Consider the following 57671-nt stretch of genomic DNA (forward strand, 5'->3'; position numbering starts at 1 on the left):
CGGGCATCCATAGATGAAGTGCATGTCGGGGCCCGCGCTTTCGTCGGGCGTTCGGCCTCCGAGGCGAACGATCGCCACGGGACGTCCTAACCGATCGGCGACTTCCAGCGGATTCGCTTTCGCTCCCGCATCGTGCCACAGTTGCTCGCCCGGCTGCTGCGTGCCGGGCAAGGCTTGCTTCGGATCTTCGATGTAGACGACTCGGGTTACGAGCAAGCCGTCGGTCGCGAGGCGAAGATCATCTTCATTGAAGATGACCGGAATCGGAAAGCGACGTTCCATGCCGACCGGGGCATAAGTGCGATCGATGATCTCGATCGTCGGATAGCATTCGAGATTGCGAAACTGCTCGGGCAGGTTCGAGAGCTTGATTCGATACGGTGTGCCGATTTGCATTCCGGCGAACACGGCTCCTTCGGTCGGCTCGGTCCAGCCACCTTGATCGGCCAACGAAATAAGAACCCCTTTAGGCCCGGTCATCTCGACTGGTTGAAAGTAGCCGACAACCGGTCCGCCGCGTTGCAGCCGAGCCGCGGCGACGGCACCCGGCGGGTTCTGCGTCTGAAACTGATAGTGAGCCGCAGGTTGCTGGGCCTGCGCCACACTTGCCGCCACGACGACGATGCACGCCGGCGCGACAAGCCCGATGAGGCGGCGGATATGCACGATAGATGAAGGCATACGACGACGCTACCAAAGTGGACGCTACGGAACGCGAACGAGACTTGATGCGATGAGCCCCGCGAGAGGACTCGAAGCGATGTGCGGAGCGCCGCCGTGTGTGGTGCGGCGGCGCTCCGCATCGTGAGAGCACGACGAGTTGCTAAGCAACCCGCGGATGAAGCTCTGGAAGATGCGCAGTCGGGTTCTTATTTCCGACTTCTTACTCGACGAAAACTACTGGTTGCTCGGCAAGAGCGGTTGACGAGCGTTCTCGTGAATATAGGCGTGGTTTGCAGCCTTCGGATAGCTCATGCCCGGAGTCTGCTTCACATGCAGACTGACCTTCTTCGAGGGGTCCGGATAGTGCTGGAACGTGTGGTTGCGGACCACATGCTTCTGCACGCCGGCAGGCCCACCTAGCGGGATGTGCGGAGGTCCGGGGAGACCGATCGGCGTCCCGGTGATCGGAATCCCAAATTGGGCTCCGACCGCACCTTGATAGAGCGAGCTCCCTTCGATGCCGCCGTCGACGAGTTCGCCGTTGGCACCCGGCACTTCCAAATCCTTATTACCGATCCGAATGATCGCCATGATCGCACCTTGACGATCGGCTTCGACGATCGGATCTTGGCCCGGATCCAGACGCGTGCTGACGAGTTCTTGCACGCCGGCGACGGCCAATTCTTGGAACTCCGGATCAGGCAAGAAGATGACCTTGGTGACGAAGTTGCCCGAAAGCACTTGGTCGAGGTCTTCTTCCGTGAACTGAATCGGAATCGCGTTGTGCGAGAGATAGGCTTCCGTGCGATTGACGGACGGACCGATTTCGATCGTCGGATAAAGCTCGACGCCCGGGCGGCCCGGCAGGTCGGTCAGCTTCAAACGATAGACGGCCCCTTGCGGGAAGTTGGATCGCGCCGGAGCGACGAGCGGTTCGGAATCGAACAGGCCCGGCTGGCCGACGCTCCAAGCCACGGTCGCCCCTTCAGGGCCGAGAAACGCGACTTGAGAATTCTGTAATGGCATTCCCATCGCCGGATCGCCGAGCGTCATCACGCCGGGGCCGGGGCCATCGACGCCCGGTCCGGGATGCTGCATCATCGTCGCCGGTGGAAGCGTATGCGGCACGAACGGAATACGGCATCCACCGCAGGCCGCCAGCCCGAACATCAAGGCAAATCGGTACTTCATCGGTTCCCCCTTGGATCCATCCCTGTTGAGTCGGGGCGGTATGTTTCCGAGTCCCGGCTTATGAACTGCGTGATCGAGCGTGTCGAACGGCTGCCGCACGGTGCTTTCACCGGCTAGAACCGGCATGGACCCTTGGAAGGCCCCCCGAATACAATGCGACCCCTTCGACTCGGATTTCGCACCTCGATCTGCGTCGTCGCCGACTCGGACCCGAAGAGCGAACTCCCATGTGAGTATCCTCGGCGTCGTACAATGCGATTCTTTGGTAAATCCGTTAGAACCCGTCCATGAATCACAGCAGATACAACTTACCTAGTCGAAGCGCGGCGTTTTTCGTCGCATGGTTTTGCTGCTTCCAGACGGTAATAGGGCAGGGGATCGCGCCCGAGCAAGCTCCTGCCGGCAGTGCCGCGCCCGCCGGTTCTGCGCAACCCGTCGCTCGGCCGGTTGCCGGCAAAGCGGCGCTTCCCGATCCACAGCAGTTGCTGGCCGGATCGAACCGGATGTTGTCGCGACAGAAATCGATCGTGGCGAAGGTTCGGCATCGCGCGACGATTTACGGGCGCGAGCTGATCGGATCGGGCGAATACGCGCAAGGGCCGGAGCTCGCAAGGCTGTTGCGATACGAGCTCCGTATGCAGGTCGATAATCGGGTCGTGAACTTATTGCAGGTTGCCGATGGGAGGCATCTTTGGATTTCGTATCTGCTCAAGGACGAACCGGAAATTCAGCGGGTCGATATCGACCGCGTCTTGGCGGCTCCAAATCCGAATGCGGCGACGGAGCCCGGCGGCGATCCGCATCGTCAGCTCGGCCTCGGCGGACTTTCTCAGTTACTCGCCGCGCTAGGAAAAGACTTTGAATTCAACGGCGTGTTCCGATCCGAATTAGGCGCGTTGCCGGTTTACGGCATCGAAGGTCGCTGGAAAACACCCGCCTTGACCGTCTTCAATCCCAAGATCCCGGCCGATACGCAAGCGGGACGCCGAACCAGCACCGACAGCCTGCGGCCTCACGTGCCCGATCGGGTAGTCATCTATCTCGGAGCCGATGATTTGTTTCCGTATCGCTTCGAGTTTCGACGTTCGGCTAAGTCGGTAGAGCAGGGGGCTGCGAAAGCCGACACCGGACTGAAAGGAGACGACGCCTCGAAGCCGCTGCTGGTCTTAGAGTTCTTCGAAGTGCAGTTCGACGTGCCGATCGAAGAGCGGCTTTTCCAATTCTCCCCCGGCTCGCGACGGTTTGCCGACATCACCGACAAATTTCTTAACGCTCGGACGGCAGTCCCTTAAGCCGTTGCAAGGCCTCGTCGGTCTACCAGCAGCGCTGCTACCCGCAGCGCTTCGACCATGCTGCTGGTCTCCGCCTTGCATTGCCAAGCCAGATCGAAGGCGGTGCCGTGCGCCACGCTCGTCCGCACGATCGGAAGCCCGAGCGTGACGTTGACGGCCCGATGCATCCCGAGCAATTTAAGCGCGATGTGGCCTTGGTCGTGATACATCGCGACGACGGCATCGAACTCCCCGTCGCGTGCTCGGACCATCAGCGTATCGGTCGGATAGGGGCCTGCGACGTAGAGTCCTTCACCCTTCGTTTGAGCGACGGCCGGGGCGATGATCCGTCCTTCTTCGTCGCCGAATAATTCCGATTCGCCGGCGTGAGGGTTCAGCGCCGCGACTCCGATGCGCGGTGCCGAGCCTTTGATGTGGCGCATCACGTCGTGCGCCAAGCGAATCTTTTCGTTCACGGCCATGGTCGTGAGGTTGGCGAAGACATCGCGGAGCGCCATGTGCAACGTAACGTGAATCACTCCCAGGCCCGACGTTCCGCGAATCGACGCTTGCGGGCCGAGATAGAGCATCATTGCGAAGTCGTCGACGCCGCAGAGTTCGGCGAGCAATTCCGTGTGGCCGGGATAGTGATGGCCCGCGGCGTGAAGAGCCGCTTTATGCAACGGCGCGGTCGTAACCGCGGCGACACGATCCGCAAGCGCGAGGCGCGCCGCGGTGACGAGGCAATCGTAAGCGGCCCGGCCGTGGCGCGCGTCGACCAGGCAGCGCGGCGCCGCGAGCACGTCGTCGGAACAGGCTTGCAAGACCGGAATCAGCGTGCGGGTCGGATGGGCATCTTCCGGCGCTGCGATCGTGCGCACTTCGATCGGCAGCTTCCAAAGCTCGACGGCGCGACGAATAATCTCGGGATGCCCGACGACGAACGGTCGGCAGAGATCGTGGACTTCGCTGCTCGGCCAGCAACCGGCGATCACCTCGGGGCCGACACCGGCCGCGTCGCCCATCGTAACGGCAATGAGTGGCTTGTTCATGTCCGCTATTTTAAGCCGGCGGCGAACGCCGGGGCAGGGGAGGGCGGCCCTAGTGAGGCGGCGGTGATTCCCGTAGAACTAATCGCCGGCGCTTCCCCTTTCATTCGGCTTGCGACGCGAGAACACCGTGAACCGTATCTTTTATCCCCTGGCGCTCTTGGGTGCCGTGGCGTTGTCGTCGGTCATGGTTCTGGGGCTCTATCTGCACTCGTACGACATTCGCAACCCGCGCGACATCGAGGCCCAACGCTTGGCGACGGTTCATCGGCTCTCGGGCATCGCCGCCGGAGTGCTCGTGCTGTTGGTCGAGAGCGTTGTCGTGACCTATTTCGTCGGCACGAACCGATGGTGCAAAGAGGTTTCGGAAACGTATCGCTTGGGCGATCGCTTCGTTTCCGAAAGCACTCGGTTGAAACGGAAAGCGTTTCCGATTTCCTTCGTCGGGATGTTGATCGTCGTCGGTATCGCCGCCTTGGGCGGAGCTGCCGATCCCGGCTCCAGCCTGTCTCGCGACTTATTGCTTCGCTTCGGCGGCGACGTCGCTTGGGCCGACTTTCATCTCCTCGCTTCGCTCTTGGGAATCACGCTGATCGTCGGGGGCTTCTTTCTACAGTCGAACTACATCCGCTCCAATCACGCCGTGATCGAAGGGGTGATGGCCGAGGTCAAAAGAATTCGCAGCGAACGAGGACTCGATTAAGACAATCGAGCCCCCGCTGCTGCGAAAAAGCTGCGGCATGTTCGAGCGATCGCGGTGAAGGCTTTATTCCGCTACCACGGCGAGCGGCGGACGGCAGGGAATAATCATGCGGCGTTGGATCGGATAGCAACCGAGACCGAGCGCGTCGGCGACCCATTCGTGCGTCACGCTCGAGTCGACTCGGCCGCTGCGAATGAGAATGCCGGCGAGATACTGGCTGGCGTCGAAGCCGTGGTTGCGCAGTTCGTCGTAGTTGGAACGGCGCGACAGGCCATCTAGGTCCGTGACGGCGTGGATGCAGTTCGAGATGTAAGTCGAACGTGGACCATGATCCGGATCGACCGCTTTATAAAGCACGCAGCCGCTATTGAGCCGCGAGATTTGCCGTAAGGACTTGTCGTAGATCTGCGGTGCGACGATCGGATCGAGCTCATACGGCCCCCACATCGCGAGGCACTCGTTGTTGCAGAGCGCGAACTTGAGTGTCTGATGGAGAGAAAGATTGACTCCCGGCTCGCCGCGCAAGGTAAGGATACGCACGTTGAGCGTACGCGGGAGCCAAGAGATGGTGTGCGAAGTGAGATCGTATTTCGCCGCATTTTCGACGCCGGGCACGGCCTTCACGATCGTCATCCAAGTGTGCGTGTATTTAGCTCGCTTCGGAGAAGATTGCGACCCGAACACGAGCATGAAGTAGCGCTCTTTCGGAGCGGTCGGCCTTGCTGCCGGGGAGTTCGGCGCAGGAGCCGCCGGCGGCGGGCTCGATAACGTGCCGGGTGCTGCGATCGGCGAAGGGCCGGGCGCAACCGTTTCCGTGCCGTTCGGTTGCACCTTGCTGGTGCTGGGCGCCGTCGGCGATGTGACATCCGGGGTGGGCTTCGTTGCCGGCGTGGGCTGCACCGTCACGGGCTTATCTTGCGTGACCTTTTCGATCGGCTTCGGAGGCGTTTCGATCGCCTTGGGGGCCTCGACCGGCTTCGGAGCCTCGGTCGGCTTTGGAACGTCGGTGGGTTTTGCGGGCGCTTGTTGCGCTGCGACCATCGCAGGTGAAAGCAGCGCCGCGGTCCAAATGAAAATCGCTCTGAGCCGATAGCTGTGGTTGTTTGTCATCGGTGTCCTCAAGTTTAGAAATGCGCTTCAGCCCGCTATCCGACCAGCTACGGCAAAGGAATTCTCATGTCCGATGTCGTGCAAAGCTGCGTCGGCTGCGATGCTGAGTCAAAGTTGTCGGCGAGTCGTGGCAATGATACGAGTCGCAAGAAAATCGACGCGATGAGAGCGCATAACAGGCAGCAACAGGGGCTTACGGAACCGTTATCTCTTAAGCCAAGCGCAAGCACGCTTGGTCGGCTAAAAACCACACGCCGAAGTTTGGCGTAAAAGATCGTGATCGCTTTTCATCCGACTTGTACGCTTACGAACCGATTCATGAGATGGCGTTTAGTCGTCAACATACCGTTCGCAAGAGATTTAAATCGCTGGACACTTAGGGACGCGGTGAAGCCGTTGCAGCAGGCTTCCCACTCGGATCGCTCGTCGCTTGTCGACCGTTGCCCACGTGCGAATGGTCGTGTCCGCTCTGCTCTAAGAAAACGATCCCACCCGCGATGGCAAGTCCCGCGACCAACGCCAAAGAAAGCTGCAAACGGTTGTGAGAATGAAACTGAAGCTCGGGAAGCAGATCGCTCGTCGAGATGCAAAGAAACGTCCCTGCCGCTAGAGCCAAGACGCAGCCGATCGCTTGCTTATCGGCCGCGCCGAAGGTGAACAAACCCGCTTGGAAGAGCAGGGCACCGATCGGCACCGAGAGCGCGTAGCCGAAGTTCACCAGATGCCGATGTCGAACCGATCGCCCTCCGACGGCCATGAGCGCACCGAGCGTGAGTGAATCGAGCGGCTTATGCAACGCGATCACCAGAAAGATAGCGAGGCCGGCCCATGCGAGGTCGTGATGTTCGCTCCGTTCGGCGGCGATCCCGGCGGCCAACGCTACGCCGTCGAGCAGGCTATGGAGCCCGAGACCGAGCAGGGCAGGGCCCCAACCGATCGAAGTCGAAGAACCATGAGCCTCTCCATGATCGTGGCCGGCATGCGTGTGCTCGCCGTGACTATGCCCGTGATGCTTGTGGTGTTCATGATCGCAATCGTGGGCCGGGGCCTGAGGTTCGGTCGACGTCGGCTCGGGCGGAGCGTCGTGGTGGTGAAAATGAAAGGCCCGCTCGATAAAGAACATCAGCAGAAACCCGGCCAACGCGAACCACATCGTCCGATCGATCGAACCGACGAGCAAGAAAGCGTGGGGGATTAGATGTAGCAGCCCGACGCCGAGCATCGCCCCGGCGACGAAGCTCAACGCCGTCTGCATGCGCGTATGCGTCAGACGAAACCAATGCGGAATGAATCCGCCGAGCAAGGAAGCCCCGACGATCCCGGCGCAATAAATCGAAAGGAGTACCGCAGCGCTCATGAGTGGTGACGGACGCGGAGAAGGGCGTGGATCGGAAATATGCTCGACGTACTGAAATGCGAACGGTTCGCAAGCGACGATCTTCCAGTATCGTGCGGAAGCCTCGCCGTCACAAGGCTCTGCGGACAATCGGCGCTAGGCATCCGTCGCCGCGTGGCTTTTTATGCCGCCACAGAGTATTTTCAGCGATCTTAGATCTCTTGCGCACAGTCAACGCGTAAGCGCACGTATGCTGCGTAGGACATTGTAATCTCCGTCTTTCCCTATCTTTGCGAGTCTTTGTCGATGCGTGCCTGCGTCCAGCGTGTGAGCCGAGCCGAGGTCGTGGTTGCCGATGAGACCATCGGTGCGATCGAGCGCGGGCTGCTGGTGCTGCTCGGCGTCGCTCAAGGCGACACTCCGGCCGACGTCGACTATCTGGTCGAGAAGGTCGTCGGGCTCCGAATCTTCAACGACGCCGACGGCAAGATGAATCTTTCGCTCGCCGAAATCGACGGCGCGATGCTTGTCGTCAGTCAGTTCACCTTGCTCGGCGATTGCCGTAAAGGAAAAAGGCCCAGCTTCACCGAGGCCGCCGAGCCCGTGAGCTCGCTCGCGCTCTACGAGTCGTTCGTCGCCGGCGTTCGCGCCCGCGGCATCGTCGTGGCGACCGGAAAGTTTCGCGCCGACATGGCGGTGACTCTCACCAACGACGGGCCGGTGACCCTGCTCGTCGATAGCCGCAAGAACTTCTAAGCCGAGTTAATATCGCCGAGTCATCGGGTAACCGGCCCGAGGTTGTTGGCCGTAGTTCGGCTGCGCCTGATAAGCCGGCACCGTAGCGTTCGGGTAATACGGCTGCTGATACTGTTGCGGATAAGTCTGTGTCGCGGGCTGATACGATTGCGACTGTTGCTGTGGATACGTCGCCGGCGAATAACCGCTTTGGCCGTAATACGACTGTTGATAAGCCGCCTGCTGGTAAGCCGCTTGATAGGCTTGCTGCTGCGCCGCCACTTGCTGTTGGTAAAGCTGTTGTTGATACGCCTGCTGTTGTTGCAAGGCGTAAGCTTGTTGCAGAGCAGGGGAGGGCTGCTGCGTTTGCGTGGGGCTGCTTTGTGTCGGCTGCGTCGTAGTGCCGGTGGGTTGCGCCGGCCCATCGTTCGGGAGTCGCAGATTCGTTTTTTGTTCGATCTCTTTGACGATCGCCGAAGCGACCGAGTGCAGCTCTTGGCCGCGCGGCGAGACTGTCGACCAAACCGGATCGTTCAACACGACGACGCCGAGCAGAATCAGCTTCACGTAGCACGATAAATTTCCCCACGCGCTATCGCCCCACAGCTTCATCGCCGTGCCGGACGAGCTCTTCAAGCCGATTCCACCTTTGAAGCGGATGCTCCAAATCTCGTCGAGAATGAGATGCGAGAAGAAGCCGACAAGGACGGCGCAAGCCTTAAACGCGCGCAGATAAATGTCCCCCGTCGCGCAGAGCAGAAATGCGACCTCGCCGGCGATCAGCGCTGCGGGAATGCTATGAAACATCCCGCGATGCACGGTATATTTCTTCAGCAACGTCCCCAAGCCGAAACGAACCGCAATGTACATACCGGCGCCGGCAAGAACCATCGTCTCGGTCGACCAGCCTTGTGCCTCGAACCGCGAAGTGAGCAGCATCGGCACGCACGCCGCCGCGAACGCCAAACTTTCTCGAAGCGGAATGCCGGAATCGCTATCTAAGTCGGGCAGCATTCCGGAGACGCTGCACAGCGCGCCGGCCAAGAGGCAAGGGGGGGCCGGGAGCTTGAAGTAGGTATACGCAACCGCCGCATAGCCGACGCCGAGCGCCGTACTGGTCGTGATGTGCGTCTTGAAGTCGGCCACGCGCAAATGCTCCAGGAAATGGGCCTTTCGGCGGGTCGCGACTGTATCGCAAGCAGCCATCCCCCACCAGAGCAGACCGCGCGATTCCGGCCCCTTCGGAGCATCGCCACGTCTCTCGTTTTGCTAGCTTGAACTGATCTTCGTCGTTCGGCACTGCAACACTTATACTGCGGGCTGCCTCTCTCCCACTTCGAGCACCTCCGCGCATCGCGCGCGTCAAAGGCCGTTCATGGAAACCTACGACATCGTCATGCTGGCAGTGCTCGGCTGCGCCACGCTCTTCGGATTTCTGAAAGGCTTCGCGTGGCAAGTGGCGTCGTTGGCTTCGCTTACGCTGAGCTATTTCTGCGCGTATCGCTTTGCCGACCAGATCGCGCCGCTGTTGAACGCCGATCCGCGCTGGAGCAAATATCTGGCGATGCTGCTCGTCTATTGCGGCACCGGCTTCGCCGTCTGGATGGGCTTCCGCTTCGTCTCGGGCGCCATCGATAAGATCCGGCTCCGCGAGTTCGATCGCCAGATGGGCGGGCTCGTCGGCGTCGCAAAAGGCGTATTGCTATGCACGATCATCACGTTCTTCGCCGTATCGCTTAGCGAACAAACTCGCGGTGCCGTGCTGCGCTCGAAGTCGGGCGTTTACATCGCCGGCTTCCTGCACAAAGCCACGCCGATCATGCCGCCGGAGTGGATCGCGCTGCTCGGACCGTACCTCGACAAGCTCGACAAAGGCTTGAACCCGAACCAGCAAGTCGAGTATCCGTCGATCCCGACTCTGCCGGGCAACCTCACCACGCAACTCAACCAAGCGGCCGGAGCCTATGGACAGCAAATGCTCCAACAGTCGCTAGGCAACAACGGCCTGCCGACCGGCTACACCCAAGGCGCCCCGCAATACGGCCCAGCCCCCAACTACCAACAAAACTACCAACCGCAATACACACAACCTCAATACAACCAACCGCAGTACGCGCAACCGCAAATGCCCCAACCGCAATACTACACCCCAGGCCAACAAACCCAGCCGATGAACCCGTATTCGTCGGGGTCGTAATGCCAAAATAGGAAGCACGGGGTGATTGCAACAACGAAAGTGAAGTGCAATTCCTTACCGATCGTGCAGTTTCCACTTTAGCGTCTTCCTTATTGTGGCCGGTTCTTGGTACTTGCGCCTCTGCGCGCCTTATTTCTGCATCCCTTTTCTTCGTGCGCGACTCCTCGCATTGCGGTCCCGCAATCTCTCGACGACGATAGCGGTTCGCGAATTGCCTTTCATTGACCTCTTTTCCATAATGCAGTTTTCCGAATTGAGTGCATCAATGACTACGCCACTTTTTCCGATCGACCCTGATCAAGTTGCCGCTGCCGAAGTTCAGATACTCGAGCAATCGAAGCGTATCGAATTCTATTTAACTGAACTTTCGGTCGAACTGCTCGCGAAGAAGATGGAGGACGGCGATTTTGATATCCCGGGATACCAGCGCGAAGATACCTGGGAGCATGAACGAAAATCGCGATTCCTAGAATCGCTATTAATGGGCTTGCCGATTCCGTTCCTGTTTTTCTGGGAACGGCCCGATGGGAAGTTGGAAATTGTCGACGGATCCCAGCGTCTGCGAACCATTCACCAGTTCCTCCTTGGCGACCTATGCTTTAGTGCGCTTGAGCAATTGACCGAGTTGGAAGGCTTGCGTTTCACCGACCTGCCAGAGTCGCGTCAAAGGAAGGTAAAGAATCGCTCGATACGCGGAATCGTTTTGAACGAGCATGCGGACGAGCAAGCCCGGTTTGACATCTTTGAGCGTATTAATACCGGCAGTAAGATTGCGAACAAGGCCGAAGTTCGTCGCGGCGCGCTCACTGGCCCATTCTTGGATCTCGTAATCTCGCTTGCCCGAGATCCGCTATTCATTGAACTAGCCCCGGTAACGCCGGCTGGCGTAAATCTACGCGAGCGGGAAGAACTCATCACTCGGTTCTTCGCGTACGGTGACGGTCTAGAAGGCTACCGCGATCGCCCCGCCGATTTTTTCTTCGCATACGCCAAAAAAATGAACGACGTTCTACGTGCACATCCGGAAAAGCTAGAGGAATATCACAAACGCTTTCACGATACGATGAAATTCTCGCAGCGCATTTACCCGCTAGGATTCAAGAAGACCGCCAGGGCAACAGAAACTCCTCGCACGCGCTTTGAAGCTCTCGCAATTGGTACATACTTAGCTTTAGCCGAGAAGCCGGAAATGATGGATGCTCCGCCGGACGTGTCCGCTTGGTTATCTAGCGCCGAATTTGCTTCATTGACGAAGTCCGGGGGAGCCAATCCAATCGCAAGCTTACGCAGTCGCCTGAACTATGTTCGCGAGCAGCTTTTAAACGCATGAACATTACCACCTTAGAAAAGTCCTTTGACGAACGCGTTAAGGAAATCGAAAGCTACTTGGACCTGCTTGACCTTGTCGAGCGACAGTTGCAGCATGGGCCGCCGGAAATTGATGGATCGGCCCTTACGACTGACCAGCAGCGAATCCTCTATTCTTCTGTGTATTTGCAGCTTTATAACCTAGTTGAAGCCACGGCGACGTGGTGCGTTGATGCGGTAACGTTCGCCACCTCCGACCCGGCCCAATGGCACGCCTCACAACTCGCATCTGAACTAAGGCGGGAATGGGTTCGCGCGCAGTCTCGGTCGCATGTTGACCTCAACTACTCGAATCGGCTACAAGCCGCCGTAGAGCTTTGCGACTGTTTAATTGCTGGGCTTCCGATAGGCGAATGGAGCGTCGAGAAAGGCTATTCCGGAAGTTGGGACGATGCGGCTTTAGAGTCGATTTCTGTGCGCCTCGGCTTTAATTTAAGCATTCGCCCGGAGGTATATCGTGCGGTTAAGCAGCCGATACGCGAGGGCAAGGGAGCGCTTGGCCTCGTGAAGTATTTCCGCAATAGGCTTGCCCACGGAAGTCTGTCGTTCGCGGAGTGCGGCGATGCTGTCACTTCCGCTGAATTACGAGATCTTGCGACGCGCACTTCAACCTACTTGCGCGACGTAGTCAGCACGTTTCGCCACTTCATTGAACAATACCAATTCTTAGCGGTGGAGTTTCGTCCCAGTGCCTAGAATTCCCGTAATATCCTGTGTTGATCTTTTCTGCGGACTTGGCGGCTTAACGCATGGCCTCACGGAAGGTGGTGTGAATGTTACCCTCGGCGTTGATTTAGATCCCCACTGCAAGTACCCCTACGAGCAAAACAACGATGCGTCTTTCCTTACGATGAATGTTGAAGACGTCACGTCTAAGACGCTTGAGCCATTCTGGCGCAATGGCTCATATCGATTACTGGCCGGTTGTGCTCCGTGCCAGCCGTTTTCTACTTTCAGCCGAACCATCACTCGACTCGGCCGCAAGATAGAACGCGATCAGAAGTGGGATCTCGTCGCCGAATTCGGGCGTCTCGTCAAAGAAGTGAAACCTGACTTTGTCACAATGGAAAACGTTCCTCAGGTGGCAGATCACTCCGTTTTCAAAGACTTCACGAAGTCACTTAAGGGATACCACGTTTGGCACTCCGCAATTCAATGTTCCGACTACGGCATTCCGCAAACTCGCAGGCGTCTTGTGTTACTCGCGTCTCGTCTCGGGCCGTTGGAACTACAGTCGCCAAACGACAATGATCATAAAAAGTCGACGGTAAAAAAAGCCATTTTGAATCTTCCACGACTTTCGGCTGGCGAATGTGATCCCCAAGATGCACTCCATGCGGCACCTCGTTTGAGTCCATTGAATCTACGCCGCATCAAGGCTTCTGTGCCCGGTGGCACCTGGCGTGATTGGAAGTCTTCGCTCGTTGCGTCGTGCCACAAAAAGAAATCCGGCGAAACGTTTCCGGGCGTATATGGCCGTATGGAATGGGATCAACCTGCTCCGACGATAACCACGCAAAGCTTCTCCTACGGAACGGGTCGATTTGGTCATCCCGAGCAGGATCGTGCAATTACGCTTCGAGAAGCGGCGATTTTGCAAACGTTTCCACGGAATTATCGTTTTTTGCGAGCGGGTGAACGCGCGAATTTCAGCGTTCTCGGCAGGCTAATCGGTAATGCTGTTCCTGTTCGACTGGGCGAAGTGATTGCTACCACATTGATATCGCATATTAAGTCTTATAAGCGGAGCGACTGACAACTCTCTCCGCCGATCAGGACAACCGGAAATGCTTGCCGGAATCCGTTCAGGCGATTTGTAAAAAGAAGCTTCGAGCCGTCGCGATCCGTGCGACGACTCGGAGCCCGGATCCGCCGAGTCGCTGCCTTGCGCGTCGGCGGGGAACGGAGGTTTTGGTGGTTCCGTTTTGGGAACCGGCCTCGCCGTGTGATTCGTGCGGATTTCAGCCCGATCCGGGATCGCAGGGAACGGCGGTGGAACGGTACCGTTTTTAACGATCGGTCGTATTTCCAGCGTTTCACGAGCCTAAAACCGAACATAATAAACATTATCAGACGTTGTAGTGCGGCTCGAAAACAGGTGGGTCGGGCCCTGCTTTGCGGCTGCGGGCGGTTGATCGGGAGTGTCACCGCGGTGGCTTGAGAAATGAGAGATATGGCTGAGCCGTGGGCGTACGGGCATGGTGCTCGGCGGCGTTCGCGTGGCGTTCTTGGAGGACGCCGAGAGGCGGCCGTCACGGATTTTGATCGCGGTCGGCTTCGGCGCGGCGGCGTTGAGAAAGAGTTTGCGTGCGCGAACGATCGCGGCCTGGAGACCCTCGTCGTGCGCCATTCGGCGCGGCTGCCGTCGAGTTCCGTTTAGAACGGTTTTTCGGTAGGGGGGCTTGGGGCGAACTTTAGCCGCTGGGGAGCGGCTGCCGGTTGCGGTCCCCTGCCCGGCTTGCGGGCTTGGTGGGACTGACCGCGAGCGCGCCCGTAGCAACGCGTAGAGTATCGGCGCTGAGCGTGCCGCCGCCGAGCGTGTTGGTCTTACGCTTTGCCGCCTTCGAGAAACATTCCCATCCGGCGGAACTTTTCGTAGCGGGCCGCGAGGAGTTTTTCCGGCGTTAAGGCCAGTAGCTCGCGAAACGACCGTTGCAGATACATCTTCATGCGAGCTGCGGTTTGGTTGTGGTCGCGATGGGCGCCGCCGAGCGGCTCTTCGATGATGTCGTCGATGACTTTGAAGCGGAGCAGGTCGCGCGAGGTCAGCTTCAGCGCCTTGGCGGCTTTCTCTTTGAAGGTGTGGCTTTTCCAAAGAATACCCGCACAACCCTCGGGACTAATCACGGAATAGTAGGCGTGCTCGAGCAGGGCCACGCGATCTCCCACGCCGATCCCGAGCGCGCCGCCGGAGCCCCCTTCGCCGATGACGATGCAGACGATCGGCGTCGGCAGACGCGACATCTCGAACATCGACGACGCAATGATTTGCGCTTGGCCTCGTTCTTCGGCGCCGATGCCGGGATAGGCGCCCGGCGTGTCGATGAAGCAGACGACCGGCAGCTTATATTTCGCCGCGGCCTTCATGCGCAACATCGCCTTGCGGTAGCCTTCGGGATGCGCGCAGCCGAAGTGGCAGGCCTGGCGTTCTTTGAGCGTTTTCCCTTTTTGGTGGCCGATGACCATCACTTTTTGTTCGCCGAGTTTGGCGAAGCCCGTGAGAATGGCGCGATCGTCGCCGAACGATTTGTCGCCGTGCAGTTCGACGAAGTCGTCGAATACGAGATTGAGATAGTCGCTCGTCATCGGGCGATCGGGATGGCGGGAGACTTCGACGGTCTGCCACGGCTCGAGATTGGCGAAGACTTTCTTCTTCAACTCGGCCGCTTCGCGCCGTAGTTTGCGAGCTTCTTCGATCGTCTCGGGGGTCTTTTGCGGCGACGATTCGAGCAATGCGACGCGATCTTCCAATTCGTAGATCGGACGTTCGAATAAGAGGCGGGTGCCGGCGGCCATCGTCGTTTCCTTATTTCCGTCGTGGGGCGAAGCGAGTGCGTGGTTATTTAATCGACGTTACTTAAGCGACTTTTGACTCTTGAGCGTCGGGCGTGCAGGCTTGGAAGCGACTTCGTCGTCTTTCAAGACGGAAATCCGTTTCAACTCGTTACTCACTTCAGCTGCCGAAGGGGGGCGATCGGCGGGATCTTTCGCCATCATCTTCATTACGAGTTGAGCGAAGCTCGACGTCACGCTGGGGTTATCGGTTTCCGGGTTCGGGAGCGGAAAGTGTAAGTGTTTCGTCAGAAGTTCGTTGCTGGTCGAAGCGGTGTAGGGGGGGATTCCGGTGGCAAGATGGAAGAACGTGCAGCCGAGACTATAGACGTCGGATCTTAGATCGACCGGCTCGCGGCGTATTTGCTCCGGCGAAAGATAGCTGCGGGTTCCTTGGATCGAGCGCTGGCGTCGCTTCCAAAACCAACGTTCCCAACCTTTGGGCGGTCGTCGCGCCAAGGCAAAGTCGATCAGTCGGATTTCACCATGTTCGTTCAGAATGTAATTGTCGGGCTTGAGATCGAGATGCAGAAATCCATGTTCGTTGAGTCGGCTTGCCGATTCGGCCGCTTGCGCGACGATCGTCGGCAGCAAGCAGAGCATGTCCTTCCAGGTTTCATTAAGTACGTCGCGCAGGTTTAGCCCGGCGAACAACTCCATCAACACATAAGGACCGCAACCGGCTTCCCCGTATTCGTGCGCTCCGAGCAGCAACGGATGGTCGAGCTTCGATCCTATGGCAAACTCGTTTTGCAGCGCAACGACTTGCTCTTTGTCCGATCGGAATTCGGGCAACAGAAACTTGATTGCGCAACGTCGTTGCCGCGAGTCGTCGATCGCCGCCCAAACTTGGCAGTATCGGCCCGAGCGGATGAGATACAGCAATCGATTCGTGCCGACGAACGAGGAGCTAATCGCGGACACGCGGCTTTCCCTCGTTACGGTTGCGGCTGCTCAATCCTTACGAACCGCATAGTTTAACACCCCTGCCGAAGACTGCCAACCGCGATCGACCGCTACGGGCCCAGGCATTTCGGGGCATTTTGCGGCGTTTTTGCATTGCAGAAGGGGCGATCACCGCCGGCGCTCCCCTGCTCTGCCGGCGGTCGCTCGTTACGATGCCGGCCCGTCGTCGTAATGCACGCTCAGCAGGAACAAGCCTTGAGCCGGCACCTTCATGCCTGCGAGCTTGCGGTCGCCCGCCGCGACGAGTTCTTGCGTCCAGCTTTCGGGCTTGCGGCCACGACCGACCTCGACCAGCGTGCCGACCATCGTGCGGACCATGTTATAGAGAAAGCCGTCGGCTTCGACTTCGAAGTAGATCACTTTCTCGTCCGGTGCGACAAGCCTGCGGCAATCGATATCGAGCACGGTTCTCACGCTCGACGAGCGTTGCGGCCACTGCGTTTCGAACGAGCGGAAGTCGTGCGTGCCGCGCCAGTGTTGCGCTGCGCGATGCATCGCTTCGGCGTCGAGCTTGCCGTAGCAATAGTGCCACGACGTGCCGCGGCGAAACACATCGGCCGTCCGGCTGTTGTGAATGATGTAGCGGTATCGCTTTCGCTTCGCCTGCTTCCTCGCATGAAATCCCGGGGCGGCTTCTTCGGCCGCGACGACGACGATGTCGTTCGGCAACTCGGCATTCAGCGCTCGGCGAAACGCAGCCGGCGTCAACGTCGCCTCGGTATGAAAACTCGCGGTTTGCCCGAGCGCGTGAACGCCGGAATCGGTTCGACCGCTGCCGGAAACGACGACGCGCTCGCCGACGATGCGCTGGAGAGCTTGCTCGAGCTCATCTTGCAGCGTCCGATTGCCGGGCTGGCGCTGCCACCCGCGATAAGCGGCGCCGTCGTAAGCGAGAGTGAGCTTGATCGTGCGCATGTGGGACCGTGCGCATGCAGCGCTACGAAGCGGCCGCCGCCGAACGGATCAGCAACTCGGCGATTTGCACGGCGTTCGTCGCGGCGCCCTTGCGCAGGTTGTCGCTCACGCACCAGAACGCGATGCCGTTCGGGCTCGACAGGTCTTCGCGAATCCGGCCGATGAAGACTTCGTCGCGGCCGTCGCACGTGAGCGGCATCGGATACTGCTTGTTCGCCAGATCGTCGACGACGACGATGCCGGGGAACTCTTGGAACAGCTTCGTTGCCTCGGCGACCGAAAGCTTCCGTTCGGTTTCGACGAGAATGCTCTCGCTATGGCAATTCGAGACCGGCACGCGCACGCAGGTCGGACAGACTTGGATGCTGTCGTCTCCCATGATCTTGCGGGTCTCGAAGACCATCTTCATTTCTTCGGAAGTGTAGCCCTGCTGCTTGAGCGAGCCGATTTGCGGAATCAGATTGAACGCGATCGGGTGGGCGAACGTTTCATACTTGTAGTCGGCGTTATGAAGCTTCATGTGCGTGCCCGCTTCGAGATCGCGCTGGCCGGCGACCCCTGCTCCGCTCGTGGCCTGATACGAGCTGACGATCACGCGCTTCACGCGGGCCGCATCGTGCAGCGGCTTCAACGCCACGACCATCTGCGTCGTCGAGCAATTCGGACTGGCGATCAGGCCTTGATGGCTGCGGATCGCGTCCGGATTCACTTCCGGAATCACGAGCGGCACCTTCGGGTCCATGCGCCAATAGCCGCTCTCATCGACGACGATGCAGCCGGCCTTCACGGCCCAGGGGCAGAACTCCGCGGCCGTTTCATCAGGCGTGCTGCCGATCGCGAGGTCGATCCCGTGGAACGAGTCGGGCGTGAGTTCTTCGACCGTCTGCTCTTCGCCGCGGAACATCAGCTTCTTGCCGGCGCTGCGCTTCGTCGCCAGAAACTTAACCCGCCGGATCGGGACGTTTCGTTCTTCGAGCAATTGGCGGATAAGGGTCCCCACGGCACCCGTGGCACCGACGACGGCTAGCGACTCGAACACCTGAAGATCTCCTAAACGAACGACGACGAAGCGAGGAACGAACCAGTATAGACTCCCCTGCCCCACGGCTTCAATGAGGCGAACACGGGGCGCATCGTCCGGTATGCGCGATCGGGGTTCGATTCGGCGCGAGATACGACCTAATTCGTGCGCTTATCGACACGCTTGCCGCTAGGTGGACGTGGGCTGCTCGACCGAGCTCTTTCCGTGGTGAGCGTTCGCTCCGAAGGGCTGCGCTCCGGGGATGAATCGCTCGCCCCCCTCCCCTGCTCCGCGGGTGCCGTCAGGTCGTCGGGCTCGCCGCGATCGAGCAGTCGTCGGACGAGCGCAGGAGACGCGAACGCCAAGATCCCGATCGGCATGATGAGGCCGAATGTCATGAGGCCCATGGCGATGCCGATCCCAAGATGCAACGGCAAGGCGATCGCCATCGTGAGTGGGCGGAGAATTCGGGGCCAAATCAAAACGCAGAACGTCAGCTCCCAATAGGCCGCGATCTGCGTGAGGATCGCCGTCAGCACGGGCCAGCGGGCCAGCCAAGTCAGGTCGAGCGTTTGATATTCGAGATTCGCGACGGCCCCCCACAGCGCATAGCCGGCCCACCAAGAGTCTCCTTGGAGCTTGCCAAGGCCGGCGAAGAAGTAGATGACGCACATGTGTAGTTGAATCAACCGCGTCGCGATGTTGGCCGACGTCGATGGCGCGGCCGGCGGCAAGCCCTCCCCTGCCCTCCTCGTCTGCAACAATCGGTCGACCGAGTATGCCGCTCCGCACGGCGCGAGCATCAGATACGTGATCAGCATCCCGTTCATCTGATCGAGCCCGAACAACACGCCGGGCAAGCGATGGATATACGACAGCGTGATAATGAACGACAAGATCGAAGTCACGCGAGTGAACAGCCCGACGGTGAACATCGCGAGCACGACGAGCCCCAAGAGATGCGCGGTCCAGAGCGTCGCCGGTCGGTCGCAGAGCCAAAGGTAGCTGAAGGCCCATCGCATGCGTTCGCCGTAAAACGACTCGACCGAGGAGCGCGGAATCAACCCGTCGAGTGCGACGAACGTCTCGAGCTCTTTCATCCAGACGAGATGCGTATAGACGAGCATCGCACCGACGCAGATGCGCATCAGCGCCACGACTGCGACGTCGGCCGGCGTAAACCAAAAGCGATTCCAGCCCGTGAGTGCGGCGCCACCCAACTCGCGCAAATAATCGACGAACAACTTCATCGGCGAGCCTCGCTCGGCATCGCCGCGCCGGCCTCGTGAGCGTCCGGCGTATTACTCGTATAGCTGATGAGCAATCGCTCGCGGTAGGTGTCCGGGGCGTCGAGCTTGCGGCCCTCGATAATCTCTTGCCGATGCGAGAGCCGATGCACGACGTGGTAAAGATCGACTCTTACGGCGCCATGCTTTCGCGCAAGATGCGCTGCGATTCCGCGCGCATACACATCTGCCCTCCGGATGCGCGGCGGGCCGGCCGGCGAAGGAGGATCGAAGGTTCCGGTCGTCGGACCATCTTCCCGCGGAACGGGAATCATCTCCGCTCCTTGCGGAGCGACGGGGAGCGAAAGCCGCGCCGTGCCGGGCATCTCGGGCTCCATGTTCCATGTCTCGAAGTTCCGACCGTCGGGCAGGAACTCCGTCAGCATGAAGTAGCGATGGTAGAGCAACCGCGGCCAATCGCGCTTCCGATCCGGAAACCCTTGCTCGGCTCGACCGACTCGCTTCGTGCCGTCGGCGAAGTGCAGATCGTAACGGATCAAATGACTTTCGCCTGGATCTGGTGCGAAGAACTTATACGCATGATCCAGCGACAGGGCGGTCGCATAAGCCCGAAACTTCGGCCGGAGCAATTCCGGAATCTCCGACGGCGGCCCTACGAAATGCGGCGGAGTCGCCAACGGTTCGAGGAGCACGGCCGCGAGGTGATAAACCAAGAGCAGGCTGACGCCGGCGCGCACCCAAGGGCTGCGGAAAGCTCCGGTAATCGCGACCGCCTCGACGGACGGACTGTTCAACGTGGATAAGGAAGACATCGCGACCGGAGAGTTGCACTCAGCGAGACGAAGACGTCATTACTATCGGTTGCCGATGCCGTCCCTCTTCCGCATTCGCCCCCCGACCCGACCTCGGCAGCGTAAATGAAAAAACCCCTCGTCAAAGTCGCGGTGACTTTGACGAGGGGTCGGATTTCAGCGATTCAGCCGATCGTAACGATCGAAGATCGTGACTTACTTAGCGGCGACGAGCTTCGGAGCTTCGGCGTCGAAGTTCAATTCCAGGTTCGAGCCGCCGACGAGCGTGAGGTTCTCTTCGCTCGACACGACTTGGCCGTCACGGGTCACTTCGATGCGAACCGTGTAGTTGTCCCAGGTTTGGCCGGCGGCGAGCTTCGTGGTGGCGAATTCGCGCGTCGTGCCGACCGCTTTGGTTTCCTTGCCGGCGATGAAGACTTTCGCATCGGCCGGAACGTTCAGCGTGAGCTTCGTCTTCGTCGGCTCCGACACGACCTTGTCGGTAGGTTGGGCCGGGCTGTCGAACGAGAATTGAAGGTCGGCCGATTGACCGGCTTGCAACTTGACCGTCTTGGTTTCGACGACCGACTTGCCGTCGCGGACCACTTCGGCCTTGAGTTCGTAGGTGTAGTTCTTGCCGAGGGCAAGACCGTTGGAGACGAAGCGGCGTTCGCTGCCCGTGCTCGAGGTCTCATAGCCGTTGACGAAGACCTTGGCGTCGGTCGGAACGGCGACGTTGAGAACGGCCATGTCTTCCGAAGTCGAGATCGAAGCGGCCTTGTTGATCGCCGGAGCGGCCGGTGGAGGTGGCACAGCGCCCGGAGGAACCGCCATCGGAGCACCTTGGATCGGGGCACCTTGCATCGGAGCGCCTTGGATGTTGCCGTCGATGATGTATCCGCCCGAGCTGCCGCCCGAGGAACCACCCGACGCGCCGCCGCCGTAGCTGTAGCCGGTCATGCCGCCGGAGGAACCACCGGACGAGCCGCCGTAGCCGCCGCTCGATCCGCCCGACGAACCACCGGAGCTGCCGCCCCAACGAGCAGCGTGCTTGGCGTGATGACGAGCGAAGAAGCCCATGCGACCACCCGACGAGCCGCCGCTGTATCCGCCCGAGCTGCCGCCCTACGAACCACCGGAGCTGCCGCCGTAGCTGTAACCGCTGCTGCCGCCGCTCGATCCGCCCGAGCTGCCGTAGCCGCTCGAACCACCGTAGCTATAGCCGCTGCTGCCACCCGACGAACCGCCGGAGCTACCGTAGCCCGAGCCGTACCAATTGAAAGCGCCGGCTTCGGGAACTCCGGCCGCGACGCTGCTGATTCCGATCAAGGCAGTCAAAGCCGCCCGCTTCAAGTTCCACGACATATTCGATCACTCCACAATTGGGGACTAAGGGAATTTACGCAGGCTGTATGACCTGGCAACATACCAAAGCTAGCACGCAATTCAAGCAATCTAGGCAGAATTTCCGCATTAGCACGATTAAGAAACGTGCAGATTTCGCGGGATTCGTACTAATTCCACCGGCAGCGGGCATCTAACGGGCGGTCGCCGCATTTGACCTATCTTAACACCTCTCAACGACTTAAGACGGCGCGCGGTATCCCCCTAAGTGAGGTCATGGAACTTTGGCGGCTATTTCACCGTCACCAATTCCACTTGCGCGGCCGAACCGGCGACGTCGGAAATTTCACAGTTCAACGGCTCGGTTCGCTGCTCCCGATCGATCACGACGGTCACGGTATGCCGCCCGACCGTCGACGTGATTCGCATTCGACCCTTCGGCGCGAGGGGCTCGCCGTCGAGCCAGATCTGAAGATTCGTCGCCGTGTTCCAAACGAGTTCGATCTCACCGGCTTGCTTTACCTCGAATTCGAAACGCACCATCGCATACGGCGGAACCTTCATCCATACGTTATTCACTTTCGCCGTGGCGGCGACCGCGTCGAGCCGGAGCGTGCCGTCGAAGCGCGAGAAGGCCGGTTCCCAAGTCAAGCGTTTGTCGGCGGTCGCTACTAAGCTCAACCGATCGCGCCGCAACGCTTCGAGCCCCTGCGGTGTCATCGCCAGCGATTCCCAGCGCCGCACGACCCGTCCCGGCTTCAGTTGATACGGCCCGACCTTGCCGAGCTCGGTGAGATAACGAACGAGATCGACGAGCTCGTTGCGCGTCAGGTTGTCGACGAGCCCGACCGGCATGAGCGACATGCCTTGCGCCCGCTCTTCGATCGACTTGAGCGGCACCGTGATTTCGACATCTTCGGAATTGCGCAAAATGAGATCCTTATCGGTTTCGCGCACCTTCACGCCGTTCAAAGTCCGGCCGTCGTCGGTGACGATCGCGAGCGAGTGGTAGCCTTCTTTGATCGCCTTGTTCGGTTGCAGCATCGAGTCGACGAGATAATCGGGCTGCGCGCTCGCGCCGATGCTTACGAGGTCGGGCCCGACGCGCCCCCCTGCCCCGCCGATGGCATGACACTTCAAGCACGACAAATCTTTGCGATGAAACAGCGCCTCGCCTCGCGCCGCGTTCCCCTTCGTCTTCACTTCCTCGACGAGCGCCAAGGTCTCGGCCGGCGTAAGTTGCAAGCCCGCGCCGGTGATGCCGCCGGCTTTCTTTAAGGCTTCGATGAGCGCTTCGTCCGGCTTGGCCGAAGCGCGGGCCGTCCGGACGGCGAGCTTCGCCACATCGGGCGAGAGCGTCTTATCGGCCAGCGCTGTTTTCAAGACCGCTCCGGCCCCTTGCCGCGACGCAAAGGCCTCGACGATCGCGGCCGTGTCGACCGCATCGGCCTCGGCGCTCGTCAGCAGCGACACCGCCGCTTGGGCCGCGGCGCTATGATAAATTTTCAAGAGCGAGATCACGGCGACCTGTCGGGTCGCTGCAGGATACGAGTCGCTGCTGAGCTTGATCAGCGCTTCAGACGACTTCGAGCCCCCTAAGTCGCCGAGAGCCGCAATCGCCGCGGCTTGGCGCTCGGTCGGCGGACCGTTTCGCTCGGCGAGTCGCCACAGGTTCGGTCGCGTCTGCTCGAGTTTCCATAAGCCAAGCAACTTCGCGGCCGCCGCGGCCACGCGCTCGTCTTGCGCATCGAGAAGCTGTTCCAACAAACTCAGATCGCCGTTCGGACGGATGTTGCGCGTCGTCGCCGCACCTGCCAAAGCGTTCAACAGCGCGACCTGCACATCGGCCGACTGGTTGGGGCTCTCCATTACCAACCGAAAAATCATCGCCAAATCCTGCGGTGCCCCGAGCCGCGCGATCAGCTCGAGCACGCCGTCGCGACGATCTTCGGGCAGCTTGCCGTCGTTCAGAAGTCGCACGAGCGGCGCGACGATCGCCGGCTCGTCGACGGCCCGCAACGCGAACTCCAAATGGACAGGCTTCTCAAACAGCCGCGACTGCGACTTCTCCGCTAACACGGCCGGAAGCCAAACGCCTTTCTGCTCGCGGCAGGTTTGCCATAGCGCAAAATCCAGGAACCCATCCATCGGCCGATCGAGCACCTGCAAAGCGGCGGTGATCGATTCCGGAGTTTGCACGTTACGCAACGCACACACGGCTTCCAGCCGGACCTGCGGATGTTCGTCGACGGCGCGTGTCGCAATCGCTTCGTACAACGAAGGCTCGCGCTCGACCCACATACCGGCGACGCGCGTGGCCGCGGCGCGCACATGGTGGTCTTTGTTATCAAGCGGTTCGGTCAGCAAGTCTCCGTCGATGGTGTCGAGCGATTGGTTGACCCAGAGCTGTTCGAGATCGGAGGCGGCGATTCGCGGCGGCCTGCGGGCGTCGGTTTCGATGTTGGTGACCGCGACAAGGACTTTAAGTTTGAGTAAATTCTTGTCTTTGCCGAATCGATCGACGAGCGATCGCTTCGCGAAATGCCTCGTGTAACCTTCAGGCGATCTCGTCGCATGAGCGACAAGGTCGCCGAGTTCGGCCTTCACCAATTCTGGCCGAGGCGCAAGCTCGCGCCCTTTCACTGTCACGCGCCAGATGCGGCCGTGCGTGTGGTCGCGGCGCGGATCGCGGAAGTCGACTTCGCCGTGCTGAATGATCGGGTTGTACCAATCGGCGATGTACAGTGCGCCGTCGGGGCCGAGCTTCACGTCGATCGGGCGAAACGCCACGTGGTTCGACTTAATCACCTCGGGCTGCTCGCGCGAGACATAGCCCGAGCCGCTTTCGGTGAGCTTGAAGCGGACGATCCGATGCGCGCGGAAGTCGCAGGTGATCATGTCTCCTTGCCAACTCTCGGGAAAGTGCCTGCCGCTGATGATCTCCAGTCCGCAATACTTCGGGCTGCCGGGGTTCAAGCCGTTGAGGACGCGCGGCGCATTTTGCGCGGTCGGGTAGGTCGAGCCGGGGAACGCGTAGTTGATTCCTTCGCCGCCGGCGCCGTCGGTGACGAACGAATTGCCCCACCGGTCGAAGTGGTGCCCCCAAGGATTGATCCAGCCGCGCGAGAAGACTTCGAGGCGATGCGTCGGCGGATGGTATTGCCAAATGCCGCCGGCGTTGAGCCGGCGCACGCCGTACGGCGTTTCGATATGGCTGTGAATGTAGATCGACTGGTTCATGTAGAGCCGGTTATCCGGACCCCAGCGCAGCGTGTGCAGAATGTGGTGCGTGTCTTCCGTGCCGAAGCCGGAGAGCAGCGTAGTGCGCGAGTCGGCCTTGAGGTCGCCGTCGGCGTCGGTGAGGTGCAGCAGCTCGGTACTGTTCGCCACATACGCGCCGGGCTTGCCGTCGAAAGCGCCGGGCTCGATGCCCGTGGGAATCAACAGGCCATCGGCGAAGACGTGCGTCTTGTCGGCCTTGCCGTCGGCGTCGACATCTTCAAGGACGATGATCTTGTCGTTGGCTTTTTGGCCCGGCACGATGTGCGGATAGGTTTCGCTTGTCGCGATCCAGAGCCGGCCTGCCGAGTCGAAGTTCATCTGAATCGGCTTCGCCAACAGCGGATCGGCCGCGAAGAGATTGATCTCCAGGCCGTCGGCCAGTTGCAGCGTCTGCCGCTCGAGCTCAGGATCCGGTGAAGGAATATCCTTGAGATCGCGCTGCGCCAGCGCAGGCGACGACGCGCAGAAAAACAAAATCGCAGCGACGACGAAGCGCCCCATAGCCGGGGGTGCATACCCCCGGCAACCAAGGCCGAGGCCCGACACCGTTTTCAGATAGTTGTGCTGCACGCTCATTTCGCACCCTGCTCTTTCTTCTCAGCTCGCACTTTCAACTCCGCCGCCAACTTCACCCGCAACTCCGCGATCTTCTTCTCTTCCGCTTCGATCAGCGGATCGTATTGAAACACCTCAACCGCGTTCTTCCCTTGCTCATGTTTGCGGAACCCGAAGAGATACGTCTCGTTCTGCGGCCGCCAACGGTAGAAGAAGAGTTCGTTTTTCTTCTGAATCAACTCCGGAAGCTTTGCGGCGTATTCGAATGTGGAAAAATGATAAGGGTCGTCGTCGAAAGCAATGGAACTTGAAAGTCCGAGTTGCGGGCCGATTCCTAAACGAAAAAGACGTGAGTAACCCAAGCCGTTCAGCGCCATTCCATCTGCCGTAAGCAATTTGTGCGATGGCTCTTCCTTCAATGAGCTAACGATCGTTCGGTAAGGTTGAATCAGGTCCACATACCGATGTCCGCGCCGTTGCGATTCCGTTTGAATCGCCTTGCCGTATCGCTCAACTTCGAGGTTGTAAGCCGAAACACCGGAACTTTTCGACACAGACGGATTCTGAGGAATCGGCCCAAGCACCAAGATCCGCGCCTTCGTCGCTTCCAGCACGTCGAGCAGCTTGTTGAACCTGACGATGAAGTTCGGCAGTTCTTTCTCTCCGCCGAACGCTTCGACGTTGCCGTAGCCGACGAAGATCACCGTCGGCTTCGCGGCGTTCACTTGGTCGACGAGCGCTTTGAAGCCGTCGGCCGGTCGACCGAAGCCGGCTCGGGATTCACCTTCCACCGTGTCGCCGCTCCAGCCGAGATTGCGGAACGTCACGTTCCGGTCCGGCCAGGCCATCGTGAGCATGAGTTCCCAGTGGCCGTATTTCTGCTCGCGCTCGATGAGCGTGTTGCCGAGAAAGACGACCCGATCGCCGTCCTTAAGCTCGAACTTCGCAGTTGCAACTTTCTCGGGCTCGGCGGCATGGACCACGGCAGTACCGACGCAAAGCATCGCGGCGCAAAGAACGATCGACGATCTCATGACGGGCTCTCTCGAAGACTACGAAGAATGCGATGCCGTACTGTAATCGCGAGCGAAGAACGTCGCAACGAAGCGGCAATAAGTGCATGCAGCGCGATAAGCCTGCCTGAGGCGAGCGGCCGGTGTGAACCGGCCGGTCAGATTCCGTCTGCTTGCAGCGCCACGTTCAAGGGGCGTCTACACCGGATTGAATTGTCATCAAAACGTCATCGCGCTCCGAAGTGACCGGCCGGTTCACACCGGCCGCTCGCCCCGAATGGCGGCTACGCGATCAGTTCCCGAATCACATGCCCATGCACGTCGGTCAGCCGGCGGTCGATGCCGTTATGGCGCACGGTGAGTCGCTCGTGATCGATGCCCAAGAGGTGCATGATCGTGGCGTGAATGTCGTACACCGTCGTCGGATGTTCCCGCTCGGCCGGCTTGTAGCCCCATTGGTCGCTCGGGCCGTGCGACACGCCCCCCCGGATGCCGCCGCCGCAGAGCCAGTTCGTAAAGCAATACGGATTATGGTCGCGTCCTTTGCCTCCTTGCGTCGAAGGCATCCGGCCGAATTCCGTCGTCCAGAGAATGATCGTGTCTTCGAGCAGCCCACGCTGTCGCAGGTCTTGAATCAGCGCCGCCGCGCCGCGCGCCATGCCGGTCGCCAGCGGGCCATGATCGCGGCGCACGTCTTCGTGCGAGTCCCAATTGCGGCGCGGGAAGCCGTTGTCGTTGCCGCTCCAGATCTGCACGAACCGCACTCCGCGCTCGAGCAGCCTCCGGGCAACGAGGCACTTCTTGCCGAAGTAATCCGTCTCTTCGAGCGGGTTGATTTCCGCGTCGAACGTCGTCCGCCCGTGATCGAGTCCGTACAGCTTGAGAATATGCGCCGGTTCGCCTGAGAGATCGAGTGCCTCGGGCGCGGCGAGTTGCATTCGGGCGGCCAGTTCGTAACTGCGAATGCGCGCTTCGAGCCGCGAGTCTCCTGCGCGTGCCGCGGCATGCGTGTGGTTCAGCTTCGCGAGCAGCGCATGCGCCTCGGCCTCTTCGCGCGCGTTGACGAACTTCGCGCGACCGTCGGCCGTGAGATCGGCGATCGGCGGGTTCCGGCCGGGATAGATTTGCGTCCCAGCATGTTGCGCGGGCAGGAATGCCGAGTCCCAATTCTTCGGCCCGTTCGAGGCGAAGCCCCGATGATCGGGCAGAACGACGAACGTCGGCAAGTTTTCGTTCAAGCTCCCGAGGCCGTAGCTGATCCAGCAGCCCATCCCGGGAAAGCCCGGGTTTTGAAAGCCGGTCGCTTGCAGATACGTCGACTGACTATGAATGCCGGTCTTGCCGACCATGTTGTGTACGAACGCCATTTGGTCGACGCACGTGCCGAGCGCCGCGACCGGTTCGCCGAGCAACTTGCCGCAGTTGCCGTGCGGTTGGAAATCCCACTGCGGCCGCATCCAAGGCCCGAGCCCGTTCTGGAACGCCTCGACCTTCTCGCCGAAGTCTGCCGGCTTGCCGTCGTGCTTTACGAGTTCGGGCTTGTAGTCGAATAAGTCGATATGGCTCGCCGCACCTCCCATGAAAAGCTGCACCACGCGCTTCGCTTTCGGTGCAAAATGAGGCAGCCCAGGCAATCCGCCGGCGGCTTGCGAACCGAGCGGCGCCGGAGTCGCGGCCGGCGATTCATCGCCGAGGAGTGCCGCTAGGGCTAGGCCGCCGAACCCACCGCCGACGGTTTGCAGCAGCGCTCGGCGCGAAAGAAGCGATGGATCGTAGTGCATGGAATTGCTCGGCCGACGAAGTGCGTCTGAGGGACGTCAATCGATGAAGAAAAATTCGTTGAGGTTGAACAACACGCGGCACGTCGCCGCGAGGCCGTGCCGGCCGGCATAGGCGACGAGGGCCGCTTGTTCTTCGTCGCTCGGCTTCCGTCCGAGCGCTTCGTAGAAACCCTGCTCGATGCGCGCCGACAGCTCGGTTTCCGACGCCGTCAGCTTCGCGGCGAAGCGTTCGGCGCCGACGACCGTGAGTCCGTTGTTCAAGAGCGTGAGCGCTTGCAACGGCGACAGGCTTTCGTTGCGCTTGTCGACTTGCATCGACGGATCCGCACAATCGAACGTCGTCATAAACGGCTGCGGCTGCGAGCGCACGATGAAGCGATAGATCGAGCGCCGGTGCGACTTCGGATCGGTCGGGTCGTGCAAGCGGTATTCGTAATGCGGCGAGTGCTCCGGTTTCTCGACGACGAAGTCCTTGAAGCTCGGGCCGTACATCGTTCGATCGAGCAAGCCCGACACGGCGAGCAGCGAGTCGCGCAGCGCTTCGGCATCGACGCGCCGACGATTCGCTCGCCAGAGATAACGATTATCGATGTCGACTTCCTCGGCGTCGACCATTCCTTGCGCTGTGCTCTGCGCGGCGGTGCTCGCTTGCCGATACGTCGCACTCGTGACGATCAGCCGATGGAGCGACTTCAACGACTGCGCCGCGAGCGATGCTTTCTCCCCGCTCGTACTGCCGTCGCGAAACGAGGCCGCCAGCCAATCGAGAAGCTCGGGATGCGTCGGTTCTCGGCCGTTGCGACCGAAATCGTTCGGCGAGTCGACGAGCCCTCGACCGAAATGGTACTGCCACACGCGATTGACGATCGTGCGCCAAGTGAGCGGATTCTTCGAGTCGACGATCCAACGGGCCAGCGCTGCGCGACGTTCCCCTTCTCCGGCCGAGGCCGGAATCTCGAAGCGGGCCGGCAAAGCACCGATCGACGATACGGCACCCGGCCGCACTTCCTTACCGGGGTTAGAGACGTTGCCGCGCGCCAGTACGAAGATCGGTCGAGGCTTGCCGCCGCCGGCGCCGGTGCCGACGAAGTTCCCCGTGCCGGTATGCACTGCCCCGACGTAGCAAGTGTGTTGCGTCGGGAGTTTGGCGAGTTCGTGCGTCGCGCCGGCTCGGCGTTCGTCCAACGCCGCGAAGAGTCGTTTTTGTTCCGCCGTCGTCACTCGGTCGAACACCTCCGAGCGGCGCTTCGTCAACGCCGCGAGCTCTACCGGATCGCCCGCTCCGAGACCGGGATAGTAACCATCGACGAGGTTGGCCCGTCGCCAGCGAGCCGGCGCTTCGATCGAATCGAGCGCGGTCACGGTCTTGCCGGCGGCGACGTTGAGCCCTTGTTGGTCGAACACTTCGAGCTCGGCCAGCGCGAAGTTGAAATCGTTTTGACGAGGCGCGAGCTTCACGGCCGTAACGCGCACGTAGCGCGCCGGTTGTCCGCTCGCCGCCGCGGCTTGCGCTTGCACGCCCGGCCTCGGCACGTCGCGGTTCGTGTAGTCGGCCGCGACGACGACTCCCGACCGGAACGCAGCATCGTCGGAGATCTCGACTCGGTAACGAACGGGAAAGCCGAAGCCGTCGCCGATCCCCGCGAATGAGTCGCGGCAAGGGTGCAACACGATCGAGCCGATCGGCACGCGCTTGCCGAGATCGACTTGCACCCATTTCGCCGGGTGCTCGGCGCTCGCCTCTTGCCGGGGCGCGATCGCGCTGTGGTAGCCGTAGGCATCGGCCTTTTGCGGCTGCCCGACAGGGGGCTTTTGCAGCTTCACGATCTCGGTGTCGAGCTTTGCCAACTCTTTCCCTGCGCCGGCGACGATCGCTTCGTCGAGCTTGGTTCTTTCCGCCGCGATGCGCGTTTGCTCGGCGAGGAGCTCCGTGCGGCGGCGGGCCACGGCCGGATCGAGATCGTATTTCTTGTCCGTCCGGTCGACGGCCGCGAACACCGCTTGAAGGCTGTAATAGTCTTCTTGCGTAATCGGATCGAACTTATGGTCGTGGCATTGGGCACATTGCACGGTGAGGGCGACGAACGTCTGCATTGCGTTCGTGCTCATGTCGTCGCGATCGATATGTCGTGCGACTTTGCCGTCGATCTTCGACTCCGGAACTTCGGCGTGACCGATGAAATCCCAAGGGCCGGCCGAGATGAACCCGAGCGCTTCGAGCCCATCGCGCGTGTCGGGATACAAGACATCGCCTGCAAGTTGCTCGGCAACGAAGCGGCCGTACGGCTTGTCTTCATTGAAGGCGCGAATCACGTAATCGCGATACGGCCAAGCGTGCGGGCGAGGCTTGTCTTTGTCGTAGCCGTGGGTCTCGCCGAAGTGGACGACGTCGAGCCAATGCCGAGCCCAACGTTCGCCGTAGTGCGACGAGGCGAGCAACCGGTCGACGAGCTTTTCGTAAGCGGTCGGGTCGCGGTCGGCAAGAAAGGTTTCGATCTCGGCGGGAGTCGGCGGCAGGCCGACGAGGTCGAAGTAGAGCCGGCGAACGAGCGTGCGACGATCGGCTTCCGGCGACGGCGCGATCTTCAGCGCGGCGAGCTTCGCCCGGATGAAGGCGTCGATCGGATGGGTCGTTCCCGCGGCCGGCGGCAACGTCGGCTTCGCAAGCGGCTCGAGCGACCACCACTTCGCTCCTTCGAAGCGTCGATCGCGAAGTACGATTTCGGCCGGCCAAGCGGCCCCCGCCGCGATCCACTGCCGCAGCGCCGCGACCTCTTCCGTCTTCAGCGGCGCTCGCTTCTTAGGCATCAACGCCCGGCCCTCTTTGTCGAGCAAGACGTATTCGAGCAGCAAGCTTTCTTCGGGCTTGCCGGGAACGAGCGCCGGGCCCGACTCTCCCCCGCGCAGCGCCGCCGCACGCGTGACGAGCGAGAGCCCGCCTTTCGTTTCCGGTGGGTCGTTTGCCGTGGTCGAGGCCGCGCCGTGGCATTCGAGGCAGCGGCGTTCGAGGATCGGGGCGATGTCGCGATCGAAGGAAATCGCCGGTTCCGCGGCGTTGCCGACGAGGCTCGCTAATAGCGAGAACATGAATGCTAGGCGGGAGAATGACATGATTCCGTCACGACAAGCAGTGTGTACAAGCGGCAATAATTGGTCAGACCAATTTAGATGCTGCGATTATGCCCGCTCGTTCTCGGCGAGGCAAGTCTTTTTTTCCGTCCCTCGTTTTTAATCCGGTTTGCCGGCAAATCGAGGCCGCTTACGGCTGGTTCGCCAGATCGGTCAGGTGCTGCGAGTTCGTGGCGATGTGTTCGTGCATCGCCTTGCGCGCCGCGGCCGGGTCTTGCTTCCGCACTGCGGCCAATATCTTCGCGTGATGATCGTAGGCGAGTTGCGTTCCATACCGCCCCAGCGTGCGCCGCCGGCTCTCGATCAACAGCTCCTGAATCGGCGCGAGGATCAATTGAAAAATCGGGTTGCCGGTCGCCTCGGCGAGAATCGCGTGGAAGCGCATGTCGGCCTCGACGTGCGCCTTGAGCGAGGCTTGGCCGCTATGCAAGATCCGCTGCTCCGCTTCCAATCGCTTGAGTTGCTCGGCGGTGCGATGCTCGGCCGCGAGAGCCGCGATGGTCGTCTCGAGCGGCAGCCGAGCCGTACTTAAGTGGTCGAGTCGAATCAGTCCTTGCTTCAACAACCATTGATAGTTGAGCAACTGATGGCTGCCATCGGGTGCGCCGATACGCGTGCCGGAGCCTTGCCGACTGCGCACGAGTCCGACTCCCGCCAGCCGACCGATCGCCTCGCGCACGACGCTCCGACTCACGTTCCACTGCTCGGCCAAGTCTCGTTCCGGCGGCAAGCGATCGTCGGGCTTCAGTGTGCCGGAAAGGATCAACTGCTCGAGGTGCGTCGTGATCTCGGCGACCCGATCGGCGGTCGTCGGCGGGGTGGCGGTTTTGCGTTTGGTCGTTGTTTTTTTAGCGGGCATCGAGGTATGAGTTGTCAGTCGGACTCCAGCCGGTGGGCAGGCGAATTTGTGAGGCCCAGGCATAATGTAGCAGGCACGTTCCACGTGCCGTAGCCACACGTAGCATAAAAGCGCGGTGCGCCATGGCAACAAATTTACGGCGGAGCGAACCGGCCAGGGGCCTGACGGCAACCTGCTCGCCGAGATTGCATCCCGATCCGGCTGCTTGCTGCGATGTTGCGGGTGGTTACGGCACGTGGAACGTGCCTACTACTATTTATTTCAGCGACTTCAGATACGCAACGAGATCGCGGAGTTCGTCGAGCGTCATGACCTTGTCGAGTCCTTGCGGCATGATCGAAAGCTTGCCGGGCTGGATTTCGTCCACGTCGCCGCGCGGAATGCGCACTTCCTCGCGCTGCGCCGTCTTCAAGTAGATGGCCTCGGGAGTCTCGCGGCTCAAAATGCCGCTCCGTTCCAAGCCGGCCGAAGTCGTCACGCTCACGCTCTCATAGCCGCGCACGAACGACGCGCTCGGGTACAAGACCGACTCCAGAATATCCACCGGCGAGCGAATCTGGCCGACCTTCGTCAACTCCGGGCCGATGTTCGCGCCGCCGGCGCCCACCTTGTGGCATGAACTACACGCCGTCTTCTGCAAGCCGAACAGCATCCGGCCGCGAGCGATGTCGCCCCCGTCGATCTGCGCGATGAGCTCGGCGAGGCGGGCCCGCTGCGTTTCGAGGTCGCCGTTGATGCGCTTCAAGAGCGGCTTCGCAGCCTCGCGCACTTCCGGCGGATACGGGGCGACGAGCTTTTCGAGGCGCGTTGCCGAGACGTTATCGAGCCCCGGCGAAAGGGCGAGCGCCGCGATGAGGCGAACCCCTTCGTCGGCCGAACTGTCTTTTTCGAATTGCGTCAACAGTGCGGGCAACTCCATCGGTCCGGCCTTGGCGACCGCTTCGACGAGCGCCGTCCGTTGCGGCGGCGCGAGCGCTGCGAGGCCCAGCACATCGGCGGCCGCGAGCTTGTCGAGCGAGTCGGGAGCGGTGCGGAGCCGGTCGAGAAGAAAGGCGAACGTCGGGCCGTCGACCGCGCCGACGCGCGCGGCCAGGGTCTTCAACGCCGCAACGCGAAACTCGGCCGAGCGGGTCGATTCGGCGGCGAGCGTTTTCAAGTCGGCATCGAACGGCCCGGCCGCACCGCCGACGACCGCCGTGGTCGCGAGCGCTTGCCGGGCGACCGCTTCATCGGCGTCGTGCAGGCTCTTGGCGACCGCCACGGTCCATGGCTTCGGCAGCGCCGGGCCGGTCAACTCGCTCAAAGCCATCGTTTCCAAGAGCATGCGACGCGTCGCCGGCGAAGTCTTGGCGGCGACGAGCGTATCGGCGATCAGTTGTTGGATCGTCGGGTCGAGCTTATAAGCGACGAGCGTGTTGGCGACGAGCGGCGCCTGCTCGGCCGGGAGCGCGGGAGCCGCGAGTTTCGTCTTCAACCACGCGATGACTTCCGCGGCCCAAGCGGGATGCTTCTGCACCACACCGAGCGTCGCCGACTGCAACGGGGCATCCGGCGAGTCGAGAAACTTGACCAATTGCGCCGTCTCTAGGTTGTCGGTCAGCTTGCCCATCTGATCGAGCGCGATCAGCCCGGCCCGCGCGATCGGCGGCTCTTCGTCTTCCAGCATCAACAGCGCTTGGTCTTCGGCTTGCCGTTCGATCAGGCCGTAGATGACGGCATGTTCGAGGAACCGATCGGGCTCGATCCCTTTCAGAAGTTCCGGAAACAGCGGATCGTCTCCCTCTCCTTTCATCCGTCCGCAAAGCATCGCCACATCGCGCCGCACGGCGAGATCGTCGGAGCGGAAGACGATCCCTCGGCTCTGATCTCGATGCGATGCCAAGGCGACGCAGATCGCTTGGGCGGTCGACTCCGGCAAGCCGTCGGCCGCGGAAAGCAAATCGAGATATTCCAACTCTTCCGGGCCGCCGATGCGCGAGAGCGTCCAGACGATATCGCGCATAAGCGGCGTCGAAAGGTTCTCGGCAAGTTCGTATTGCGTGTACAGGAACTCGCCGACTTGCTTGTCTTTCTTACCGCGGCGCACGAACTCGTCCTTGACTCGATCTTGCACGGCCCAACGCTCGTCTTTCAGTCGCCGCAGCAGCGTCGTGTTCGAGACGTCGGCGGTCCATTTCATTTTCAATCCGCGCGGGTCGCTCGGTTTCGCCGTTCCGGTGCGCCGGATGCGATAGATGCCGCCGAGGAGCTCCGGCTTAGCAATTTGCGAATTCGGGCAACCGATGCGGAACCAGCCTCCGGTATCGACGACGAGCAAGCTCCCATCGGCGTCTTCGATCACATCGGTCAGGTGAACGTCTTGGTTTTCCGAGACGAGGAAATCTTCGTCCTTGGATTTGAAGGTGGCGCCCGAGCGTTCGAGCTTGGTGCGCACGATGCGGTGGGTGTTGAATTGCGCGTGGAACAGGTTGCCCGTATACTCCGTGCCGAGTTGGTTGCCGCGGTAGCGGAGGATGCCGCTCGGCGCGACGCGCCCGAACCGGCTCACTGCCGGCAGCAGGTCGCCGGTTCGTTTGAATTCGTCGAGCACCTTGGGAAAATACGGATACGCCCCGCCGTAGACCCAATGGACGATCGCATCGACCCGATCGGGCTTGTTGTCGAAGATGGCGACGGTGCCGAGCATCTCACCTTCTTCGGTAAAGCAAACCTCGACCGGATTATCCATGCCGCCGCCGGCGAAGGCCTGCACGTCCGAGCCATCGGGCTTGCAGGAAAAAATGCGAGCCGCGAGCCCCTTGCTCAGCGTTTTGCCTTGGGCGTCGGTGAAGGTGTGGCCGTGGCGACCGTCGCACCAATAGATCCGGCCGTCGGGACCGAGGAAGCAGCCGTGGATATCGGCGGCGTTGCCGGTGAAACCGAACTCCGAGACGAGGATCTTGCGCTCTTCGGCGATGCCGTCGCCGTCGGCGTCGCGCAGCCGCCAGATATGCGGCGGGCTCGCGGTGTAGACATAGCCGTCGTGCCAGAGAGCTCCCATCGGAAAGGTCATCTTGTCGGCAAACATCGTGCTCTTGTCGAACCGACCGTCGCCGTCGGTATCTTCGAGCCGACGAATGTTGTTCGGGAGCTTTTCGAGCAGTTCGGCGGCGCGCATGTTGTCGCCGGGTCCGTCGCAGATATAGAGCCGCCCCTGATCGTCGAACCCGCCCATCGTCGGATGATTCACCAGCGGCGGCCCGGCCACGAGCTCGATCGTGAAGCCCGGCGGCAGCTTCCACTGCGGATCATCGACGGCGCGAGCCGAGTTTGTGAATAGCAACCCGATTGCGAGGGCGGCGAGCGTTCGCGGTAGTAATAAAACGTTCATGCGGCACCGAAGAGAACTGAGTCGCGAGCGGAAGCCTCTATGGTAAGCGCCGGGGAGGCCGCGATGCAAACCGAGCTCCGTCAAAGTAGTAGGCACGTTCCACGTGCCGTAACCACGTGGGATGTTGGGGCGCGGAGACGATTCGGCGACGCTTGGTCGCGGCTGCCGGGGGTATCCACCCCCGGCTATAAACGATTTGCGTGATTGCGATCTCGAGGCGAGCTTCGTGTACGCAATGGCGACGGCATGCGGAGCATGCCTGCAACGTTGTCGGCGCGCTCCGTGTGCCGTACCATGTCGAGCATTTGCCGGATTCCCTCCCCTGCCCCGCCTGCTGCTCTTCGAGGTGTTTCGATGCCGATCCATTGCGGCGTATTCCGTTGTTTGGTTTTGATCGGTGTTGTCGCGTCCGCAATAGGCGTCGACGCCGCGGAGCCGCCGGCCGCGGCGCAGTTGCGCGTCGGCACGTTCACGATCGATGCCACTCCGCCCGAGGGGAGCCCGCTCTGCGATGGGTTGGTCGGGCCCGTGAAGAGCGTCGACGATCCGCTCACGGCCCGCGGCATCGTGATCGTCGGAGCAGAGTCGAATGCGACGAGTACGTCGGGTAAGCCGATCGTGTTGGTCGCTCTCGATTGGGTCGGCATCGGCAACTCGGGCTACGACCGATTTCGCGCCGAGATCGCCGCCGCCGTCGGGACGGTGCCCGAGCGGGTCGCGATCCATGCGCTGCACCAGCACGACGCGCCGGGCTGCGACTTCGAGGCGGAAGAGATTCTCGTCGCGCATGGCCTTGGAGGGGCGATGTTCAACGTCGCGCATGCCCGACAACAGATCATGGCGACGGCCGCGGCGGCGAAGAAAGCCCTGGCCGAGGCGAAGCCGGTCACGCACATGGGGCACGGCCAGGCGAAGATCGTCGAAGTAGCATCGGCACGGCGCGTGATCGGTCCGGATGGGAAGGTACTCTTCACGCGCACCAGCGCGACGAAGAATCCCGAAGCTCGGGCGATGCCCGAGGGGGTGATCGATCCGTATGTTCAGATGCTCAGCTTTTGGAACGGGAATGAACCGCTCGTCGTCGCGTCGTACTACGCAACCCATCCGATGGCGCACTACGGTGCCGGGCGGGTCAGCGCCGACTTCATCGGCTTGGGGCGCAACGCCCAGGAGAAAGCGAGCGGAGTGCCGCAGGTGCATTTCAACGGCGCCGGCGGCAACGTCACCGCCGGGAAGTATAACGACGGCGATGCGAAGAATCGGGGGCTGCTCGCTGAGCGGACGGCGCGCGGTATGGCCGAGGCTTGGGCCGCGACGAAGAAGACCGCGATCACCTCGGCCGACGTCGTGTGGCGGGTCGAGAACGTCGTACTGCCGGTGAGCCCGCGCTATGTCGACGAAGCGGTGCTGCTCGAGAAACTCGCGGACGACAAGGCGTTGAAGGTGGGGCAGCGCGTGCAGTACGCGCGGCACATCGCCTTCGCACGCCGCGCGAAAGCGAACCACCCGACACCATTACAACTTCTCAAGGTCGGGCCGGCTTATGTGCTGCACATGCCGGGCGAATTGTTCGTCGAATATCAATTGGCGGCGCAAGAGATGCGCAAAGGAGCCCCGGTGATGATGGCGGCCTACGGCGACTACGGGGCCGGCTATATCGGCATGAAATGGTCGTATCCGCAGGGGGGCTATGAGACGGGTGCGGTATCGCGCGTCGCCCCGGAAGTGGAAGATGTGCTCATGCCGGCAATGCGGCGCTTGCTCGGCGCGGAGAAAGAGTAGATAAATGCGAGGGGTCAGGGGTCGGAGGTCAGGGATCAGTTGCGAATCAGGAGTTCGCATCAATCTCGCTTCCGGCTTCTCTCTTCTGACCCCTGCCCCCCGACCCCTGACCCCTTCACTCTTCCAGGAGTTTCCCTATGCGAAACGTTTTTCAGCGCTCGATCGTGTTCACCGCTTTGGTCGCGCTTGGTGCGACCGGCTTTGCCAAGCCTTTCGAGAAGGCGACGCACGGCAAGATCGAATTGAAGTCGGTCGATGTCCTCGGCTTCGGACCCGACGGCGTGTTGCTGATCGGCGATGGTGCCGGCGCTTCGATCTACGCCGTTCAAACGAGCGAAGGGAAACCGACCGCGCAGCTCTCGGGCACGCATGCCGGGATCAATAAGAAGCTCGCCGCCGCGATCGGCGCGAAGCCCGATGGGATCGAGATCTTAGACTTGGCCGTGAACCCGATCTCGGGCACCGTGTATTTCGCGGTTCGTAAGCAAGACGACAAGTTGCCGATCGTGCTGACGGTGAACGCGGCCGGTGAGGTCGGTCTGTTCGCGATGGATAGCGTCGAATATGCCCGCGTGCAATTGCCGACGAAGAATTCGCCGATCAAGAAGGTTTCGGATGTGGCTTGGGTCGATGATAAGCTCATCGCTTCGGCCGGCGCTGCGGAAGAGTTCGCGTCGAAGATCTTCATCGTGAAGACCCCTCTCTCGCACGACGCGGCCGGCGAGTTGCACAGCGCCGAAACCTATCACGTAGCCCACGGCAAATGGGAAACGAAAGCCCCGATGAGCACGATCATGCCGTTTCAAGAAGACGGCAAGACGTACGTCGCCGGTGCGTTCGCTTGCACGCCGGTCGTGAAGTACCCGATCGACGCGCTGGAACCGAATGCCCACGTGAAAGGAACGAGCGTGATCGAGCTCGGCTCGGGCAACCGGCCGCTTGATATGTTCACCTACTCGAAGGACGGCAAGGAATATGTCCTCTCGAACACGTTCCGCTTCCACCACGCGAAGTCGCCGGTCGGGCCGAGCCCTTATTGGACGGTGAAGTTCGAGCGCGGCTTGCTCGACGAAGAGAAGAACGTGAATGAGAAAGCGGTTCGTCGCTTGTCGAAAGACGATCCGACCGCGCAGAAGATCACGGTCGTCGACGCCTTCCACGGCGTGACGCAAATGGATCGCCTCGGCGAGAAGGACGTCGTCGTGCTGCGTGAGAACGCCGACAAGACGCTCGATCTGGCCGTGTTGGCGTTGCCGTAACCCGTTGCCATTACGAACGGTCGCTTTTCGGTTGTAGGTGACGTGTGACTTCTTGGCTGCTCTGCTTGGCGCTCTGTTGCGCTCCGCCCGTCGGGGCGGAGTCTGCGCCGGCGGCGAAGCCGATGACGATCGAAATCAGGGCGGACGACGATCCCACGCGGGTCGTCGTCCGCTTTTCGTTATCGGAAGCGCTAGCCGCCAAATGGAACGAGAAGCCGATCGGCGAGGCGCAAGGCCGACGCCTGCTGACTTTGCGATTGCTGGACGAAAGCGTCTCGCCGGCCGTGGAAGGTCCGCCGCTGTTCGGTTCATATGAAGTTCACAATGGCGTGATTACGTTCAAGCCGAAGTTCGGCTTGGCGCGCGGCCTCGGCTATCGCGCGACGGCGTATCTCGGAGTCGCGGAAAGTCTCGGCGGAGCGAATTGCGTTCTCTCGGCGACCGAATACCGTGTGCCGGCGCTCAAGCCTCGGCCGGCGACGAAGGTGGCGTTCGTCGCTCCTCATGAAGAGGTCGTGCCCGCCAACTTGCTGAAGTTTTCCGTCGTCTTTTCGCAGCCGATGCGCGAAGGGCGCGAGATCTTCGAGCGGATTCATTTGTTCGATGCGGCCGGAAAAGAAATTCACGCTCCTTGGCGCGACATCGAACTTTGGACCCATAACGGCACTATGCTCGCGCTCTACATTCATCCCGGCCGGATCAAGCAAGGGGTGAACTTGCGCGAAGAACTCGGGCCGGTGCTCAGACCGGACCGAGCCTATACGCTGGTCGTCGATGCGGCGACGCGCGATGCCGACGGGCTGCCGCTTGGCGAAGAGTTTCGCAAGACCTTCAAGACCGGGCCCGAGCTGCGTAAGAAGATCGACGTGGCCGCGTGGAAAATTACTGCGCCGGCCGCCGGCACGCGCGACCAAGTCTTGATCGAGTTCGATCGCGCGCTGGATTGGCCTGCAGGCAACGCGAGAATCGACGACCCTGCGGGAGAGGTCGTCTTCGGGTCCGGCGGCTATTTTGCGACCGGGCTCGTCTCGCAATATAAGTATCGTCCGAACGTTCCTTGGCGAAGCGGAACGTATCGGCTCGTCGTCGATCCGAAGCTCACGGATCGGGCCGGCAACACGCCGCATACGGTTTTCGACCGCGACCTCGATTCGCGAGCCGATGATCCGTCGCATGGCCCGATCGAGCGGACCTTCACGATTCCCTAATCCTTCTCCCCGGCGGGAGAAGGTGGCCGAAGGGCGGATGAGGGGCGAAGCTCGAACGGCTTCGCATTCTACCAAGCCAATCGCGATCCGCCCCTCATCTGTCGGCTGCTGCCGACATCTTCTCCCGCGGGGAGAAGGGTTTGCCTGCTGCGTGGTCGGATGAAATCCTCGCAATGCGCGGCGGCTGAAATTTCCTTGCACCTTCTTTCGGCTGAGTTTCAACCTAGAATATCGGCAGGACCGAGCCGTCGGCCGGTGAGCCTACCCGCGCCCCTGAGGATGACGTAATGCAAGTCTTGGCGATCGACATCGGCGGCACGAACGTGAAGTTCATGACGAGCAACGCTACGGAATCGCGCCGATTTCCGTCGGGCCCGACGCTCACGCCCGACGAGATGACGAACCAAGTCTTGGAAGCGACGAAGGATTGGTCGTACGACGCCGTGACGATCGGGTATCCCGGCCCTGTAACGAACGACAAGGCGCTGCTCGAGCCGCGGAACTTGGGACGCGGCTGGGTCGGCTACGACTTCGGCAGCCACTTCGGCAAACCGACGAAGCTCATCAACGACGCCGCCATGCAAGCGCTCGGCAGCTACGAAGGGGGACGGATGCTGTTCCTCGGCCTCGGCACGGGGCTCGGCACGACGCTCATCATCGATAAAGTGATCGCGCCGATGGAGCTGGCACACCTGCCGTATCGCAAGGGGCGGACCTTCGAAGACTACGTCGGCGAGCGCGGCTTGGAGCGTTTGAAGGTGAAGAAGTGGCAACGGGCCGTACACGACGTGACGATGCGCCTGAAAGCGGCCCTCGTGGCCGACTACGTGGTCGTCGGCGGCGGCAACTCGAAAAAGCTCGACGAACTCCCGCCCGGCGCTAGGCTCGGCAACAACGCGAACGCCTTCGCCGGCGGCTTCCGCCTGTGGTACGACTACGCGTAGCCACGTTGGATGTCGGGGCGAGGAGGCGATTCGGCAACGCTTGGTTGTAGCTGCCGGGAATATACATCCCCGGCTAGGGAACGATTTGCCGTCGCTTACAGCAACTCCGCGATCGGTTTGCCGTCGGGCAAGATCGACATCGGGCGGCGGGCGTGGTCGAGGAATGACGTGTGGTTCGGGTCGATTCCCAACTGGTGGAACATCGTCGCCCAGAGATCGTTCGGCGAGAGGGGCCGGTCGTGCGGATGCTCGCCTTTGTCATTCGTCGAGCCGACGACTTGCCCCATCCGCAGACCTCCGCCGGAGACCAGCACCGACATCGCTTGCGGCCAATGGTCGCGGCCGGGTCTTCCTTGGGCGTAGCTGATGCGTGGCGTCCGGCCGAACTCGCCGGTGACGATGAGCATCGTGCGGCGATCGAGTCCGCGCGTGTGGAGGTCTTCGATCAAGGCCGAGATCGCTTGGTCGTAGTACGGCAGCCGCCAACGGGCATCGGTGAAGATGTTGCAGCCGACGGCGTGCGAGTCCCAATTGTTCGTCGTATCGGTTGGCCAATTGCGGCCGGTGATCGGCGAAAGCATCACGACCTTCACGAAGCTTGCGCCCGCTTCGACCAACCGCCGCGCCAAGAGGGCCCGCTGCCCCCACGGGTGCAAGCCGTAGCGTTCGCGCACGCTTTGCGGTTCGTACGAGAGATCGAAAGCGCGGCGCGCGACGTCGGCCGTGAGCAGGTCGAGCGCGCGGCGTTGGAATACGTCGTTCGCGGCCATCGAGCCGCCGTAGTCGCGGGTGTCGGCCGTCGTATCGAGCTCGCGCAGCAGACGGACACGGCCTTCGAGACCGGCGCGAGCGCGCGGATCGATGGCGAGGTTCTTCACCTGGAAGTCGCCGAGGCTCGGATCGCCGGCGACCGAGAACGGCCGCATCGCTTGGCCCAAGTAAGACGAGCCGAGAGTGAAACCATCGTAATCTTCGCGATCGGCGTCGATGAGAGCCGAGTAGTTCGGCACGCCCGCTTGTCGCGACTCGCGCATCTTCGCGACGATCGAGCCCATCCAAGGGAACTCGTTGACGTTCACTTCCGGAGTCGCCGGCTCGCGCCCGGATAGGACGCGCTTCAAGGCTCCGCCATGATCGGAGCGGGTATGCGAGATCGAGCGGATCAACGAGAACCGGTCGGCGACGCGCGCATGGAGCGGCAAGTGTTCGCTGACGTCGAGCCCGGGAACGACGGTGTGAATCGGCCGGAACTCGCCGCGAATCTCGCTCGGGGCATCGGGCTTGAGGTCATAGGTTTCGAGATGCGGCGGCCCGCCCGGCAGATAGACGAAGATCACCGATCGATCGGACGGGAGGGGCGCACCCTCGCGCGCACGAAGCGTCAGCGGCTGGATGCTGTTCGCGCCGAGCCCGCCGAGCGCGAGGGAACCGAGCTTCAAACACTCGCGCCGCGACAATAGGCTTCCGCGCCGCGGCAACGGGCGCGCACCGACCGAAGAGGGATGATCCACGAGCGATCCTCACGGAAGAGTGGATAGAGGCGGTGAGGGACGAGCAGGCGGGCGTTGTTTACTTGGCGAGTCGTTTACTTGGGACTGCGTTCGCTTGGGGCTGCATTCACTATCGTCGTTTAGTGTCGGCCGCCGTTGCAAACATGTCAATAAATGATGACCGGCGGCGATTTAAGATAATCGAGCCGATCGCGCTCGTGCGAGATGCAGATGTACTTGCCGCCTAAGTTAACCTCGATCTCACGGCATTGGGTGCTTCTTAAAAAACTCCCAGATGAGATCGTTCGCCGCGATGTCTTTCGTCGTCCGGCCGAGGATGGCGATGTTCATTTCGCGGCCGGGCCAAGTATGGCCCCCGCCGTCGATTTTCACCAGCACGACTTCGCTCCCTTGCTTGCCGCCGGCATACGTCGTGCGCGAGACGGTCGTGCCGTCGTCGGATTTGTCGGGCAGCGCTTCGACGATCGGCTTCTCGACGCAGGCATCGTGCTCGACCCAAAACTTGATCGTATCGTCGACCGAGCGAAACTTCACCAGCTTCGGAATGCGCTGGCCGGGACCGTTCCAGGCGACGAACGTGTCGGCCGTGCCGTGGATCTGCAGGACCGGCACCGCGCGCTTCGGCTCGGGCTTCTCCAGCGCGAGCGTGCCCGCGACGGGTGCGATCGCCGCGATGCGGTCGGAGAGTTCGACGGCCAAGCGATGGCACATCATCCCGCCGTTCGAGATGCCGGTCGCGAAGACGCGCTTCGGGTCGACGTTCGAGACCGTCGTAAGATCGTCGAGGATTTGGCGCGTGAACGCGACGTCGTCGCGCTTGCTTTCATCGACGCCGGACGGGATGCCGCCGGAGTTCCAGACGAAGATTACGCCGTTGCGGCCGGTGCCGTTGGGATAGACGGCGATGAACGTTTCGGCATCGGCCTTCGCGTTGAGGCCCGTCAGCGCGACGGTGATCAGGCCGTTCGTCGCGGCGCCGTGGTAGCAGAGGACGACGGGAGTCGGCTTCGTGTGGTCGTAGTTCGTGGGGACATGCACCAGAAACGTCCGCTCGACTTCCCCGACCACGACCGTGCGACGATGCTCGCCGGGCGTGAGAGGCTCCGGAGGCTTGGGAGCGTCGGCAGCGAGCGCGAAGCAGGTGAGAAGTGCGAGCGTATTCATGAGCACGTTTCTGGAACTATTCGGCGAACTCTCGGAAACTCAGAAGCGACCCCTGAATTTTAGCGGTCTCCTGGCCGGCTTCGCTTCCCTCCTTTCGGTGATTCCCTTTTACGATCTGCTTATTTCGAATCTGCTTTAGGGGCTTTCCCCGAGGCCGGCTGATCGTCGTCGTCGTCTTCTTCTAGATGGAAGCGATGCAGAATCCGATGGAAGATCGGGGCCGTGATGACCGCCATGATCGAGAGGAAGGCGATGCCGCTATAGAGGGCATAGAGCGAGGCGAAGAGCTTGCCGCCGTCGGTTCTCATGGGGTCGACCGGGCCCATGCCGGTGAGGATCATCGAGGCGTTGAGCAAGCCGTCGAGCCAGGCGAGCTCGCCGAAATAGCAGTAGCCGACCGCCCCGAGCACGAGCGACACGATGCCGATGCCGTACGTGATGCCGAGGCTGCGCAGCATTCGGCCCATGAAGCGGTAGCGGGAAAGAAGCGGCTCGGATTTGTGTTCGAACATAGTGGGCTCGGTCGCAAGCGGGAGTAACCAGAGGGTGATAGTAAGAGAATCGGCTCCCAGATGGGTATTTCTCGCCTCGGTCGGCGGATTCCCGTCGGTAATCATTCGGGCCTTCACGGCCTTTAAGGGGCGGCAAATATGGAAGGATCGGCAAAAAAATCTTTCTCGATCGGCCGGTTGCCGATACACTAGATAGCGGCACTTGAATTCACTTCGTCGCACGTCGCTCTTAGGCTTAGGGGCGACCGTGCAATGTCGTCGTTTCTACGTGCCGGCTCCCGCCCCTTGCTTCCGCTCGCCTCCCCTTCCCTCCCCTGTGATCGGTGTCGCATGCTCGCTCTATCGCGACGACGCGCTGGTTTCGTTCGCCTTGCCCTCGTAGCGCTTTCCGCTTGGAGCTGCTGCGGCTCGTCGTGCATTTCGTTCGGTGCCGCTCCGGTCGCCGCGACGATGAAGACCGACGCCTCGAAGCCGGCCCTGTCGCAAGCGATCGATCGCCTGATTTCGGCCGGCGGCCCTGGCCTTCAAGCGGCACAAGCCGACGACGCCGAGTTTCTCCGCCGCGTCTATCTGGATCTCGCCGGTCGGACGCCGACCGTCGTCGAAGCCCGCACCTTTCTTACCGACAAAGCCGGCGACAAGCGCACCGCATTGGTCGACCGCTTGCTGGCGAGCCCTGAGTTTCCGACGCGCATGACCGAGGCGTTCAACGCGATGCTCATGGAGCGCCGCGGCGAACATGACGAATGGCGCAAGTTCCTCACGACCTCGTTCCAAAAGAACGCTCCCTGGGACGCGATCGTGCGCGAGATCATCGACCCGCGCGACAACGACGAGAATCTGCGCGGTGCTGCGTTTTTCGCCGTGAATCGGCTCTCGAAAGTCGGCCAACAAGAGACCGACTACCCCGGCCTGACGCGCGACGTCGGCCGGCTGTTTCTCGGCATGGATCTGCAATGCGCCCAATGCCACAACCACCTCTTCGTCGAATCCTACAAGCAAGTCGACTTCCAAGGTTTGTACACCGTCTTCTTGAACACTTCGATTCGCGACGAGAAGTTTCCGGCGCTGAATGAAAACTTGATGGCGAAGAAAATCGACTTCATGTCGGTGTTCGATAAGCAGCCGTTGCAGACGGGCCCGCGCGTGCCGGGCCTGAAGGAAATTTCGATCCCGACGTTCAAGGCCGGCGAGGAATATCTGGTTGCTCCGGATAAGAAGAAGAAGGTCCTCGGCATTCCGAAGTTCAGCCCCTTGGAAGAGCTTGCCAAGGCGGTGACTTCGCCCGAGAACCGGTCGTTCCGCGAGAACATCGCCAACCGTCTGTGGTGGCTCGTGATGGGGCGCGGCATCGTCGATCCGCTCGATTTGTTCCACGCCGAGAACAAGCCTTCGCATCCCGAAGTGCTCGCTCTTTTGAGCACGGAGATGCAAACTCGCAAATTCGAAATGCGCTCGATCTTGCGCGACCTCGTACTGTCCGACACCTACGCGCGCGGCAGCCGCTGGACGGCGACCGAAATAAAGCGACCTGCGCCGGAAACCTATGTCACGGCGGTTGCGAAGCCTCTTTCGGCCGAGCAAATGTATAACAGCTATCTCACGGCGACCGGCCCGCACGATCCGAAAACGGCAACCCCCGACTTACGCAAGCGTTTTATCACGGCCTTCGCCAACCCGCCGAAAGAGCCCGAAGTCGAGTTCGCCCCGAGCGTGAAGGGGGCGTTGTTCCTCTCGAACGACAGCAATGTCTTGGAGTTGTTGGTGCCGAAGTCGGGCAACTTGGTCGATCGGCTCGGCAAGATTTCGGAGCCCGATGCTTTGGCCGACGAACTTTACTTGGCCGTGTTCACACGTACGCCGACCGCCGACGAGCGAGCCGAAGTCCGGCGCTTGCTCGGCATGAAGAAGATCGAGAAGACGAAACTGCTCGGCCATTTGGTTTGGGCTTTGACGAGCTCGACCGAGTTTTGCCTCAATCATTGAGAACGCGAATATGCAGAAGCAGACCAACGATCTTTACGCAGACCTCTGCCGTCCGTGGGAGCACCAACTCTCGCGCCGCAAACTGCTCGGCAGCGCCGCGGCTGCCGGCGCCGGTGCGCTCGGGATGGGTGCGCTCGGTTCCGGTTCGCTAGGCTTAGGCAACCTGCTCTCGGCCGCCGAAACCGGAGCGCTTAAGAAGAAGAGCAAGCAAGTCTTGTTCGTCTGGATCGACGGCGGAATGAGCCAGTTCGAAAGTTGGGATCCGAAGCCCAACTCCGAATTCGGCGGGCCGTTTCGAGCGATCGATACCTCGGTCGCGGGAATTAAGATCAGCGAGTTGATGCCGCAAACCGCCAAGCAAATGCATCACCTGTCGATCGTGCGCAGCATGTGTACGAAGGACAATGCCCATTCGTCGGGCGTGGCGCGCATCCAGCGCGGCGACCCGAAGAATCGCGGCGTCGTCTATCCGTTTTTCGGCTCGGCCGTGGCGAAGTTCCTCGGCCAAGGTTCGACGGGCTTGCCGCCGTATGTGAGCATCAAGCCGGGGAGCGGTGGTTTCATTTATCAAGATGCCGGGTTCCTCGGACCGAAATACGGAGCTCTTGCTTTCGGCGACGGTAAGCCGCCGGAGAACTTGCTGCGCAGCACGCGCATCACTTCCGAAGACGACGAAGTGCGCAACGCCATGCGTCGCAGCGCCAACGCGCGCTACGCCGAAGGTCGCCCGGCGGAACCGGTCGAGGCAATGGACTTCGTCTTCGATACGGCTCAAGAGTTGATGAAGCGGAGCGATCTGTTCGACGACGCGAAGTTCTCGCCGCAAGATCGGCAGCGCTACGGCGAAACCGATTTCGGACGCCACATGCTGCAGGCCCGCAAGTTCCTCGAAGCGGGCGTGACGTTCGTGAAGGTGACGAGCAACGGTTGGGACACGCACGGCGACAACTTCAACGGCCACGCCGACCTGATGCCGAAGTTCGATCGCGCCTTCGCCGCGATGATCGAAGACCTCGCGACGCGCGGCATGCTCGACGACGTGCTCGTGATCTGCATGTCGGAATTCGGGCGGACGCCGCGCATCAACGGCCACGTCGGCCGCGACCACTTCCCCGAGGCTTGGAGCTTGGCAACGACCGGGCCCGGCATTCGCCGCGGCAACGTGGTCGGCGGCACGAACGGGTCGGGCGCATACGTTACCGGTCCGGAGCACGACATCGGCCACCTGTTTCATTCGTGGTTTAAGGTGCTCGGCATCGATTCGAAGAAAGACGAATACGACAATGCAGGCCAGCCGTTGCCGATCGCGCACGACGACTGCTTCCCCGTCCCGGAACTACTCAGCTAACGAAGACACGATTCCGCGAACGAACGCCCGCCGGAACGCACGGAGCAATTGCGATGGCCGAAACGAAGAAGCCCGAAGTCAAACAACCCGAAGTAAAGGCGCCTGCCGCTCAAGCGCCTCCGGCGAAAGCACCGGAAGCTAAGAAGCCCGCCGAGGTAAAAAAACCGGAAGCGAAGAAGCCGGAAGTAAAGAAACCAACCGAGCCTTACGTTATTAAAACGTTGAACGACAAGGCGAGCATTCTCTACTCAACTCGCTTCTCGCCGTGCGGCAAGTATCTCCTCGCCGGCGGCAACACGGGCCGCGTGCTCCGCTGGAGCGCGGTCGACGCGAAGGATCCCGCTGCCGAAGGTGCGTTTGCGGAAATGCCGGCGCTCGCGGGCCACAACGGTTGGTTGCAAGGTCTAGAGTTTGCGCCGCAAGGCAAGCGCGTCTTCACCGGCGACTCTTGGGGCCGGCTTCGCGCTTGGGACTATTCCACTTGGACCGCTGCGGCCCACGAGCCGCAACCGATTTGGGACTTGCCGCAAGCCCACGACGGCTGGCTGCGCCACATCACGGTCTCGCCGGATGGCAAGACCGTGGCGACGTGCGGGCGCGATAAATTCATTCGCCTCTGGGACGCTGCGACCGGCAAGAAGCTCGGCGAAGTTCGGAACCCGACCGATGTCTTCCTCGTCTTGTTCTCACCGGACGGCTCGACCCTTGCGTCGGGCGATCATGCGGGCCTTGCCAAGCTCTGGGACATGAAGAAACCGCTCGCGGCCGACGCGAAGCCCGTCAAGGAGTTCGATGCGAAGAAGCTCGCGCTTCTCAACCGACTGCAAGATGTCGGCGGTGTGCGCTCGATGGCTTTCACACCGGACGGCAAGCAATTGCTCGTCGGAGGAACGCAGCCGAAAAACGGCGGCAACGTGCAAGGGACGCCGACGATCTTGACGTTCGATATCGCCACCGCCAAAGAAGCGAAGCCGCTGCTGGAGTTAGGTGCGTATGTCTATCCCACCGAGATCCGCTTTCTCCACGACGGCAGTTGGGCCGTGACGCTCAGCGGCAATCCGGGATCCGGCAAGCTGCTGCTCATGAAGGCCGGAGAGACGAAGCCCTACTTCGAATCGACCAAGCTCTCGAACTGCCACTCCGTCGCCGTTCACCCGACCGTGCCGCGGCTCGCGATCGCCGGCTTCGGTGATGGGGTCGGCGGCAACGGCCGCGGGAAGAACGCCAAGCCGGAAGAGTATCGAGCCACCTGGACGCCGATCAGCGTGCTCGACATTCCGGACAAGAACCAAACGGCATAAGTCTGCGGCCGTTTCTTCTGCCGTCGCGCGCTCGCGTGCGCTTCCGTTTATTCATCGAGCGGCATTCATCGCCGCGACTGACGTTCCTGCGCGTCTGCCCGGCAAGCCTAATCGGAAAACTCGTCAAAACCGTTACGACCGTCGCCGCCTGCCCCTTCCGCTGCGTGAAGAGTAAACTAAGCTAGAGAACTCAGCGAAGCTTTGCGGGCGGCAGACGATGGAAAGTGCCGTTCTTCAGCCGTACTTGAATACGTGCAGGCCCGGAAGCTTCGCTGGTGTTTACCCGCCCGCCCAACGTCTGCGCGACACACGTTTTCCATGACGCATAACCAACGACTCCGCGGCATCTTCACGCCGAATATCGTGACGCTCGATGATGCCGGCAACATCAACGAAGCCGAGCTGCGCCGCTATACGGAATGGTTGATCGGCAAAGGAGTGCATGGCTTATATCCCAACGGCTCGACCGGCGAATTCACCCGGTTCAGTCCCGAGGAACGCCGACGTATCGTGGCGATCATGGCCGACCAAACGCGTGGTCGAGTGCCGATTCTCGCCGGTGCCGCCGAGGCGAACGTCAAGGAAACCATCGCCGCCTGCGAGTATTACCACTCGCTCGGAGTGCGGGCCGTCGCGATCGTTTCCCCTTACTACTACAAGCTCAGTCCGGCCTCGGTCTACGCCTACTTTCTTGAGATCGGTCGCAATACGCCGATCGACGTGACGCTGTACAACATCCCGATGTTCGCGTCGCCGATCGACGTGCCGACCGTGCAACGCTTGGCCGAAGAGTGCCCGAAGATCGTCGCGATCAAAGACTCGTCCGGCGACTTGCCGCACATGATGCGCATGATCGCGGCCGTGCGACCCCTCAGGCCCGACTTCAGCTTCCTCACCGGTTGGGAAGCGGCCTTGCTGCCGATGCTGATCATCGGTTGCGACGGCGGCACGAACGCCACGAGCGGCGTCGTTCCGGAAGTAACGCGGAAGATGTACGACCTCGTGCAAGCCGGAAAGATCGACGAAGCTCGCGAACTGCAATACAAGCTTTTGAAGCTGTTCGACGCGATGCTCTACTCGGCCGACTTTCCGGAAGGCTTCCGAGCGGCCGTCGGGCTGCGCGGCTTCAAGACCGGGATCGGCCGGCAACCGCTCGCGCCGACGCAACACGACCAACTCGCCACGCTCCGCAACTCGCTGCAATGCATCTTGGCGGAAGCGGGCTTCGCCGACGAACCGGTCGGCGGCTGCAAGATCAACGTTAAGGATTCGTCGCCGCAACCGGAAGAAATCACCCGCATCGTCTCCGGCGTGATCGCCGAACTGAAACGCCGAGGAATAGCGTAGGAAAATCAGAAACCAGAAACTAGAAATGAGAAGGTTCTTTAGTCCTGTCTTTCTTCTGGTTTCTAGTTTCTGACTTCTAGTTTTCAATAACCGACCACCGACCACCGCTCCCATGAACTCCCTCGCTCTAATCGAAATCAGCAACTTGTCGCCGGCTCTGTTGGCCGTCGATCGCTGCTTGAAGATGACCAACGTCCGTGTCGTCGGCATCGAAAGCACCGACGGCGCAGCGCAGTGCATCAAGCTGCTCGGTTCGCCGTCCGACGTTGCCGAGGCCGCGCAACAAGCGGTCGACCTCGCTAAAAAGATGGGAGCCACGGCCTTTTGGTCGACGCTTCCGAACCCGCTTCCTGAGATCGCCAAACTAGTCAATAACAAGCCCGCGTTCAGTCCCACGTTCGGCGACTACGACACGCGTGTTCCTAAGGAGAAGCCGATGAGTGCCGTTGAATCGATCGGACTGTTGGAAACCCAAGGCCTCGTCGCCGCGTTGCACGCGACCGACGACATGTTGAAGAGCGCTTCGGTGAAGCTCGTCGGCAAAGAGAAGATCGGCTCGGCCTACGTGACGATCATGATCAAGGGAGACGTCGCGGCCGTGCAATCGGCGATCGCAACCGGCAAGGCGACGGTCGAACGTCTCGGCGGCAAGTTGATCTTGGCCGACGTCATCGCTCGCCCGCATCCGGACTTGGCCGCGCTGTTGCCTTCGTAAGTGCGTTGAGTTGCCCCATCAGCCGGTACGCGTTAGCGTCCGGTCGACACGCAACGCCCCGCGATCGAATTTGCTCCAAAACCGGGGGCTAACGCCCACCGGCTCATCATCGACGCGGCAGGCGCACGACGAACGTCGCGCCTCGCCGCGTCGCTGCGTTTGCGGCGCCGGCGGTTTGCGGATCGACCGCGATCGTGCCGCCGTGATTCGTGACGATCCGCCATGCCTTCGGCAGGCCCATGCCCAGGCCGCGCCCCGCTTCGCGCCCGCTGTAGAACGGGTCGAACAAATGCTCCCGATGTGCGTCGGGAATTCCCGGGCCGTCGTCGCGCACGAAGAGTTCGAGCCACTCGTCGCTCGGCGCGCGTAGCTCGATCTCGATTTTTCCGCCCGGCCGCATCGCGTTCAGCCCGTTATCGACGATCGCGCGCACGGCCGTTTGGATCTGCTCGCCGTCGACCTCGGCCAGCACCGGCTCACGCGCCCCGACGCGCTCGAGCGTGAGTTCCAGCGTCGCGGCTTTCGCCCGGAGCGTGTCGATCGTGCGATCGATCAACCGTGAAACGTCGCAGGTCGTCGGCCGCGGCCGCGGCGGCCGCGCGAAGAGCATCATGTCGGCGATCATTTCATGCACGCGCAGCGCCTGCATGTGGATGATCGCCAAGTCGCGCCGTCGCTCGGGATCCCGTTCGTCGCGCAGCAATAACTGCGCTCGGCCCGAGATCACGGCGAGCGGATTATTGATTTCGTGCCCCGCGCCGGCGGCGAACTCGGCGAGCGATTCAAGCTTCGCGGCCAAGAGCGCCGCGTCGAAGTCGGGCTCGTTAGAAAGCTTCGCGGTGCTCGGCTTTGAGACGGTATGCTCCGCCCCGGCTTCGGCGGCGCGAACGTCGTCGAGAGCGCGAGGCGATGCATCGTCGGTAGACACGCGTTATCGGCTGGTCGCCGTTTCCATGTCGAGCATGCGGCACATCCGTTCGATCAGCACATCGACTTCGAACGGCTTGTGCAAAAACTCGTTGGCGCCCGCGAGCTTGAGATCGGCGATCTTGTCTTCTTCCACCATGCCGGAGATGCAGATGATCTTCACCTCTTCGGCACCGTGATCCTTCCGCACCCGCTGGCAAACTTCCTTGCCGTTGATGTCGGGCAGCATAACGTCGAGCACGATCAGGTCGGGGCCGTATTCCTTCACCAGCATGCCGGCATCGAAGCCGTTGTTGGCGATGCGGACCTCGAAGCGGCCGTCGCGGGCCAAGACATCGGTGATCAGTTCGACGAGTTCGACATCGTCGTCGACGAGCAGCACCTTGCGCTTGCCGCTCTCGAGGGCATCGGTCGGGATGCCGTTATCCTTCATGAACGAGAACAATTGATCGCGCGGAATGCGACGAAAACGGCTCCCCGGAACTCGGAAGCCTTTGAGTTGTCCGGAATCGAAGCAACGAATAATCGTCTGTTGACTGACCTTACAGATCTTCGCTGCTTCGCCGGTCGTGAATACGGTTTTCATGCGGCCTATACCACCCTTCTCCCTAGCCGTCGTGCGGCTAGTATCAGCGGGACCCTAAGCATCCGATGCTATTTGCAACGCTCCTAGAGTTCCTAATCCTCCGTGTTACGCCATGCGGAACTTAGCTTTAGCACGCGTAGTCCGTAAACCGTTTACTATCCTAACCCTTTGCAATCGTCAGCATCGTCCGTTATTTCCCGGATTGCCGATATTGCCATCTGCAGCGATTATAGGGATGGGATGGATCGCGTCAAGATTAGTCGCATATTCCTAATGCGTTGATAAATAGACACTTACGAGAAATGACTTGACACGACGCGGGATTTCATCGGAAAAAACCGGCGGGCTTACGCCTGATCGCCAAGTTCTCCAGACAAGTGCCGTGCGATGTCGGCAACGGCGAAGTCGCAAACCCCGATACTTCCTATTCGTTCCCCCTCGCTTTAGTTAGCGCCCTTTTAAGAGCTCGGCGAGCGGCATTCCGTTTGCTTGGAGTGAGAGCGTCATTCCCCGTCGCGGTGAAGGCTCCGTCTTCTCCGTCCTTTCGACGCATCCCAAGTAAGGAGTATGAAAATGTCACGCATGATGTCCGATGTCGCGGACGCGGTCCGAACCGCTCCGCATCGCGAAGGTGGTTTAGCGAAGCCGATCGAAGAAATGACTGCGAAGCTTCCTTCCGACACGTTCCTCTGGCTCGCCGCCGGATCGATCCTCGCTTCGTTGGCACTTAAGGCCTCGAATCGCTGCGCCGACGCCAATTTCGTCGGTCAATGGGCTCCGACTTTCTTGCTCCTCGGCGTCTACAACAAGCTCGTCAAACAACTCGGCCACGATAAATACGATCGCGGATAACGATCGAGTTCGCCGACGCTCGCATCGGCGGTAACGCGCAACCATCTCATGAGGGCTCGTCGATCGATCTTCGACGAGTCCTCATTTTTTGCGCTCGTTTCCATTCGCAGAAAACCATCGATAGTTAGTTCGACGAGATTATCTGGTCTATGGCAAAGCTAAGTCCGATTGATCAATCGCCGACCGCCGATGTGCATTTTGGTCACGGCACATGGAACATATGTTCAAAGTAGCAGGCACGTTCCACGTGCCGTAGCCACGTGCGCCGTTCCAGCTAAGTGCAATATCGGGCAACACCTCCCAGGCGAGCGGCCGGTGTGAACCGGCCGTTGGCGTGTTCCGTAACCAAGCCGCTTTGGTTAAATGAAGTCCTCCGTGGCTAACGGCACGTGGAACGTGCCTGCTACTTTATTATCCATCAAGATAAACCCGCACGAGGGCCAAGTCGGCCGGCGTGATGCCGCTGATGCGCGATGCCTGCGCCAGCGACACCGGCCGCACCCGGGTCAGTTTTTCCCTGGCTTCGATGCGCAGATGCTTGATAGCACCGAAGTCGAAGCTCTCCGGGATCCGCTTCTCGGCGAGTCGCTGATTCCGCGCGATCTCCACTTCTTGCCGCGCCACATATCCGGCATATTTCACATCGTTCACGATCTGCTCGGCCGCCTCGGCCGAAATAGCCGCGAGTTCCGGGCAGCGGGCCACGACGTCGGGCCAGGTGATTTCCGGGTGCGTCAGATATTTGCCGAGCAGTTCTTGCTCGACCCGAACCGTTTCGAGAATCTCCATCGCCCGCGCGATCTCGGCGAGTTTCGCCGCTAGCTTGCCGCTTCGCTCGGGATCGCTGAGCCCGACGCGCTCGGCGATCGGCGTGAGCCGGCGATCGGCATTGTCGTGCCGCAGCAGCAGCCGATATTCGGCCCGGCTCGTGAACATCCGATACGGCTCGTCGACGCCGCGCGTCACGAGATCGTCGACCAAGACGCCGATGTAGCCTTCGTCGCGCGAGAGGACCAGCGGCTGGTCTCCCCGTGCGGCCAGCGCCGCGTTCGCGCCGGCAATGAGGCCCTGCGCGCCGGCCTCTTCATAGCCGGTTGTGCCGTTGATCTGGCCGGCCAGATAAAGCCCGCGCACACCCTTCGTTTCCAGGCTCGGGCGCAGCTGATCGGGTGGCGAGAAATCGTATTCCACGGCATAGCCGTAGCGCATGATTTGCGCCTTCTCCAAGCCGGGAATCAAACGAAAGATCCGATCCTGTACATCGCGCGGCAAGCTCGTCGACACGCCGTTCACGTAGACTTCGTGCGTGTGTCTCCCTTCCGGCTCTAAGAACAATTGATGCCGATCTTTGTCTGCGAACCGCACGACCTTATCTTCGATCGACGGGCAATACCTTGGGCCCGACGATTGAATCTGCCCGGAGTACATCGGCGCGCGATGCAGGTTCTCGCGGATGAGTGCGTGGACCGCTTCGTTCGTGTACGTGATGTGACACGGCATCTGCGCCTGTGCGACCTTCTCCGTGACGAACGAGAACGGCCTTGGCTCGTCATCGCCGGGCTGGAGCTCGCAGCGGTCGAAGTCGATCGTCCGGCCGTTGATCCGCGGCGGAGTGCCGGTCTTGAATCGTTCCAACCGCAGGCCGACGCGCAGCAGTGCGCCGCTGATGCCGGTCGTCGTCCCCTCCCCTGCTCTGCCGCCGGGCGTCTGCGCTTCGCCGGTGTGCATCAGGGCCCGGAGAAAAGTCCCCGTCGTGACGACGAGCGCTCCGGCCCGATATTCCGCGCCGCCGCGTACCTTGAGCCCGCGCAGTCGCGGGCCGTCGTCCGTCGCTTCGACGATGAGGTCTTCGACCGTTTCTTGGCGCAGGTCGAGGTTCGGCTGACATTCGACGAGCCGCTTCACTTCGTTCTGATACGCGCGCTTGTCGGCCTGCGCGCGAGGGCTGTGCATCGCCGGCCCTTTGCGCAGGTTCAGCATCCGAAATTGAATGCCGGTCGCGTCGATCACGCGCCCCATGATGCCGCCGAGCGCATCGATCTCGCGCACGATCTGCCCCTTGGCGACGCCGCCGATCGCCGGGTTGCAACTCATCTGGCCGACCGTGTCGAGGCTCACGGTCAACAGCGCCGTCTTCGCGCCGAGCCGCGCAGCAGCCATTGCCGCCTCGGTTCCGGCATGGCCCGCGCCGATCACGATCACATCGTATTCGTAGATAGAACTATGCATGGAGTTCTATCTTAGCGGAGAAGGGATCGGCGATCAGTTGAAAATTAGAAGCCAAAAATTAAAGTCAGAAACCAGAAATCAGAAACTAGAAGAAAGATAGGAAAGAACCTCCTCCCCTTTCTGGTTTCTAGTTTCTGGTTTCCTGTTTTTTTACCCGTCCAACGTTCGTAATCAACGTCGCTTCCAGTCGATCGAGCAGCTCATCGGCCGTGTGAACCTTGCCGGTCGGCAGTTGGAAGTTGGCGCCGCGCGGGTCGTTCTTCAACGATTCCTCGATCAGCGCCGTTCCCTCGGGCGAAAGAATCCGCTCGAACATCTTGGGCCCGTCGGGCGAGGCGATCAGCTCCGCGAGCATTCGCCGACCGGTCGTGCTCCACGACAATCGCTCGAGCCGATCGTAAGCCTTCGGCAGCTTCGCAACGCCGCGCATGAATTTCCGCCCTTCCGGCGTGCGCAAGCTCTTCGCAAGGAAATCGCGTTCCGGCAGAAACGCATCGTAGAGCGCTTCGTTGTCGGCCGGCGGTTTCCCTTGCGCGATCAAATCGTTGAAGATCGGCTCAACGTCTCCCTGCGTGATTAAGTCGCCGGAAACATAGTTCGGGTTGTTCTTCAAATGCCCCGCGACTAATCGCTGCAAGTCGTCGCGCTCCAGCGGCTTCGGCTTAGCGGCGGCTGCGAGGTCGTCGCCGACAAGCGTCGCCCAGCCGATGGCAAGTAACAAAAATCGCGCGTTTCGCCACGTGCTGCGCGGCCCGTTCTGAGGCAAGTCCATCGGTTCGTTCCTAGCGAAAGTCTGTGGAGTGATGATCGAGGTGTAACGAAAACCTACTCCATTTCGCCTCGCTAGGAGGCTCGCCAAGAAGTTTTTTGCTCACGTTCGTTTTATGACCTACTGTTTAGATACGGAATCTTGCAACTAAGCGCAGGGTCGTGATCCGGCATCGCACGAACACATCGTCGCCGGAATCGCCACCTTGCGTTCGGTCCCCTTCTTTCGCTTCCGTCTCACCTCCGCACGCCGCACTTCCATACTCATCGCTCTCACTTCTACGCATCTTGCGAGTCATCACCATGACCAGCATCTCGTCTATATCCGCTATTGCTCGACGTCGTCATCGCACCACTTCACGCAACCGCCTTGCTTCGCGGCGGGGCGTGATCATCGTTCTCACTGCGATTCTGATGGTGTTCATGCTCGGCATGATCGCCTTCGCGGTCGACATCGGCTACATCGCTAATGCCCGCACCGAAATCCAACGAGCCACGGACTCGGCCGCCTATGCCGGTGCCGGAGCGCTCGTCAACGGCACGACCGCCGCGACGACCGAAGCGCAGACGTTTCTCGTCAATAACAAAGTGGCTGGCCAAACGCTGAAGACCTCGAACGCGACGTTCGAATACGGCAATTGGGATCCGACCTCGCGCACGTTCACCGTCACGAACACGACGCCGAACTCCATCCGCGTCACTGCCAACGCCAACCAGCAGCCTCTCTTTTTCGGCAACGCGATCGGCAACTCGTCGTTCAACGTGCAAGGCAAATCGGTCGCGACGTATCAGCCTCGCGACATCGGGCTCGTGCTCGACTACTCCGGCTCGATGGCCTACGACAGTCAATTCAAGAACATCGGTTTGCTTGGCCAAACCACGATCGAAAACAGCTTGAAACAGATCTACGCGCAACTCGGTTCGCCGACGTTCGGCACCCTGACGATGACTCCCGTCGCCTACGGCACCTCGAGCACGAGCAACACGACCGTGATCAAGAATTTCAAGTTGGATAAAGTCGCCTATCCGTATCCCGGCGGTTCGTGGAGCGAGTATGTCGACTACGTGCAGACCGACTCCTATGTGAACTCGGCCGGCTACCGCAACAAGTACGGCTACCTCACGTGGGTCAATTATCTGCTCTACGCGCAATGCGGCAACGCCGACACGCCGGCGCTGAAGAATTGCAGCGTGCAGCCCGTCACAGCTTTGAAAGACGCGGTCGACGTATTCCTCTCGTTCCTTTCCGAGAACAGCACCGACGATCGCGTCGCCTTGGCGATCTATACCTACAGCGACAGCACGGCGATTCTTGAACAAGGACTCACCAAGGTTTACTCCACCATCTCGAGCATCTGCCGCGGCCGACAAGCGGGCCACTACATCGGCGGCACGAACATTTCGGCCGGCATGACGAAGGCCCGCGTCGAAGTACAGAACAACGCTCGCGTCGGTGCTCAGAAGATGCTTGTGGTCATGACCGACGGCGTCGTGAACTTGCCGAGCGGCAACTCGACGACCGACAAAGCCAGCGTCATCGCCGAGGCGAACCTTTGCGCGGCCGCGAAGATTCCCGTCGTGACGATCTCGCTCGGCGCTTACGCCGATACTGACCTGATGCAGCAAGTCGCCGACATCACGGGCGGAGTCGCGTTCGTCATCGAAGGTGGTCAACCGATCGCACAAGTGCAGGCCCAGCTCGAAGCGGTCTTCGCACAAGTAGCGGCCGATCGCCCGTTGAAGCTCGTGCAGTAACAAGTATCGTCCGGAAAGTAGCAGGCACG

45 protein-coding genes (1 of these 45 only partly in view) are annotated in these 57671 nt (G+C 61.0%); 18 read left to right on the top strand and 27 right to left on the bottom strand.

From position 1 onward, the window contains the following. Together K8U03_12705 and K8U03_12710 are read right to left on the bottom strand one after the other, a co-directional pair. Positions 1-681, bottom strand: partial view of a hypothetical protein gene (locus K8U03_12705; GenBank protein MCE9605747.1) — the 5' portion only. 126 nt of this gene lie to the left of the window's left edge; the window shows 681 of its 807 coding nt (coding positions 1-681); its start codon is at positions 679-681; the stop codon falls past the left edge of the window. Positions 682-897: 216 nt separating this feature from the next. Next, on the bottom strand, positions 898-1854 hold the full coding sequence (locus tag K8U03_12710) for a hypothetical protein (protein MCE9605748.1): 957 nt from the start codon (positions 1852-1854) through the stop codon (positions 898-900). A 287-nt stretch (positions 1855-2141) separates the two neighbouring features. Here K8U03_12710 and K8U03_12715 point away from each other — a divergent pair, with 287 nt between their 5' ends. Continuing rightward, positions 2142-3146 (top strand): hypothetical protein, encoded by a 1005-nt coding sequence (locus K8U03_12715; protein MCE9605749.1) that lies wholly within the window; start codon positions 2142-2144, stop codon positions 3144-3146. Here the strand turns inward: K8U03_12715 and pdxA are convergent. Beyond that, positions 3143-4177, bottom strand: a complete 1035-nt coding sequence (gene pdxA / locus K8U03_12720) for a 4-hydroxythreonine-4-phosphate dehydrogenase PdxA (GenBank protein MCE9605750.1) — start codon at positions 4175-4177, stop codon at positions 3143-3145. The genes K8U03_12715 and pdxA overlap by 4 nt on opposite strands. A 127-nt stretch (positions 4178-4304) precedes the next feature. On the opposite strand from pdxA, the gene K8U03_12725 reads away from it, so the two are divergent. Next, the gene (locus K8U03_12725; protein MCE9605751.1) at positions 4305-4877 is read left to right on the top strand and encodes a hypothetical protein; all 573 of its coding nucleotides are present in this window, start codon (positions 4305-4307) and stop codon (positions 4875-4877) included. Positions 4878-4940: 63 nt separating this feature from the next. On the opposite strand, the gene K8U03_12730 is transcribed toward K8U03_12725, so the two are convergent. Continuing rightward, the gene (locus K8U03_12730) at positions 4941-5987 is read right to left on the bottom strand and encodes a hypothetical protein (GenBank protein MCE9605752.1); all 1047 of its coding nucleotides are present in this window, start codon (positions 5985-5987) and stop codon (positions 4941-4943) included. A gap of 376 nt (positions 5988-6363) precedes the next feature. Next, entirely contained in the window at positions 6364-7344 is a 981-nt protein-coding gene (locus K8U03_12735; protein ID MCE9605753.1) for a ZIP family metal transporter, read from the bottom strand. Positions 7345-7629: 285 nt separating this feature from the next. On the opposite strand from K8U03_12735, the gene dtd reads away from it, so the two are divergent. Then, positions 7630-8079 carry a D-tyrosyl-tRNA(Tyr) deacylase gene (gene dtd, locus K8U03_12740; GenBank protein MCE9605754.1) on the top strand — a complete coding sequence of 150 codons (450 nt, stop codon included), beginning with the start codon at positions 7630-7632 and terminating at the stop codon, positions 8077-8079. A gap of 6 nt (positions 8080-8085) precedes the next feature. Here the strand turns inward: dtd and K8U03_12745 are convergent, their stop codons facing one another. Then, positions 8086-9204: a metal-dependent hydrolase gene (locus K8U03_12745; protein MCE9605755.1), complete on the bottom strand. Its 1119-nt coding sequence runs from the start codon at positions 9202-9204 to the stop codon at positions 8086-8088. Positions 9205-9433: 229 nt separating this feature from the next. Between K8U03_12745 and K8U03_12750 the strand changes: the two genes are divergently transcribed. The 4 genes from K8U03_12750 to K8U03_12765 all read left to right on the top strand — a co-directional run bounded on the left by K8U03_12750 (position 9434) and on the right by K8U03_12765 (position 13379). Continuing rightward, entirely contained in the window at positions 9434-10255 is an 822-nt protein-coding gene (locus K8U03_12750; protein ID MCE9605756.1) for a CvpA family protein, read from the top strand. Positions 10256-10520: 265 nt separating this feature from the next. Continuing rightward, positions 10521-11585, top strand: coding sequence for a DUF262 domain-containing protein (locus K8U03_12755; protein ID MCE9605757.1), 1065 nt, complete (start codon positions 10521-10523; stop codon positions 11583-11585). Then, on the top strand, positions 11582-12319 hold the full coding sequence (locus K8U03_12760; GenBank protein ID MCE9605758.1) for a hypothetical protein: 738 nt from the start codon (positions 11582-11584) through the stop codon (positions 12317-12319). Before K8U03_12755 ends, K8U03_12760 begins: the two co-directional genes overlap by 4 nt. Then, entirely contained in the window at positions 12312-13379 is a 1068-nt protein-coding gene (locus tag K8U03_12765; GenBank protein MCE9605759.1) for a DNA cytosine methyltransferase, read from the top strand. The genes K8U03_12760 and K8U03_12765 overlap by 8 nt, the downstream gene beginning before the upstream one ends. A 791-nt stretch (positions 13380-14170) precedes the next feature. Here the strand turns inward: K8U03_12765 and K8U03_12770 are convergent. From K8U03_12770 to K8U03_12835, 14 genes are all read right to left on the bottom strand, one after another. Then, the gene (locus K8U03_12770) at positions 14171-15139 is read right to left on the bottom strand and encodes an acetyl-CoA carboxylase carboxyltransferase subunit alpha (protein ID MCE9605760.1); all 969 of its coding nucleotides are present in this window, start codon (positions 15137-15139) and stop codon (positions 14171-14173) included. 57 nt (positions 15140-15196) lie between these two features. After that, positions 15197-16099: a serine/threonine protein kinase gene (locus K8U03_12775; GenBank protein ID MCE9605761.1), complete on the bottom strand. Its 903-nt coding sequence runs from the start codon at positions 16097-16099 to the stop codon at positions 15197-15199. A 189-nt stretch (positions 16100-16288) separates the two neighbouring features. Beyond that, positions 16289-17056, bottom strand: coding sequence for a tRNA pseudouridine(38-40) synthase TruA (truA, locus tag K8U03_12780; protein MCE9605762.1), 768 nt, complete (start codon positions 17054-17056; stop codon positions 16289-16291). A gap of 22 nt (positions 17057-17078) precedes the next feature. Then, complete coding sequence (locus K8U03_12785; protein MCE9605763.1) at positions 17079-18095, bottom strand: aspartate-semialdehyde dehydrogenase; 1017 nt, start codon at positions 18093-18095, stop codon at positions 17079-17081. Between the two features lie 140 nt (positions 18096-18235). Beyond that, positions 18236-19321, bottom strand: coding sequence for an HTTM domain-containing protein (locus K8U03_12790; GenBank protein MCE9605764.1), 1086 nt, complete (start codon positions 19319-19321; stop codon positions 18236-18238). 2 nt (positions 19322-19323) lie between these two features. Next, positions 19324-20136 (bottom strand): hypothetical protein, encoded by an 813-nt coding sequence (locus tag K8U03_12795; protein ID MCE9605765.1) that lies wholly within the window; start codon positions 20134-20136, stop codon positions 19324-19326. Positions 20137-20331: 195 nt separating this feature from the next. Beyond that, the gene (locus K8U03_12800; protein MCE9605766.1) at positions 20332-21195 is read right to left on the bottom strand and encodes a TIGR03000 domain-containing protein; all 864 of its coding nucleotides are present in this window, start codon (positions 21193-21195) and stop codon (positions 20332-20334) included. Positions 21196-21240: 45 nt separating this feature from the next. Beyond that, positions 21241-21480 carry a hypothetical protein gene (locus K8U03_12805; protein ID MCE9605767.1) on the bottom strand — a complete coding sequence of 80 codons (240 nt, stop codon included), beginning with the start codon at positions 21478-21480 and terminating at the stop codon, positions 21241-21243. A gap of 270 nt (positions 21481-21750) precedes the next feature. Further along, positions 21751-25242 carry a HEAT repeat domain-containing protein gene (locus K8U03_12810; protein ID MCE9605768.1) on the bottom strand — a complete coding sequence of 1164 codons (3492 nt, stop codon included), beginning with the start codon at positions 25240-25242 and terminating at the stop codon, positions 21751-21753. Positions 25243-25313: 71 nt separating this feature from the next. After that, positions 25314-26330 (bottom strand): hypothetical protein, encoded by a 1017-nt coding sequence (locus K8U03_12815; GenBank protein MCE9605769.1) that lies wholly within the window; start codon positions 26328-26330, stop codon positions 25314-25316. Between the two features lie 263 nt (positions 26331-26593). After that, positions 26594-28090, bottom strand: coding sequence for a DUF1501 domain-containing protein (locus K8U03_12820; GenBank protein MCE9605770.1), 1497 nt, complete (start codon positions 28088-28090; stop codon positions 26594-26596). Between the two features lie 36 nt (positions 28091-28126). After that, a complete protein-coding gene (locus K8U03_12825) occupies positions 28127-31201 on the bottom strand; it encodes a DUF1549 domain-containing protein (protein MCE9605771.1) in 3075 nt (1024 codons plus the stop codon). A gap of 148 nt (positions 31202-31349) precedes the next feature. Next, on the bottom strand, positions 31350-32078 hold the full coding sequence (locus K8U03_12830) for a FadR family transcriptional regulator (protein MCE9605772.1): 729 nt from the start codon (positions 32076-32078) through the stop codon (positions 31350-31352). Between the two features lie 256 nt (positions 32079-32334). Beyond that, positions 32335-35448, bottom strand: a complete 3114-nt coding sequence (locus K8U03_12835) for a c-type cytochrome (GenBank protein MCE9605773.1) — start codon at positions 35446-35448, stop codon at positions 32335-32337. 453 nt (positions 35449-35901) lie between these two features. Between K8U03_12835 and K8U03_12840 the strand changes: the two genes are divergently transcribed. From K8U03_12840 to K8U03_12855, 4 genes are all read left to right on the top strand, one after another. Next, positions 35902-37230 carry a hypothetical protein gene (locus K8U03_12840; GenBank protein MCE9605774.1) on the top strand — a complete coding sequence of 443 codons (1329 nt, stop codon included), beginning with the start codon at positions 35902-35904 and terminating at the stop codon, positions 37228-37230. A gap of 137 nt (positions 37231-37367) precedes the next feature. Next, on the top strand, positions 37368-38489 hold the full coding sequence (locus K8U03_12845; protein ID MCE9605775.1) for a hypothetical protein: 1122 nt from the start codon (positions 37368-37370) through the stop codon (positions 38487-38489). A 44-nt stretch (positions 38490-38533) separates the two neighbouring features. Further along, the gene (locus K8U03_12850; GenBank protein MCE9605776.1) at positions 38534-39697 is read left to right on the top strand and encodes a hypothetical protein; all 1164 of its coding nucleotides are present in this window, start codon (positions 38534-38536) and stop codon (positions 39695-39697) included. Between the two features lie 287 nt (positions 39698-39984). Beyond that, entirely contained in the window at positions 39985-40641 is a 657-nt protein-coding gene (locus K8U03_12855; protein MCE9605777.1) for an ROK family protein, read from the top strand. 95 nt (positions 40642-40736) lie between these two features. On the opposite strand, the gene K8U03_12860 is transcribed toward K8U03_12855, so the two are convergent. The 3 genes from K8U03_12860 to K8U03_12870 all read right to left on the bottom strand — a co-directional run bounded on the left by K8U03_12860 (position 40737) and on the right by K8U03_12870 (position 43828). After that, positions 40737-42119, bottom strand: a complete 1383-nt coding sequence (locus tag K8U03_12860; protein MCE9605778.1) for a DUF1501 domain-containing protein — start codon at positions 42117-42119, stop codon at positions 40737-40739. Between the two features lie 273 nt (positions 42120-42392). Further along, positions 42393-43316: a polyhydroxybutyrate depolymerase gene (locus tag K8U03_12865; GenBank protein ID MCE9605779.1), complete on the bottom strand. Its 924-nt coding sequence runs from the start codon at positions 43314-43316 to the stop codon at positions 42393-42395. A 119-nt stretch (positions 43317-43435) separates the two neighbouring features. Next, on the bottom strand, positions 43436-43828 hold the full coding sequence (locus tag K8U03_12870) for a hypothetical protein (GenBank protein ID MCE9605780.1): 393 nt from the start codon (positions 43826-43828) through the stop codon (positions 43436-43438). A 330-nt stretch (positions 43829-44158) separates the two neighbouring features. Here K8U03_12870 and K8U03_12875 point away from each other — a divergent pair, with 330 nt between their 5' ends. From K8U03_12875 to K8U03_12895, 5 genes are all read left to right on the top strand, one after another. Next, positions 44159-45814 (top strand): DUF1549 and DUF1553 domain-containing protein, encoded by a 1656-nt coding sequence (locus K8U03_12875; GenBank protein ID MCE9605781.1) that lies wholly within the window; start codon positions 44159-44161, stop codon positions 45812-45814. A 10-nt stretch (positions 45815-45824) separates the two neighbouring features. Beyond that, positions 45825-47162, top strand: coding sequence for a DUF1501 domain-containing protein (locus tag K8U03_12880; GenBank protein MCE9605782.1), 1338 nt, complete (start codon positions 45825-45827; stop codon positions 47160-47162). Between the two features lie 53 nt (positions 47163-47215). Next, positions 47216-48463, top strand: coding sequence for a hypothetical protein (locus tag K8U03_12885; protein ID MCE9605783.1), 1248 nt, complete (start codon positions 47216-47218; stop codon positions 48461-48463). 318 nt (positions 48464-48781) lie between these two features. Continuing rightward, on the top strand, positions 48782-49810 hold the full coding sequence (locus K8U03_12890) for a dihydrodipicolinate synthase family protein (protein ID MCE9605784.1): 1029 nt from the start codon (positions 48782-48784) through the stop codon (positions 49808-49810). Positions 49811-49922: 112 nt separating this feature from the next. Continuing rightward, positions 49923-50525 carry a BMC domain-containing protein gene (locus K8U03_12895; protein MCE9605785.1) on the top strand — a complete coding sequence of 201 codons (603 nt, stop codon included), beginning with the start codon at positions 49923-49925 and terminating at the stop codon, positions 50523-50525. 106 nt (positions 50526-50631) lie between these two features. Here the strand turns inward: K8U03_12895 and K8U03_12900 are convergent, their stop codons facing one another. Further along, positions 50632-51453: a HAMP domain-containing histidine kinase gene (locus K8U03_12900; protein ID MCE9605786.1), complete on the bottom strand. Its 822-nt coding sequence runs from the start codon at positions 51451-51453 to the stop codon at positions 50632-50634. 3 nt (positions 51454-51456) lie between these two features. Then, complete coding sequence (locus K8U03_12905) at positions 51457-52038, bottom strand: response regulator (GenBank protein MCE9605787.1); 582 nt, start codon at positions 52036-52038, stop codon at positions 51457-51459. 585 nt (positions 52039-52623) lie between these two features. On the opposite strand from K8U03_12905, the gene K8U03_12910 reads away from it, so the two are divergent. Next, positions 52624-52890, top strand: a complete 267-nt coding sequence (locus K8U03_12910; protein MCE9605788.1) for a hypothetical protein — start codon at positions 52624-52626, stop codon at positions 52888-52890. Positions 52891-53301: 411 nt separating this feature from the next. On the opposite strand, the gene mnmG is transcribed toward K8U03_12910, so the two are convergent. Beyond that, complete coding sequence (gene mnmG, locus K8U03_12915; GenBank protein MCE9605789.1) at positions 53302-55119, bottom strand: tRNA uridine-5-carboxymethylaminomethyl(34) synthesis enzyme MnmG; 1818 nt, start codon at positions 55117-55119, stop codon at positions 53302-53304. Positions 55120-55246: 127 nt separating this feature from the next. Then, positions 55247-55891 carry a hypothetical protein gene (locus K8U03_12920; GenBank protein ID MCE9605790.1) on the bottom strand — a complete coding sequence of 215 codons (645 nt, stop codon included), beginning with the start codon at positions 55889-55891 and terminating at the stop codon, positions 55247-55249. Between the two features lie 383 nt (positions 55892-56274). Between K8U03_12920 and K8U03_12925 the strand changes: the two genes are divergently transcribed. Continuing rightward, complete coding sequence (locus K8U03_12925) at positions 56275-57642, top strand: VWA domain-containing protein (GenBank protein MCE9605791.1); 1368 nt, start codon at positions 56275-56277, stop codon at positions 57640-57642. The last annotated feature ends 29 nt before the right edge of the window (positions 57643-57671 follow it).

It is taken from the genome of Planctomycetia bacterium, assembly GCA_021413845.1.
Lineage (GTDB): Bacteria > Planctomycetota > Planctomycetia > Pirellulales > PNKZ01 > PNKZ01.

Coding starts and splice junctions, on each gene's coding strand:
- K8U03_12710 (MCE9605748.1), bottom strand. CDS start 1,854: ATGAAGTACCGATTTGCCTTGATGTTCGGGCTGGCGGCCTGCGGTGGA.
- K8U03_12715 (MCE9605749.1), top strand. CDS start 2,142: ATGAATCACAGCAGATACAACTTACCTAGTCGAAGCGCGGCGTTTTTC.
- pdxA (MCE9605750.1), bottom strand. CDS start 4,177: ATGAACAAGCCACTCATTGCCGTTACGATGGGCGACGCGGCCGGTGTC.
- K8U03_12730 (MCE9605752.1), bottom strand. CDS start 5,987: ATGACAAACAACCACAGCTATCGGCTCAGAGCGATTTTCATTTGGACC.
- K8U03_12735 (MCE9605753.1), bottom strand. CDS start 7,344: ATGAGCGCTGCGGTACTCCTTTCGATTTATTGCGCCGGGATCGTCGGG.
- dtd (MCE9605754.1), top strand. CDS start 7,630: ATGCGTGCCTGCGTCCAGCGTGTGAGCCGAGCCGAGGTCGTGGTTGCC.
- K8U03_12750 (MCE9605756.1), top strand. CDS start 9,434: ATGGAAACCTACGACATCGTCATGCTGGCAGTGCTCGGCTGCGCCACG.
- K8U03_12755 (MCE9605757.1), top strand. CDS start 10,521: ATGACTACGCCACTTTTTCCGATCGACCCTGATCAAGTTGCCGCTGCC.
- K8U03_12760 (MCE9605758.1), top strand. CDS start 11,582: ATGAACATTACCACCTTAGAAAAGTCCTTTGACGAACGCGTTAAGGAA.
- K8U03_12770 (MCE9605760.1), bottom strand. CDS start 15,139: ATGGCCGCCGGCACCCGCCTCTTATTCGAACGTCCGATCTACGAATTG.
- truA (MCE9605762.1), bottom strand. CDS start 17,056: ATGCGCACGATCAAGCTCACTCTCGCTTACGACGGCGCCGCTTATCGC.
- K8U03_12795 (MCE9605765.1), bottom strand. CDS start 20,136: ATGTCTTCCTTATCCACGTTGAACAGTCCGTCCGTCGAGGCGGTCGCG.
- K8U03_12800 (MCE9605766.1), bottom strand. CDS start 21,195: ATGGGCTTCTTCGCTCGTCATCACGCCAAGCACGCTGCTCGTTGGGGC.
- K8U03_12805 (MCE9605767.1), bottom strand. CDS start 21,480: ATGTCGTGGAACTTGAAGCGGGCGGCTTTGACTGCCTTGATCGGAATC.
- K8U03_12810 (MCE9605768.1), bottom strand. CDS start 25,242: ATGGGGCGCTTCGTCGTCGCTGCGATTTTGTTTTTCTGCGCGTCGTCG.
- K8U03_12815 (MCE9605769.1), bottom strand. CDS start 26,330: ATGAGATCGTCGATCGTTCTTTGCGCCGCGATGCTTTGCGTCGGTACT.
- K8U03_12820 (MCE9605770.1), bottom strand. CDS start 28,090: ATGCACTACGATCCATCGCTTCTTTCGCGCCGAGCGCTGCTGCAAACC.
- K8U03_12825 (MCE9605771.1), bottom strand. CDS start 31,201: ATGTCATTCTCCCGCCTAGCATTCATGTTCTCGCTATTAGCGAGCCTC.
- K8U03_12830 (MCE9605772.1), bottom strand. CDS start 32,078: ATGCCCGCTAAAAAAACAACGACCAAACGCAAAACCGCCACCCCGCCG.
- K8U03_12835 (MCE9605773.1), bottom strand. CDS start 35,448: ATGAACGTTTTATTACTACCGCGAACGCTCGCCGCCCTCGCAATCGGG.
- K8U03_12845 (MCE9605775.1), top strand. CDS start 37,368: ATGCGAAACGTTTTTCAGCGCTCGATCGTGTTCACCGCTTTGGTCGCG.
- K8U03_12855 (MCE9605777.1), top strand. CDS start 39,985: ATGCAAGTCTTGGCGATCGACATCGGCGGCACGAACGTGAAGTTCATG.
- K8U03_12865 (MCE9605779.1), bottom strand. CDS start 43,316: ATGAATACGCTCGCACTTCTCACCTGCTTCGCGCTCGCTGCCGACGCT.
- K8U03_12870 (MCE9605780.1), bottom strand. CDS start 43,828: ATGTTCGAACACAAATCCGAGCCGCTTCTTTCCCGCTACCGCTTCATG.
- K8U03_12875 (MCE9605781.1), top strand. CDS start 44,159: ATGCTCGCTCTATCGCGACGACGCGCTGGTTTCGTTCGCCTTGCCCTC.
- K8U03_12880 (MCE9605782.1), top strand. CDS start 45,825: ATGCAGAAGCAGACCAACGATCTTTACGCAGACCTCTGCCGTCCGTGG.
- K8U03_12885 (MCE9605783.1), top strand. CDS start 47,216: ATGGCCGAAACGAAGAAGCCCGAAGTCAAACAACCCGAAGTAAAGGCG.
- K8U03_12890 (MCE9605784.1), top strand. CDS start 48,782: ATGACGCATAACCAACGACTCCGCGGCATCTTCACGCCGAATATCGTG.
- K8U03_12895 (MCE9605785.1), top strand. CDS start 49,923: ATGAACTCCCTCGCTCTAATCGAAATCAGCAACTTGTCGCCGGCTCTG.
- K8U03_12905 (MCE9605787.1), bottom strand. CDS start 52,038: ATGAAAACCGTATTCACGACCGGCGAAGCAGCGAAGATCTGTAAGGTC.
- K8U03_12910 (MCE9605788.1), top strand. CDS start 52,624: ATGTCCGATGTCGCGGACGCGGTCCGAACCGCTCCGCATCGCGAAGGT.
- mnmG (MCE9605789.1), bottom strand. CDS start 55,119: ATGCATAGTTCTATCTACGAATACGATGTGATCGTGATCGGCGCGGGC.
- K8U03_12920 (MCE9605790.1), bottom strand. CDS start 55,891: ATGGACTTGCCTCAGAACGGGCCGCGCAGCACGTGGCGAAACGCGCGA.